At 44.9% G+C, this 57,325-nt stretch carries 56 protein-coding genes and 2 pseudogenes (2 of these 58 running past the window's edge); 29 read left to right on the top strand and 29 right to left on the bottom strand.

The window, feature by feature from the left end:
- The 3 genes from IX95_RS08035 to IX95_RS08025 form a co-directional block, all read left to right on the top strand.
- Positions 1–316, top strand: partial view of a hypothetical protein gene (locus IX95_RS08035; protein ID WP_038158484.1) — the final stretch only. It extends 851 nt beyond the left edge of the window; 316 of the gene's 1,167 nt are visible here — the last part of the coding sequence; its start codon lies off the left edge, out of view; the stop codon is at positions 314–316.
- Entirely contained in the window at positions 313–1,044 is a 732-nt protein-coding gene (locus tag IX95_RS08030) for a WecB/TagA/CpsF family glycosyltransferase (RefSeq protein WP_038158482.1), read from the top strand. The genes IX95_RS08035 and IX95_RS08030 overlap by 4 nt, the downstream gene beginning before the upstream one ends.
- A 196-nt stretch (positions 1,045–1,240) precedes the next feature.
- Entirely contained in the window at positions 1,241–2,059 is an 819-nt protein-coding gene (locus tag IX95_RS08025) for an RbmA family biofilm matrix protein (RefSeq protein WP_038158480.1), read from the top strand.
- Positions 2,060–2,276: 217 nt separating this feature from the next.
- Here the strand turns inward: IX95_RS08025 and IX95_RS08020 are convergent, their stop codons facing one another.
- Positions 2,277–3,491, bottom strand: coding sequence for a glycosyl hydrolase family 28-related protein (locus tag IX95_RS08020; RefSeq protein ID WP_038158478.1), 1,215 nt, complete (start codon positions 3,489–3,491; stop codon positions 2,277–2,279).
- Between the two features lie 269 nt (positions 3,492–3,760).
- Here IX95_RS08020 and IX95_RS08015 point away from each other — a divergent pair, with 269 nt between their 5' ends.
- From IX95_RS08015 to IX95_RS08000, 4 genes and pseudogenes are all read left to right on the top strand, one after another.
- Positions 3,761–6,610, top strand: a complete 2,850-nt coding sequence (locus tag IX95_RS08015) for a beta-prism lectin domain-containing protein (RefSeq protein WP_038158477.1) — start codon at positions 3,761–3,763, stop codon at positions 6,608–6,610.
- A gap of 238 nt (positions 6,611–6,848) precedes the next feature.
- Positions 6,849–7,845, top strand: a pseudogene (locus tag IX95_RS08010) (S1 family peptidase).
- Positions 7,846–7,912: 67 nt separating this feature from the next.
- The gene (locus IX95_RS08005; RefSeq protein ID WP_019276003.1) at positions 7,913–8,902 is read left to right on the top strand and encodes a S1 family peptidase; all 990 of its coding nucleotides are present in this window, start codon (positions 7,913–7,915) and stop codon (positions 8,900–8,902) included.
- Between the two features lie 177 nt (positions 8,903–9,079).
- Positions 9,080–9,748: a LuxR C-terminal-related transcriptional regulator gene (locus IX95_RS08000; RefSeq protein ID WP_031342955.1), complete on the top strand. Its 669-nt coding sequence runs from the start codon at positions 9,080–9,082 to the stop codon at positions 9,746–9,748.
- Between the two features lie 51 nt (positions 9,749–9,799).
- Here the strand turns inward: IX95_RS08000 and nadE are convergent, their stop codons facing one another.
- Positions 9,800–10,627, bottom strand: coding sequence for an ammonia-dependent NAD(+) synthetase (gene nadE / locus IX95_RS07995; protein ID WP_038158475.1), 828 nt, complete (start codon positions 10,625–10,627; stop codon positions 9,800–9,802).
- A gap of 110 nt (positions 10,628–10,737) precedes the next feature.
- Here nadE and IX95_RS07990 point away from each other — a divergent pair, with 110 nt between their 5' ends.
- Both IX95_RS07990 and IX95_RS07985 read left to right on the top strand, forming a co-directional pair.
- A complete protein-coding gene (locus IX95_RS07990) occupies positions 10,738–11,250 on the top strand; it encodes a nicotinate-nicotinamide nucleotide adenylyltransferase (RefSeq protein WP_038158473.1) in 513 nt (170 codons plus the stop codon).
- Between the two features lie 30 nt (positions 11,251–11,280).
- A complete protein-coding gene (locus IX95_RS07985) occupies positions 11,281–11,769 on the top strand; it encodes a hypothetical protein (RefSeq protein WP_019275999.1) in 489 nt (162 codons plus the stop codon).
- A 34-nt stretch (positions 11,770–11,803) separates the two neighbouring features.
- On the opposite strand, the gene IX95_RS07980 is transcribed toward IX95_RS07985, so the two are convergent.
- Positions 11,804–13,663: a putative bifunctional diguanylate cyclase/phosphodiesterase gene (locus IX95_RS07980; protein ID WP_038158471.1), complete on the bottom strand. Its 1,860-nt coding sequence runs from the start codon at positions 13,661–13,663 to the stop codon at positions 11,804–11,806.
- Positions 13,664–13,774: 111 nt separating this feature from the next.
- Positions 13,775–14,668 carry a LysR family transcriptional regulator gene (locus IX95_RS07975; RefSeq protein ID WP_038158470.1) on the bottom strand — a complete coding sequence of 298 codons (894 nt, stop codon included), beginning with the start codon at positions 14,666–14,668 and terminating at the stop codon, positions 13,775–13,777.
- Positions 14,669–14,781: 113 nt separating this feature from the next.
- On the opposite strand from IX95_RS07975, the gene IX95_RS07970 reads away from it, so the two are divergent.
- Positions 14,782–15,960 carry a multidrug effflux MFS transporter gene (locus IX95_RS07970; RefSeq protein WP_038158468.1) on the top strand — a complete coding sequence of 393 codons (1,179 nt, stop codon included), beginning with the start codon at positions 14,782–14,784 and terminating at the stop codon, positions 15,958–15,960.
- 63 nt (positions 15,961–16,023) lie between these two features.
- Positions 16,024–16,377 carry a hypothetical protein gene (locus tag IX95_RS07965; protein ID WP_038158467.1) on the top strand — a complete coding sequence of 118 codons (354 nt, stop codon included), beginning with the start codon at positions 16,024–16,026 and terminating at the stop codon, positions 16,375–16,377.
- Between the two features lie 55 nt (positions 16,378–16,432).
- Here the strand turns inward: IX95_RS07965 and IX95_RS07960 are convergent, their stop codons facing one another.
- From IX95_RS07960 to norR, 9 genes are all read right to left on the bottom strand, one after another.
- On the bottom strand, positions 16,433–17,056 hold the full coding sequence (locus tag IX95_RS07960; protein WP_038158466.1) for a glutaredoxin domain-containing protein: 624 nt from the start codon (positions 17,054–17,056) through the stop codon (positions 16,433–16,435).
- A gap of 52 nt (positions 17,057–17,108) precedes the next feature.
- Positions 17,109–17,999 carry a DMT family transporter gene (locus IX95_RS07955; RefSeq protein WP_038158528.1) on the bottom strand — a complete coding sequence of 297 codons (891 nt, stop codon included), beginning with the start codon at positions 17,997–17,999 and terminating at the stop codon, positions 17,109–17,111.
- A 144-nt stretch (positions 18,000–18,143) separates the two neighbouring features.
- Positions 18,144–19,067, bottom strand: coding sequence for a DMT family transporter (locus IX95_RS07950; RefSeq protein ID WP_038158465.1), 924 nt, complete (start codon positions 19,065–19,067; stop codon positions 18,144–18,146).
- 199 nt (positions 19,068–19,266) lie between these two features.
- Complete coding sequence (locus IX95_RS07945) at positions 19,267–20,601, bottom strand: MATE family efflux transporter (RefSeq protein ID WP_038158464.1); 1,335 nt, start codon at positions 20,599–20,601, stop codon at positions 19,267–19,269.
- Between the two features lie 52 nt (positions 20,602–20,653).
- Complete coding sequence (locus tag IX95_RS07940; protein WP_019275993.1) at positions 20,654–22,573, bottom strand: monovalent cation:proton antiporter-2 (CPA2) family protein; 1,920 nt, start codon at positions 22,571–22,573, stop codon at positions 20,654–20,656.
- Positions 22,570–23,190, bottom strand: coding sequence for an NAD(P)H-dependent oxidoreductase (locus IX95_RS07935; RefSeq protein ID WP_038158463.1), 621 nt, complete (start codon positions 23,188–23,190; stop codon positions 22,570–22,572). Before IX95_RS07935 ends, IX95_RS07940 begins: the two co-directional genes overlap by 4 nt.
- Before the next feature lie 81 nt (positions 23,191–23,271).
- Positions 23,272–23,904 carry an HAD family hydrolase gene (locus IX95_RS07930; protein WP_038158462.1) on the bottom strand — a complete coding sequence of 211 codons (633 nt, stop codon included), beginning with the start codon at positions 23,902–23,904 and terminating at the stop codon, positions 23,272–23,274.
- Positions 23,905–23,925: 21 nt separating this feature from the next.
- Positions 23,926–24,285 (bottom strand): glutaredoxin family protein, encoded by a 360-nt coding sequence (locus tag IX95_RS07925; RefSeq protein ID WP_006960445.1) that lies wholly within the window; start codon positions 24,283–24,285, stop codon positions 23,926–23,928.
- A gap of 105 nt (positions 24,286–24,390) precedes the next feature.
- Positions 24,391–25,980, bottom strand: a complete 1,590-nt coding sequence (norR, locus tag IX95_RS07920) for a nitric oxide reductase transcriptional regulator NorR (protein ID WP_038158461.1) — start codon at positions 25,978–25,980, stop codon at positions 24,391–24,393.
- Positions 25,981–26,224: 244 nt separating this feature from the next.
- On the opposite strand from norR, the gene hmpA reads away from it, so the two are divergent.
- Entirely contained in the window at positions 26,225–27,397 is a 1,173-nt protein-coding gene (gene hmpA / locus IX95_RS07915) for an NO-inducible flavohemoprotein (protein WP_038158460.1), read from the top strand.
- Between the two features lie 38 nt (positions 27,398–27,435).
- On the opposite strand, the gene IX95_RS07910 is transcribed toward hmpA, so the two are convergent.
- From IX95_RS07910 to IX95_RS07900, 3 genes are all read right to left on the bottom strand, one after another.
- Positions 27,436–27,972, bottom strand: a complete 537-nt coding sequence (locus tag IX95_RS07910; protein ID WP_038158458.1) for a hypothetical protein — start codon at positions 27,970–27,972, stop codon at positions 27,436–27,438.
- Entirely contained in the window at positions 27,965–28,504 is a 540-nt protein-coding gene (locus tag IX95_RS07905) for a YaeQ family protein (protein WP_038158456.1), read from the bottom strand. The genes IX95_RS07910 and IX95_RS07905 overlap by 8 nt, the downstream gene beginning before the upstream one ends.
- Positions 28,505–28,578: 74 nt before the next feature.
- The gene (locus tag IX95_RS07900; protein ID WP_006960450.1) at positions 28,579–28,788 is read right to left on the bottom strand and encodes a cold-shock protein; all 210 of its coding nucleotides are present in this window, start codon (positions 28,786–28,788) and stop codon (positions 28,579–28,581) included.
- Positions 28,789–29,167: 379 nt separating this feature from the next.
- Here IX95_RS07900 and arfA point away from each other — a divergent pair, with 379 nt between their 5' ends.
- On the top strand, positions 29,168–29,380 hold the full coding sequence (gene arfA / locus IX95_RS07895; protein WP_006960451.1) for a ribosome alternative rescue factor ArfA: 213 nt from the start codon (positions 29,168–29,170) through the stop codon (positions 29,378–29,380).
- A gap of 47 nt (positions 29,381–29,427) precedes the next feature.
- On the opposite strand, the gene IX95_RS07890 is transcribed toward arfA, so the two are convergent.
- A complete protein-coding gene (locus IX95_RS07890) occupies positions 29,428–30,591 on the bottom strand; it encodes a threonine/serine exporter family protein (RefSeq protein ID WP_038158454.1) in 1,164 nt (387 codons plus the stop codon).
- Between the two features lie 470 nt (positions 30,592–31,061).
- Here IX95_RS07890 and IX95_RS07885 point away from each other — a divergent pair, with 470 nt between their 5' ends.
- The gene (locus tag IX95_RS07885; protein WP_006960453.1) at positions 31,062–31,424 is read left to right on the top strand and encodes a hypothetical protein; all 363 of its coding nucleotides are present in this window, start codon (positions 31,062–31,064) and stop codon (positions 31,422–31,424) included.
- A gap of 212 nt (positions 31,425–31,636) precedes the next feature.
- Positions 31,637–32,803 carry a D-alanyl-D-alanine carboxypeptidase family protein gene (locus IX95_RS07880; RefSeq protein WP_038158452.1) on the top strand — a complete coding sequence of 389 codons (1,167 nt, stop codon included), beginning with the start codon at positions 31,637–31,639 and terminating at the stop codon, positions 32,801–32,803.
- Between the two features lie 41 nt (positions 32,804–32,844).
- Here IX95_RS07880 and IX95_RS07875 read toward each other — a convergent pair whose 3' ends face one another.
- Positions 32,845–33,360 carry a cytochrome b gene (locus tag IX95_RS07875; protein WP_081885413.1) on the bottom strand — a complete coding sequence of 172 codons (516 nt, stop codon included), beginning with the start codon at positions 33,358–33,360 and terminating at the stop codon, positions 32,845–32,847.
- 421 nt (positions 33,361–33,781) lie between these two features.
- Between IX95_RS07875 and IX95_RS07870 the strand changes: the two genes are divergently transcribed.
- From IX95_RS07870 to IX95_RS07860, 3 genes are all read left to right on the top strand, one after another.
- On the top strand, positions 33,782–34,135 hold the full coding sequence (locus tag IX95_RS07870) for a helix-turn-helix domain-containing protein (protein WP_006960455.1): 354 nt from the start codon (positions 33,782–33,784) through the stop codon (positions 34,133–34,135).
- Positions 34,136–34,220: 85 nt separating this feature from the next.
- On the top strand, positions 34,221–34,436 hold the full coding sequence (locus IX95_RS07865) for a DUF3820 family protein (protein ID WP_006960456.1): 216 nt from the start codon (positions 34,221–34,223) through the stop codon (positions 34,434–34,436).
- Between the two features lie 27 nt (positions 34,437–34,463).
- The gene (locus IX95_RS07860) at positions 34,464–34,706 is read left to right on the top strand and encodes a hypothetical protein (protein WP_038158447.1); all 243 of its coding nucleotides are present in this window, start codon (positions 34,464–34,466) and stop codon (positions 34,704–34,706) included.
- Positions 34,707–35,007: 301 nt separating this feature from the next.
- Here the strand turns inward: IX95_RS07860 and IX95_RS07855 are convergent, their stop codons facing one another.
- The gene (locus IX95_RS07855; protein WP_038158445.1) at positions 35,008–35,358 is read right to left on the bottom strand and encodes a hypothetical protein; all 351 of its coding nucleotides are present in this window, start codon (positions 35,356–35,358) and stop codon (positions 35,008–35,010) included.
- 18 nt (positions 35,359–35,376) lie between these two features.
- Positions 35,377–35,910: a hypothetical protein gene (locus IX95_RS07850; protein ID WP_038158443.1), complete on the bottom strand. Its 534-nt coding sequence runs from the start codon at positions 35,908–35,910 to the stop codon at positions 35,377–35,379.
- A gap of 757 nt (positions 35,911–36,667) precedes the next feature.
- Here IX95_RS07850 and IX95_RS07845 point away from each other — a divergent pair.
- Positions 36,668–38,098 (top strand): NAD-dependent succinate-semialdehyde dehydrogenase, encoded by a 1,431-nt coding sequence (locus IX95_RS07845; RefSeq protein ID WP_038158441.1) that lies wholly within the window; start codon positions 36,668–36,670, stop codon positions 38,096–38,098.
- A gap of 45 nt (positions 38,099–38,143) precedes the next feature.
- On the opposite strand, the gene IX95_RS07840 is transcribed toward IX95_RS07845, so the two are convergent.
- Positions 38,144–38,392 carry a hypothetical protein gene (locus IX95_RS07840; protein ID WP_038158527.1) on the bottom strand — a complete coding sequence of 83 codons (249 nt, stop codon included), beginning with the start codon at positions 38,390–38,392 and terminating at the stop codon, positions 38,144–38,146.
- A gap of 231 nt (positions 38,393–38,623) precedes the next feature.
- Here IX95_RS07840 and IX95_RS07835 point away from each other — a divergent pair, with 231 nt between their 5' ends.
- The 9 genes from IX95_RS07835 to IX95_RS07795 all read left to right on the top strand — a co-directional run bounded on the left by IX95_RS07835 (position 38,624) and on the right by IX95_RS07795 (position 46,272).
- Positions 38,624–39,256, top strand: coding sequence for a hypothetical protein (locus IX95_RS07835; RefSeq protein WP_038158439.1), 633 nt, complete (start codon positions 38,624–38,626; stop codon positions 39,254–39,256).
- A gap of 9 nt (positions 39,257–39,265) precedes the next feature.
- The gene (locus tag IX95_RS07830; protein ID WP_038158437.1) at positions 39,266–39,949 is read left to right on the top strand and encodes an ABC transporter ATP-binding protein; all 684 of its coding nucleotides are present in this window, start codon (positions 39,266–39,268) and stop codon (positions 39,947–39,949) included.
- On the top strand, positions 39,937–41,196 hold the full coding sequence (locus tag IX95_RS07825; RefSeq protein ID WP_038158434.1) for an ABC transporter permease: 1,260 nt from the start codon (positions 39,937–39,939) through the stop codon (positions 41,194–41,196). The genes IX95_RS07830 and IX95_RS07825 overlap by 13 nt, the downstream gene beginning before the upstream one ends.
- Positions 41,189–41,938, top strand: a complete 750-nt coding sequence (locus tag IX95_RS07820) for an outer membrane lipoprotein-sorting protein (RefSeq protein ID WP_038158433.1) — start codon at positions 41,189–41,191, stop codon at positions 41,936–41,938. The genes IX95_RS07825 and IX95_RS07820 overlap by 8 nt, the downstream gene beginning before the upstream one ends.
- Before the next feature lies 1 nt (position 41,939).
- Positions 41,940–43,205, top strand: a complete 1,266-nt coding sequence (locus tag IX95_RS07815; protein ID WP_038158430.1) for a hypothetical protein — start codon at positions 41,940–41,942, stop codon at positions 43,203–43,205.
- On the top strand, positions 43,205–44,263 hold the full coding sequence (locus IX95_RS07810) for a sensor histidine kinase (protein ID WP_038158428.1): 1,059 nt from the start codon (positions 43,205–43,207) through the stop codon (positions 44,261–44,263). Before IX95_RS07815 ends, IX95_RS07810 begins: the two co-directional genes overlap by 1 nt.
- Positions 44,253–45,038: a LytR/AlgR family response regulator transcription factor gene (locus IX95_RS07805; RefSeq protein WP_038158426.1), complete on the top strand. Its 786-nt coding sequence runs from the start codon at positions 44,253–44,255 to the stop codon at positions 45,036–45,038. Before IX95_RS07810 ends, IX95_RS07805 begins: the two co-directional genes overlap by 11 nt.
- 16 nt (positions 45,039–45,054) lie before the next feature.
- Positions 45,055–45,564: a DUF6653 family protein gene (locus IX95_RS07800; RefSeq protein ID WP_038158424.1), complete on the top strand. Its 510-nt coding sequence runs from the start codon at positions 45,055–45,057 to the stop codon at positions 45,562–45,564.
- An 81-nt stretch (positions 45,565–45,645) separates the two neighbouring features.
- On the top strand, positions 45,646–46,272 hold the full coding sequence (locus tag IX95_RS07795; RefSeq protein WP_006960471.1) for a LysE family translocator: 627 nt from the start codon (positions 45,646–45,648) through the stop codon (positions 46,270–46,272).
- A 50-nt stretch (positions 46,273–46,322) separates the two neighbouring features.
- Here IX95_RS07795 and IX95_RS07790 read toward each other — a convergent pair whose 3' ends face one another.
- A complete protein-coding gene (locus tag IX95_RS07790; protein WP_006960472.1) occupies positions 46,323–46,505 on the bottom strand; it encodes a hypothetical protein in 183 nt (60 codons plus the stop codon).
- A 170-nt stretch (positions 46,506–46,675) separates the two neighbouring features.
- Between IX95_RS07790 and IX95_RS07785 the strand changes: the two genes are divergently transcribed.
- Positions 46,676–47,290, top strand: coding sequence for a DsbA family protein (locus tag IX95_RS07785; protein WP_021457517.1), 615 nt, complete (start codon positions 46,676–46,678; stop codon positions 47,288–47,290).
- On the opposite strand, the gene IX95_RS07780 is transcribed toward IX95_RS07785, so the two are convergent.
- From IX95_RS07780 to IX95_RS07750, 7 genes and pseudogenes are all read right to left on the bottom strand, one after another.
- Positions 47,287–47,736, bottom strand: coding sequence for a hypothetical protein (locus IX95_RS07780; protein WP_019274705.1), 450 nt, complete (start codon positions 47,734–47,736; stop codon positions 47,287–47,289). The two genes, IX95_RS07785 and IX95_RS07780, sit on opposite strands and share 4 nt — an antisense overlap.
- Before the next feature lie 198 nt (positions 47,737–47,934).
- Positions 47,935–49,781: pseudogene (gene malZ, locus IX95_RS07775) on the bottom strand (maltodextrin glucosidase).
- Entirely contained in the window at positions 49,778–51,571 is a 1,794-nt protein-coding gene (locus IX95_RS07770; protein ID WP_038158421.1) for an alpha-amylase family glycosyl hydrolase, read from the bottom strand. The pseudogene malZ and the gene IX95_RS07770 overlap by 4 nt, the downstream one beginning before the upstream one ends.
- A gap of 171 nt (positions 51,572–51,742) precedes the next feature.
- A complete protein-coding gene (locus IX95_RS07765) occupies positions 51,743–53,533 on the bottom strand; it encodes a M28 family metallopeptidase (protein WP_038158419.1) in 1,791 nt (596 codons plus the stop codon).
- 347 nt (positions 53,534–53,880) lie between these two features.
- Complete coding sequence (locus IX95_RS07760; protein ID WP_038158417.1) at positions 53,881–55,092, bottom strand: anaerobic sulfatase maturase; 1,212 nt, start codon at positions 55,090–55,092, stop codon at positions 53,881–53,883.
- A complete protein-coding gene (locus IX95_RS07755) occupies positions 55,089–56,843 on the bottom strand; it encodes a sulfatase family protein (protein ID WP_051912500.1) in 1,755 nt (584 codons plus the stop codon). Before IX95_RS07755 ends, IX95_RS07760 begins: the two co-directional genes overlap by 4 nt.
- A gap of 224 nt (positions 56,844–57,067) precedes the next feature.
- Positions 57,068–57,325 carry the 3' portion of a methyltransferase gene (locus tag IX95_RS07750; RefSeq protein WP_038158415.1) on the bottom strand. Its footprint extends 756 nt past the window's final position, so 258 of the gene's 1,014 nt are visible here — the last part of the coding sequence; its start codon lies beyond the right edge, outside the window; the stop codon is at positions 57,068–57,070.

Here is a 57,325-nt window from a genome sequence, read left to right as displayed (position 1 = left end):
CTACAAAGCACATCTTTTTGAAGAAGATGGTACGGCGAAGTACTACAACAATAACCGCTACCCTCTTGATCCGCATTCAGTAGCTCAAGCTGTGATCACCTTAATTAAGGTCGGTGGAGAGCAAGACGATTTAGACATGGCAGACAAAATACTCAATTGGTCTGTCAAAGAGCTTTATCTTTCAGATAAAAAGCAATTCGTTTATCAAAAGACCGCACGCACAACTAACGCGATTAACTATGTGCGTTGGACTCAAGCTTGGATGTACCTGTCCATGAGTATTTATTTAAAGAATCAGAAAGGAGAAAAGTCATGAGTCGAGTGACATTCTTGGGAAGCCCAATGGACACAATGACCATGGCTCAAACCGTAGAATCAATAAAAGATCGTATTGAATCCGGAGAGTTTACTCAACACGTGGTTGTGAATGTTGCCAAACTGGTAAACATGAAAAAGGATCACGAGCTAGCAAAATCTGTGACTGAATGTGACATCATCAATATTGATGGTATGGGTGTCGTGTGGGGGGCAAGGTTTGTTGGTCATCAGATCCCTGAGCGAGTCGCGGGTGTCGATTTGTTTCATCACCTCAATGCTATGGCTGAGGCTGAGGCGTTTCCTGTATTTTTCCTAGGAGCAAAACAAGAAGTTGTAGAGAAAACGGCGCGAGTCATGAAAGCCAATCACCCCAGTCTCAATATAGCTGGATATCACCATGGCTATTTTTGGGATGATGAAGAAGCTTTAGTAAACAAAATCAAGGAGTCAGGCGCAAAATTACTATTTGTAGCTATTACATCGCCAAAAAAAGAAAACTTCATTAATAAATGGCGGGATGAGTTGGGCGTGGACTTTGTTATGGGGGTAGGCGGTACATTTGATGTGGTTGCGGGTAAGGTTAACCGCGCTCCGGTTTGGATGCAAAATGCTGGATTAGAGTGGTTATATCGAGTTATTCAGGAACCAAGAAGAATGTGGAAGCGCTATTTGGTGACTAACTCAAAGTTTGCTCTTTTATTACTGAAAGAACGACTTGGCAAATAATCAATCCTGTCTATACAACCCTTAATGTGATTTTTGTCACTAAAGCAATGTAACAACTGAAAACATTTTCTTTGATTAATAAGTTTAATTAATACTCAAGGTGTTATTGGTTTTTTGTTTGAATGTAAAACACTCAGTTGTTACGCTTTGTTCTGCCGTACTAATCAAATCTATTTATTAACATTTTGGTGTGAAAATGAAAAAACTAATTATCGCTCTACTTTCGGGTAGTATAGCGCTGAGCACTTCTTTGTCTGTATTTGCTGTTGAGAATCAAATTACGAACGAAGAATTTCTTCTTGATGCACAAATTCAACTTTCTAAAAATCAGGTACCGACAGAAGGTGGGTATTTGTCTGCAAGCATTGATTTAACAAATATTGGTGATGGAGATGCCAGCCTTAAATATTGGGTATCTGTAAAAGGCCCTAAAGGTATTGTATTTCCTGCTAAGTCAGTTGTTGGTGTTAATAGTTCTGAATTTGACAGTGAAAATATTGAAGAAGGGTCTGCACTACATATCGAACGTGGTATTTGGGTACGTGAGTATATGGATGATGGTTTATATCAAGTAGCTGTCGAAGGTGTTAACGTTGAAACGGGTAAAACTTTCTCTAAATCAGAGACGTTTGCTAAGGGCGTAAGTATTGAACAGCCAGCGGCTATCGATGGCCTGATACTAGAAGCATTTGCTGTTAACGACACGATTTTCCCTAGTGAAGGTGGTTATCTGATTCTCGACCTGCAAGCTCATAATACCAGAGAGCAATCTGCCAACATTGAGTTCTGGGTAACTGCTGTTGGTCCAGACGGCTTGGCAATTCCTGTTCACGCTCGTGTTCTTAAATCGGTACCAGCTCTGGAGGAACTTAGTATTATTCGTGGCTTCACTCTGGACGCTAGCTACCCGGATGGCGAATATACGATCGTACCGCAACTATATGATGTAGATAGTGGCAAACGTGTTGAAGGCGCCATTAAAGTTTATAAAGGTGAACGTGCCGTTACTGACTAAATCTTTCGTTTTCATATTCTGTAGCAGGTATCTTCCTGCTACTTTCTTCATCCACCCCTTCTAAATACCTACATTAGTTTAAGCACTTCCCCATGTAATATTCTCAATATTTTTATATTCATGTATTTTCATAGCGGGTGCCTCTAATTAAACTCACGAAAAATGATTTGGTTAAAGTACGCTTCCACTTGTCACGTGAAGTATCAAAACGTTAGAGCTAATTTCCATCGACCTTTAGCGTTTTGGTATTTTCTTCTATTTTTATTTTTTCGGATGACGTATCAATAGAAAGAAAATCGCATCCTGACTCCCCGTCGTACTCGTTACCAACAATATTTACGTTTTCAAATGAGTAGCCACTTTTCTGACTATAAGTTCGAATGATCTTTTTATATTTCTGCTCATTTGTTCCTTCACAGGTAATGTTGGAGAAACGATTATGTGAGACGGAAATATTTTCCACTGACTTTGTCGGTGACTCGTTCGCGGAAAAACTTTGTAGCCTGATCCCCATCGTACTATCGGATACATCGTTATTATGAAACTCAACATTACCCCAGTGTACTGGCTGTTCAGCACGTGTATTGGGGTACACATTCATGACGTAACCGGTGATATTGTCGAATTTATTGTCTTTCACCGAGACATCCGTGTAATAGCTAACTTCTAATGCCGCGCTACTAATATCTTTGAAAGTATTGTGAAGAACAATAGCACCCTGAACTTGGCGTCGGCTTGAAAGCTTTAAAGTACATCCCTGAAATAGATTGTATTCGAAAGCGATGTTTTGTGTACCGGGCGCACTAGAGCCCTGAGTCGCCTGCGTGGTGGTGACTTGGCTGCAGTTGCGAAATGTGTTGGCGAACAATGTCGCATCTTGCGAAAGAGACTCCCCTTGATTCGGTCCGGTTGTGACTCTTAATGCCGCGTCACCAAAATTCTCAAACGTATTGTTCGATAGATGGGAGCCCGACGTACTGGCGAGATAAACGCCTTGCTCGCCCCAAACCTGTTTTATGTCACCATTATTTAGACCGACAAAGTGAAGACCACTTATGTATATGTTCTGAGTTTCTTTTATATAAAGTAGGTATTCACCAATAAAATCAGCGCACTTACGCAATACCACTCCTTGGCTACCAATTAGGGAGATTTGCTTGGTGGTGGTTAAGTACAGCGTTTGACACACATCATATGTGCCTTCAGGGATGACGAGAATGTCCCCAGGGTTTAGAGAAGAGAGGGCGGTTTGAATGGCTTGGCTATCGTCTTGGGAATCGTTACCAATGGCACCAAACTGATCCAGTCGGTACACCTTGTCCTGAGATAACGTGGGCAGAGCAAAAAGAGCGATAATGACGAACAACGGTATTTTCATAATAAACTGACCTAGCTTGGGCATCGGTACGTTTTCTCGAATTATGGCTGCCATTCTATACGCCGCTGGATATTGAGATAAAAGTTTTTATCTTTTGTCTGTTAAATGAAGCGGTATCCCAATTTAAATGTCTCGTTTCTAAGATGTCTCATTATTGAGGCGTGATATTCTCGCCTAATTGTTGAACAGACCAAATTCCATACAGATAATTTGCGCGAATCAATCCTAACCGCTTATTTCTGGATTAAGCAACGTAACAGAAGAATTACGCCAGTCTTGAGCAATACATTAATTTGGCAACAAATCAGCAAAGGGTGTTCTTAATGGAACGTAAATTATTAGCAGTGGTATTTGGCTCACTTGCATTAGCCAACATCAGCTTGCCTGCCCATGCATCCGAACCTATGGGATGTATTATCAGTCAGCAGTCAGGGGAGAAGTATTGCCTTAAAGCGGGAGAGCGCTCAGGTTATTCACTTCCAAATTGGATCTATGCGCACCCGGTCGATGTTCTCGCTCCGAGTGGTGTTTCTGTTATGTTGAGTGACTGGGATAACTTGTCATACAACAGACTAGCCGTTTTTGACTCTTATACGTCAAACGAACAACTTAAAAATGTCAAAGCGTATAACGGTCGTTACTTAGACTTTTCTAAGCCTCGTTCGATGCGTGTATTGGCGTCGGAGCAATACCCAGAAGCATGTATTGTCAGCCTAGAGAATGATGAACGTTACTGTCTAAAAGAAGGACAACGTTCAGGTTACTCGTTACCTGAGTACATTAAAGGTCATGAAGTTGAAGTCCGTGCTCCAGAGGGGCTTGGGGTGATGCTAAGTGATTGGGACAACCTATCTTACAATCGCCTAGCGGTATTTGGTGGTTACAAGTCTAATGCTCAGCTAGAGTCAGTTAAAGCGTACAACGGTGAAATCCTTGATTTCTCAAACCCACGCTCTATGCGAGTTTTGGCTTACACTGAGCCAGATAAGAAAATCGAGACTGAGCTGAAATGGTCTTGGCAGGGTAGCAGCTTTAAACCTGAGTCTGATCAGGTAATGGTAACGCCAGTTACCGCTCAGCTTAATGATGACAACGGTGATGGTCGAATCGATAACCAAGACGTCGCAGATGTGATTGTTGTAACGTTTGAAGGCCGCAATTATTCAAGCGCTGGTCTTGTTCGAGCACTAAGTGGTGTGGATGGTTCCGAGCTATGGAGCTACGACAACGGCGGTGTTATTGCAGATGCTCGCTACAGCCCTGCTGTTGCCGATCTTGATCATGACGGTGTGGTGGAAATTGTCACGACCAGCACAGGCAGTGACTTCATCAAGGTGCTAGATAATCACGGTAATGTGAAGAAGCAGATTGCGACTATTGAGTCTGGCTGGAGAACAGTCGGTGACATCGCATTAGCAGACTTGGATGGCGATGGTGATATTGAAATTCTGTCTGCGGATGGCGTCTACGATTATCAATCTGGTCAGCTAGTGTTTAGCCATACTTGGTCTCCAGCATCAATCAGTGGTGACTTTGACGGTGACAACCGTCAGGAAGTGTTTGCTGATGGTACTTTATTCCAAAGCTCTGGAGCTGTTGATTGGCAGTACAGCGCAGCTGATAAAGTCTGGTTCTCTTCATTGGTTAACCTAGATTCAGATAAGAACCCTGAGTTGGTCGTCTCTGTTCCGGCAAGTTACTCGTCGGCACAGAACAGCTCTCTTGCAGTGTTGGAGCATGATGGTTCAACTAAATGGGAAATCACTAACGAGAACAACCCAGGTGGTGGCGTTCAAGCTGTTTCAAGTTTCCTAGCTGCGTACAGCGAGTCAGTGACTCAGCAATCAGAAGTTTTTGGTTACGAGAAAGGCAATGTGGAGTCGGCACAAGTCGGTAATGAAAACCTGCTCTATGTCCGTTCTGGTGCTGCAATCGATGCGATTGGTACGGATGCCCATAACACGATTGGTGGTAATGGCGGAGCACTTCGTGATCCTATCGATCTTTCAAATGTTACGGCAATTGACGTCACATACGGGAAGTACTTCTGGGGTGGTCGCCATCTCCTGGCAATGGAGTTCTCTCTGAAGAATGGTTCATCAGTCATGGTGGGATCTAAAAACTATGGCTACCATCTGCAAACCAAGCGCTTTGTTCTTCCTGAAGGTGAGAGCGTTACGGGCGTTAACGTTTGGTCGCAAGGTTGGCTGGTTGAAGGCGTACAGTTTGAAACGGCAACGACAGCAGGCACAGACAGCATCGGTATTGTTTACGCAGGTTATAAAGCCGTTGATATGTACAATGCTAAAGGCGAGTTAGTTTGGTCTGTTGAAAACGACGATATTGGTAGCGGTAAGATTGGTGTTTCTGCGTACGACTTTGATGCTGATGGTATCGACGAAGTGCTTGTACAGGATCATTTCAAAGTACGAATCCTTGACGGTCAGACTGGTAAAGAGTTAGCTGTTATCGACAACTCAACCGGAACTTTGTGGGAATACCCAATCGTTGTTGATCTAGAGGGTGATAACAATGCTGAAATGATCGTGGTCGCAAACAACTACGACAGTAAGTACAGCATCAACAAGGGCGTGTATGTGTATCAGTCTGCTCAGGATGACAAACCATGGACTAACGCGACGCGCATCTGGAACCAACACTCGTTCAACCTAACGAATATTACACAGGCGGGACAAATTCCTGAAACGTATCAGCCGAGCTGGCTAAGTCACAACACTTACCGTTCGAGCACGCTACGTGCAGGTAAAACGGAGTTTTCTCCTATCTTTGGTTACCCGAATGGTGATGTTCAAAAAGCGGAAGTGACAGCGAGCAACTTGCTTTACGTACGTTCTGGCTTAGCGATTGATGCAGTAGGTACAGAGCTTAATGCGCTAATTGGCGGTAACGGAGGCGCGCTACGTAGCCCTGTTGATTTGAGCCAAGTAGAGAGCATCGAAGTCAGCTCGGGCCACTACTACTGGGGTGGTAACCATATCGTTGCGTTGAAGTTTAAGTTCAAGAATGGTTCTTCAGTCATGTTGGGGTCTAAAGGCTACGCTTCGCCAATCAAAGTCGAAACTTTCGATATCCCTCAAGGTAAGCAAATCAAAGCAATCAATGCTTGGACCGCGGGTTGGTTAGTCGACGCGATTCAGTTCGAATTGAACTAATAGCATCTTAAGCTAGTACATAAAATGCCAGGCAGATTCTCTGACTGGCATTTTTTTATCCTCATTTTGTCGAAAGTAGCTCGACATATCAGTTTCTATAGTAGATATGAGTCTTAACCAAGTTAACACTTTGGGTCAAAAGATAGCCCGAACGCATGAAATCTCTCGACGTAAGTAATTTCTGATATGTACTATCAGACCTGATATTAATGATAATAATTCGCATGGAAAATTTTGTATGAGAAAGCTATCCATACTTTTACCGTTTGCATTGTTTGCCAGTGGTTATGCTCAAAGTGCCGAGATTTCGCCCTATATAGTGAACGGTAGTTACGCTAACGTAACGACATACCCCTCGATAATAAGCTTGTTTAAAGATCGTATTGATTATGACAACAAGTATTATGTCGGAAGTTACTGTGGCGGGACGTTACTAAATGATCAGTATGTTTTTAACTGCTGCGCATTGTATTTATGGTGACGAAGAAAAGCAGTTGTTTACCTCCGCCGTACCAAAGCTTCAAAACGAGTCAGATTTTCCATATAGCGTCATTGAACGTGTGATGGTAAATGAGATTTACTATAAAAGTACCTATAACGATTCGACTTTAACCGATGATATTGCGATTTTGAAGCTTGCAACCCCTATGCAAACATCAAGTTCAGCAGACTACGTAGTTAGAGTTAGTACTGGTGATGATACTACATATAGAAGTACCTCTGAGACCTTTCACGCGGTCGGGCACGGGAATACAGAACCTGGAGCGGACAATAATGATAATCTGCTATTCACTCAACTCCAATATGTAGCCAACTCATCTTGTAATGTTTACACAGGTGTTGATACCAGTGCTAACCTTTGCATGGGGTGGCCAACACCAAGTAGCAATGGTCTCGATAATGCTACTTGTCAAGGAGACTCGGGAGGCCCGCTATACTGGTTGGATGGCAGTACCTACAAGCAAGCCGGTATTACAAGCTTTGGTCCTGCAAGTGGGTGTGGAAATCCTGCAGTTGAACCTAACTCAGTGTTTACTGAGGTTTTAGATCACGAAGCATGGATAGTCTCTGTGCTTAGCGGCTCGGAAACGCCTGTTCGGACTATTAGTGACTCAGATCGAACTAGTTATTTAAATTCAACGAACTCTTCTGGAGGCGGTGGCGGCGGTTCACTCGGCTATCTGTCTATTCTATTGATAAGCGCCGCCTTATTTAGAAGGAAATTAACAAGTTAGAATCTAAACCGTTTGCCCTTTCGTAAGCTAAACTTAATGTTGACGGATGCGAAAGGGAGACGGGAAAATGAAAAATCCAATTTGGTTCCTTAGCCTAATACTGGTTAGCTCCCGATTGCTGGCGGTCGACGTATCGCCTTATATCGTGAACGGCAGCAACGCGAATATCGTCAATTACCCATCTTTTGCCAGCCTTTTTTACCGCAACGGAAATACTTACAGTACCTCGAGTTATTGCGGCGCGACTATGATTAACAGCCAATACGCGTTGACCGCGGCTCACTGTATTTATGGTAATGAAAGTACCATGCTATATACGGTTGTCGTCCCCCAGTTAGAAGATGAAACGAATTTTTTATCTACTCAACAAGCAAAAGCAGAAGAGTTTTATTATCCGGATGACTACATTGATTCAGGCTCTGAGCTGTGGCCCAATGATATTGCGATTATAAAACTTGAATCTCCACTGTCCGTATCTGATTACACCTCTCTTCTAAATACCACTCTCAATAACAACTTTCCCAGCTCAGCAGACTACAAAGCGATTGGACATGGTCTGATAGAAGGGGGAGGAAATGGAACCCAGCTTTTGGAAACGTCGCTAGACTATATATCGCTTGCTAGCTGTCAAACGCAGTACAGTAAAGTAACCGATAAACAAATCTGTTTTGGCGGGCCTCAAATTGGCAGTTATCAAAACTCCACGTGTAATGGTGATTCAGGCGGACCAGTCTATTGGTTTAATGGTGTTCAATACATACAAATAGGTATTACTAGTTTTGGGCCCAGCACTTGTGGAGACCCATCCCTGAATGTCACTTCTGTGTTTACCGATGTCTATGATTACATCGGTTGGATCAACAACGTCATTAATGGGCAAGTCACACCAAAGTACTATGTTACAACCGTTAACGGGAATAGGGTGTTGAATAGTAATGTGAATGGCAGCTCTGTCGCAGCGACTTCGGGTGGCAGCAGTGGGGGCTCGCTGCACTATGCCGCTTTATTGATGATGATTGTAATATACTGTCGAAGAAAACTGACCTCAGCTCACTGATTTAGTCTGATGTTAGCTAAATAAAATCGTTCTCAAAAGTGAGAATTGTGCGTAAATAATTGAAAGATATCTTCTTAATGGTGTAATTAGCCAGCGAACAATGATTTGCTATGTTGACTAATTTTAACTAAACGATAGTTTTAAATTACATAATAAGTTGAGCCGGAGAGTTCGCAGATGGCAAATAAATGTACCCACGAGATAACACTTCTTTCAGATGTAAGCATGCAGTCTAGATTGTTTAAAGACTCTTTGGAGCAGGGCATTCAGTTAAACGTGTCAATTGTTCCGGTTGAAGAACTTGAAGCATGCGAAGGTGAGACTTCCGTTCTCGGCGACTATATTCTGTTCGACTACCATTATTTGGATGATGAAAAGTTCGATTTCTATAATCAAGTTCGATCGAAAAGTTACAAGAATTCTAAAGAGATAGTCATTAATTGCCCGAAGGATGTCCCATCCACTCAACTTTTTAAATGGCGTAACTTGGTCGGTGTGTTTTATGTCGATGATGACATCTCGTTATTGCTTAAAGGCATGGAAAAGATCATGCAAGATGAGATGTGGTTATCAAGGAAAGTTGCGCAAGACTATATTGAACACTTCCGCTGTGCTAACAGCGTCACCACATCACAGGCATACGCTAATCTGACTAAACGTGAAAAAGAGATCATGCGCTTACTGGGCCATGGTGCATCCAATCTTCAGATTGCAGATGAACTTTTTGTTAGCGAAAATACGGTTAAGACACATCTGCACAATATTTTTAAGAAGATAAATGCCAAGAACCGTTTGCAGGCCTTACTGTGGGCAAACAACAACATTGCGCTAGAAGAAAGAGTGTAGAAGCGTTTACGGTAGCCATTAAAAACGGGAGCTGAGTGCTCCCGTTTTTTATTAGTCGTATATGGTCGGAATTGGTTGACGTTTATGCTGTGTGGCTTTGTAGATTGCGACCAACCTGTCTGACGCTTCCTGTGATACTGGCTTACCTTCTAAGAAGTCATCAATCTGATCATAAGTGAGATTGAGAGCATCTTCATCGGCCTTTTGTGGAGTCAATTCTTCAAGGTCAGCGGTAGGTGTTTTCTTTACAAGAAGCTCTGGTGCACCTAGTGTTGCTGCAACTTCACGTACCTGACGCTTGCTCAAACCAAATAACGGGGCAAGGTCACATGCGCCATCACCGAATTTGGTATAGAAACCTGTGATGTTTTCCGCTGAGTGATCTGTCCCAAGTACTAATCCACCAACATAACCGGCAATTTCATATTGAGCGACCATGCGAGCACGTGCTTTTACATTGCCTTTGACGAAATCGATCTTAGATGCCTGTTGAGGCAAAAGTTCAGTATGAGCGAGTGCTTCGTGGGAGGCGGCGTGCAGGCCATCAACTCCAGCTTTAATATTGACGGACACAGAGTGAGTTGGCTGAATGAACTGCAACGCTATCTGGGCTTCATCTTCATCTTTTTGTTCACCATAAGGTAGACGAACTGCGATAAATTGGTATCCGCCATCGGTTTCTTCATTCAGCTCATTGACGGCAAGCTGTGCTAGACGACCACAGGTTGTTGAGTCGACACCTCCACTGATACCTAGTACTAACGCTTTGCATCGTGCTTCCTGCAACTTGCGCTTAATAAATTCGACACGACGTGATATCTCAAACTGAGGGTCGATTGATGGCAATACGCGCATCTCGTCGCGAATTAGCTGTTCCATTATGTTTCCTTCCTGCAAGCAATGATTTATAGAAAATAATGGTAATATCATACCTAAATGAACAGATTAGAAAACTGTGAACAGTGATTTCACAATCATCAGGAAAGAAAATGAACAAAATCGCAGTATTTGGCAGTGCATTTAACCCGCCGAGCCTTGGACATAAGAGCATTATTGAATCGCTTATGCATTTCGATAGGGTACTGCTACTTCCTAGTATTTCTCATGCTTGGGGTAAAGAGATGCTTGATTATCAAGCACGTTGTGAACTGGTGGATGCATTTATTGAAGACTTGCAGTCGAGCAATGTCGTGCGGAGTACTGTTGAAGAAACGCTTTATCAGCCAAACCATAGCGTAACGACATTTGCGGTTTTAAGTGAATTGCAGCGTCAATATCCAGAATATGAAATAACTTTCGTAATTGGCCCTGATAATCTTTTTAATTTTGCTAAATTTTATAAAGCGGATGAAATACTTAATCGCTGGTCAGTGATGGCATGCCCTGAGACCGTGAAGGTACGTAGTACGGACATAAGAAAGGCAATAAGTGATAAAAAAGACATTAATTCACTTACTACGCCTAAAGTTTGCCAAATGTTGGTCGAAAAAGGGTATTATTAACGAATGCTGTACTAATTATTTGGGGTGTGAATGAAAACTCATGCATTGATATTGCTAGCAAGTCTGGCTTCTTCAACTATTGGTGCATGTGAGCTATATAGCTCTGGCTATCAGTCTGATTCGGTTTTATTTCATTCCTCACAAGGTGTGTGTTTTTCCTTACTTGACGGTATTCAATACACCGCTGACAAACTGGATGCGTTCGATGACTGGGTATCAGAGGAACAATCACCAGATTATTCTTCTTATTGGTCTGATTGGGTTCTGCAAACGGAGACTAGTCCTATACTGAGTCAAAGTTTAGCCTCTAATTATATTGGCATTGGCGTTTGGGTACCGTCTGAGTTGGAAGATCAGATTAATGTCTCTGATACAGAAAATTGGATAATGAGCCATGGCCTTCAACTCAGTCTAGGCTTCGGTGATAAGAAGCCGGGAGAGCCTCGACTCCGATTAGATTATCGCTGGCACGATGACTACGAGCGCGATGTTATCATGCAGCTTGAGTTACCTTTCTAATGAAAAGTGAAATGGACGCAGCGAGCGTCCATCTTTAAGATTTGAACATGTTCACGACGGTTGGTGGTTCATCCTGAACGGTGTGTGAAGCCTGTATATCAATAATCGTTTTAGGTTTCTCTGGGCGTGAGTAGAAGTAGCCCTGAATCTGATAACAATCCATCTCATGCAATTTCTCTAACGCTTCTTGGCTCTCCACTCCTTCAGCCACTAAATCAACTTTGAGCTGTTTAGCAAGCTGAATAATCAACCAGACTACGCGTTCCGATGTTTCGTTACACAGCATGTTGCGAATGAAAGTTGCGTCAATCTTAATACAATCAATGGGGTAACTGTGAATGTAGTTAAGGCTTGAGTATCCGGTACCAAAGTCATCCAGTGCAACGGTAAAGCCTAATAGCCGTAACTGGTCCAGAATAAATCGAATTTCATTGGTCTGAGACAGTAAGACGGTTTCGGTTAGCTCAATCGTAAACTCATTAGGTTTGAAGCCATAACGGTGGATGGTCGATGTGAGGTGCTTTAAGTAACGATTAGTATCATTGAGTTCATGCGCTGAGCAGTTGATTCCAAGTTTGACCTTGTAACCAAGGCCTTGCTCAAGTTCCTGCTTTGCCTGACAAGCGAGATCGACAATACGTTCTCCCAACTCCACAATCAAACCTGACTGCTCAGCTGCTTCTATGAATTCCAATGGGGAAATCATTCCAAGTGCGCTGCTTTCCCACCTAGCGAGGATTTCAAAATAATCCCAGTGTTCTTGGTTTCGACGCACTATAGGTTGCGCTAGCACATATATTTCGCTGGGGTTAAGGTTCGATGGTGAGAGCTCGTTGCGTAGTGCGTCAATGACCATAGTACGTCGATAGTATTGCGCGCTGAGGTGGGTGTCATAACATTGCACTTGAGAGTTTCTTGACTGCTTGCAATCTTTCAGCGCTAAGCTGGCGTTGAGGATGAGCTGATCGGCAGTGAGTCGATTATCTGATTTTCTCGCAATGCCTATGCTGACATTGACTTTGATATTGTGTGCAGGGTCTTTATAACCGGACTCTAACTTATGCAATATTAAGCGGCACACTTCGAGCGGGTCTCTATTGTACGTAATAAAGGCAAATTCGTCCCCCGCAATTCTAAAGGCTAACTGTCTGTCCTGAATCGAGGTTTCAATCGCCTTGGCAACAAACTTAATAACTTGGTCACCTATATAGTTGCCGTACAAGTCATTGATGGACTTAAAGCTGTCAATATCGACATAGGCTAGAGTGAATGAGTCTCCACTGGTTTCCGACAACCTTTCGAGCTTGTCGGATAAAAAGCTTCGATTGAGCAAGCCTGTTAGATTGTCGTGCGATACTTCATAGCTAAGTTGATTGACGAGACTCTCTGATCGTGCCGAGAGCCACTTAGCTCTCAAGCTATGCACTACGACATTAGCGAATAGAGTGTGGTAGTAAATCAACTCTTCACTCTGATCAATTGGGGTTCTAAAGGCTGATAGCAAAATGCCAAGCACATCACCAGAACGAGTTCTCAGCGGAATACCAAGATAAGCCTCAATATTATTCTCTCGAATGTAGATATCTTCAGGGAAGTCTTTTGCTACACCCTTGGGGTAAAGTACAAAGTCGAGATCTGACTTGCTAACGTGTGCGCTGGGAGTTCCTCTCAGGGCATAGGAGAATGGTTTTTTTAAAGCGCTATCGCTAGCATGAGATAACATATGAGCATTGGAGTTGAACTTATCAATCTCTATCACGCAGGTGCAAAAAGACTCAAAATGCTGATGGAGCACTAAAGTGACCTGATCGAGTAGCTGCGCACCGTCTAATTGAAGAGTTTGATTAACCACATCTAAGCTAATAGACGTAATTTGTTCATGTAACCTAGCCATTTGAGTACCCTACCTTATCGTGATTTAAATCACTTATTTGTTGGTATTGGTTCAATCAAAATATGGTACAGATCTCATAACAATTCAAATTGGAAGGAGATATTTCTTGGCTTAATGCTCTTCCATTTGTTCTTTAGCTAAACGCTCTTTAAGGTAGTCGAGAAACAGTTTTGTCCTAGTATGTTGATAGTCCAGCTTAGGATAATACGCGTAAACTGTTGCTTCATCAGCAGTTATTCGGGGTAGGATACGTATTAAGGTGCCAGCTTTTAGTTCATCTTTTATCATCACATCGTTGGAAATTAAAATCCCCATGGCATTTTTAGCGGCGTAAAAAAGTGCTTCGGGGTTAGTAGTTGCAAGATTTCCTGACAAAATGATCTTCTTTCCATTCGTCAGTGTTATTTCACGATGTGGCCGTTCTCCCCATATTAGCGTGTTGTGTTCAGTCAACTCATCAACCGATTGTGGTTCACCGTATTTATCCAAATATTCAGGCGAAGCGTAGAAGCCCGCTTTGTGCTCGAACAGTGCTGAGGCTTTAAAACTGAGTGAATTAAGCTGTTCTATCTCACGGCTGATAAACAGATCAAGGCTAAGTTCAGGCAGTTGGCCAGGGGTAGTAGTGATCAATTGGATGCGAATGTCTGGATACATTTGTAGAAAATCATCGAGATATTGAACTAGAAATTTGGATCCGACTGCAATGGTGGCACCAATTTTTAAAAGTCCCGCTGGTGTCTGGTTTACTGAACGAGTTTCATCGACAATGGATTGCCAGCCATCAAGTTGGACCTTAGCTCGCTCATAGAACAGCGCGCCAGCTTCGGTTTGAGTCACGGTTCGGGTAGTGCGCTTGAGAAGTTGAACCCCAATCCTTTCTTCCAGCCAATGGACACGCTTGCTGATCGCTGAGCTGGTGGTATTCATTTTTCTCGCTGCACCGTTGAAGCTGCCTTCGTCTACCACACGAATGTAGCTTTGAACACTTTGTATCCAGTCCATGATTTCCTCCCATTAATTCTTTTTGGGAACTAATTAGTTTCCAATTGAGGATATTATCATTCGTTAGCGTCGAATTTAAACTTTATTGCATAAAGAATAAACGAGGTGACGCTATGAAAAAAACGCCGATTCTGCTGGCGATGATGATAATTGCGACGGGTCAGGTAGGTGTGAGTATCTATCTGCCATCATTACCGATGATCAGTGAAACGCTTCAGGTTAACCAAGCTGATGTCCAACTTCTTGTGACGCTGTTTTTAGTTGGATTTGGTGCTTCGCAGTTGTTTTACGGCCCATTATCGGATGCTATCGGACGTCGTCCGGTGTTTCTACTTGGGCAGGGGATATACTTGATCGGAACCGTGATTTGTTTGCTGTTTTCTCATAACTTGTGGATTTTGGTGTTGGGGCGTCTTCTACAGGGCCTCGGAGCGGGCAGCGCGTCTGTATTAGGCAGAAGTGTGCTTCGTGACTGCTATGACGGTGCAGAGCTGACCAAAGCCTTATCTTACGTTTCTGTCACGGCTTCGATCATGCCTGTGATTGCGCCCGTCTTCGGTGGCTGGGTGGCATTTTATCTGGGTTGGGAAGCCGTGTTTATTTTTGTTCTGGTCTACCTAGCCGCAATTTTTACACTGGGTTACTTCATCTTACCTGAGACCATGAACTACGGTCGAACATCATTCAAGGTAGGTGAAGTGGTTAAAAACTATGGAGAATTGATCACCAACAAACAAGTATTGAGTAGCGCGAGCTACAACTGGATTATTTACCTTGCTTGTATGGTTTCCTTGTCTGTAATGCCTTTCATGTTACAGCATGAATTGGGTTTAACGGCTGCCGAATATGGCTCAGTCATGGTGATACCGTCCGCAGGGCTACTGATTGGTACACTGGCATTGAATGTCCTTAATCGCTATTTGAGTACACAACAACTCATGGCTCTCGCTATCTTCATCATGATGGCTGCTGGAGCTTGGTTGGCGGTGACTGGCTTGACGCTGTTCAATATAATCTGGGCTTTTACTTGGATGACGATTGCGCAGGGGTTGTCTTTCCCTCTCTCAATTAGCATGTTGCTTGCGCCACATAAACGGCAGGCTGGTTCTGTATCTGCTCTAACAGGATCAATCCAGATGTGTCTTGCAGGGGTGTTTGGAGGTTATTTAGTGGAGAATTGGATACAAAGCCAAATGGCATTAGGTGCGTTTTATTTGATATCTGCAAGCTTAATGGCAATGGTGCTTTACTCGAGTCGGGTTCGGCCAGTGACACGCCAAGAGTTTGCTTGAAAGGAGTAAAACCCCTGCTACAATGCGCCTCAATGATTGAACTGACGATCTGAGAGGTCGACGATGGAACACAAACAATTCGAAGAGTTAGTCACTGCGCTTTGTGCAAAAGAGAACTTACCGCAAGCACTTGAAGTGTTGAAACAACATGAAAATGAAGAAGTTGCTGAGGCAGCGCAGTCTCTAACTGGTCAGTTTGCTTTGGCAGAAGTTGACGGTGAACAACGCATTTACCATGTGACGATGCAAGAAAACGATCAAGGTGAAGAGCAAGAATACGTTGAGCATGTGATGAACGAAGGCGATGACGTGATTCGATTTGTAGCTTGGTTCTTTGAAGTGATGTTTGATGTAAAGCGCAAAGATACCTATCAGATCGCAGGTAAAACGTACCAACAACCAAAACGCGCGAAATAGTCGAGTTTACGTTTTCTATAAAAACAAAGCCCCATTTTAGGGGCTTTGTTTCTTTTTAACCAACGGAGCTTTGGTTGTTGTCCATGGTAACCACATTATCGGGCACATTGCTTAAGCCTTTTTCTGCCAGCCAAGCTTGCAGATTGTCGGCGCCGCCGATGTAATGACCATCAAGCCAGATCTGGGGAACGGTTACCGGTGTTTTTTCGCCGATAATGGCTTTCACTTCTGGGATCATGCGATACAGAGCCGCGCTATCTTTAACGACATCGTGATATTGGTAATCAATCCCAGCGTCATCAAGTAATTTCTTGGCTTTCACGCAGTAAGGACAGGTCGCTTTTCCGTAGACAATGTTTCCTTTCAACGTATCGCGTTTAGTCCACTCTTGAATAATAGACTGTACCAACACACCTCGGTTCAAGGCTTCACCTTGGCTGACCACTTTGCCTTCGACCATAAGAATAGGAGCATGCCACGCTCCAACCTTCAAGGGTTCCCACCAATGAGAGAGCCAATCTTTCACTTCCAATTCAACGGGAACATCGGCCAATTCATTCTCAAATGTATCTTTGAGAATGTCTTTGGTCAGGGTGCATTCGCCACATGGAATTTTTACACTGAACGGTCCCCAACTGCCGGCCCAGCGATATAGTGTTACTTTGATTGGATCTGTCATAGAGCTCTCTCCCTTAAATGCCTTTAACTAATAGAACGGCGCGCGCTGATATTTATTTCAATTCGCGGGATTTTTTTGATTCCCATTGAGTAATAAAAGCGACAGATGCAATGATGATAGCAGCCCCTAGCCACAGTCTGCCTGGTGGTACCCAACTAAATACAATCCAACCTGCCAGTACATTTAATGGTAATTTCGCGTGGTCAAATGGCTGAACAAACGAAGCATCGGCGACTGAATACGCTTTTACAATAGCCCACTGTGCCAAAGCTGTCAGTGCTCCAGCGGCAAATAGCACCAGCCAGATCGTACCGCCAGTTGGCGTCTGCCAATCTGGAATTGCTAGCAAGATATTAAATGGTGTGATGAGGATCAGTAGGTAGACCACCATCGTCGATGGAGAGTCATCAGACGATAGCTTTTTAACCATAAGCGAATAACAAGCCCAGAAAAATGCAGCGCCCACTGGGAGTAAAGCGGCCCAGTTAAAGCCATCAGCCCAAGGTTCAAGGATGATCATTGCCCCAATGAAACCGGATAGCGTTGCTCCCCAACGTGCTATACCTACGTTCTCTTTAAGAATTAGCCCTGAGCCTACCGTTGCAAAGAGTGGTGAGGTCATCAGCAGTGCGATCCCCTGCCAAATTGGTACCGGGTAAGCGAGCGCCCAGAGCCACAATTGAATACCGATAACCGATAGAAAGACCCGGAAAATGTGCATTCCGAGATGTTCAGTACGCAGAGAGTGTCTGATACCCAATGTTTTTAAGTAGGGAAGAATGACAACCAACGCAATCGCATATTGGATCAATGCGACAGTAGTGGAAGACAAGCCGAAATTAATACTAGCGACCTGAGCGAGGCTGTTAACCAAAGCAAAGGCTAAACCAGCCGTGAGCATCCAGCTCGCGCCCTGAATAGGATGGTGGGGTCTTGAAGCCATAATTGTTGTGTTAAGGAATGTAGTAGGCTGAATCATACGATGTTCTTTGTAGTACGTCATCTATCTATCTTGTTGTACTTCATCAAAAAAACTGAAGAAACAGCCTGTTTTATTATGCGGTGTCGTATCACTAGCTACGACGGACTAGTCGGTTTTGGGTTTATTGAGTAGGTAAACCGAAAATACGACCAAAGTCATTCCCATGGCATGCCAAACAGTAAATGCTTCCCCTAATACGAGTACTGCAGATATCGCAGTGATCGCAGGGCCAATATTACTGGTTAGGCTCAATTGAGTCGGTGTTAAGCGCGCCATCGCGGCCGCAATCAAATAGGAAGGAACAACCGTACAAAAAATACCTAATGTAACGCCGATGGTAATTAGCTCTGAGCTCCAACTGTAGATTTCTGCCTGACTTAATAGCAGGTGAATGATGATTGCGACTCCGGCACTGCCCATGCCAATGCTCGTGAACAGAGAGCTACCCATTCTTGAGATGAGCGGCTTACTCCACACAAGATAAAAGGCGAACACTAAGGCCGACATGATGGCGAGACCGCTGCCGAATAAAACAGAGCTGCCAAGGGTGTTAAAGTCATGGACAAAGATCAAAGAGATACCAATATAGCCAAGCAATGTGGTCACAATGACCCGACGGCTTGGGACCTGCCGATACAGAGCCCAACTAATGAGCACGACAAAAGTGGGGAACAAGAAAATCAGTAGTCGCTCTAATTGAGCAGAGATGAACTCCAATGAGGCGATATCCAGATAGCTGGCGATGTAGTAGCCCATGATACCGATAGCCACGGCTTTAAGACCATGTTGCTTGGCCTTGGTACGATTGTCTGGTATGCGACACAAATACACCAACATGGCCAGATAAAGCGGCAGAGAGCTGAATGCACGCAGTGCCATGATAGAAGTTGCGTCACCACCGTATTGGTAGGCGATCTTGATCAGTACAGGTTTTATGGAGAAGAGCAGACAACCCGCTAGAGCCAGCAACAGGCCAACTTGAGTGGCGCGAAAAGCAGGAGGTCGAATTGTCTGGGTGTTTTCGGTCATTAATCTCGTATCCTTTATTGAGAGTTGGGCTACGAGAAGAATTAGGCTGGCTACGTGTTCTCGTAGCCAGGCACAGGTTTACCTACCGGCTACAGGCAATGAGAAGGAGCCAAAGGTAAGTAAACGAAATTTGCATCAGAGATATTCCTTAGTGATGAAAAACCAGATTAACCAGCATAGTTAGGAAAGGCAATCAGTTTTATCGCTCAAGATTGGCTTCAATCTGCCTCAATGCTTTTTGATACATTAGCCATGCACAGATACCAGCTAATAGGTTACCAACCATAGAGCCCCAAAATAGCCCCTCTATTCCGCCAAGATGTGCACCTAGCCAAAGGCAAGGCAAAAAGAACGCAAATAAACGCAACGCTGAAATGGTTAAGGCGGTGTAGGATTTACCTAATGCATTGGCAATGGATACCATTAGCATGCAGATGCCTAGTGGTCCGAGGCTGACAGGGACAATCAATAAATGCCAGATTAAAATCTCAGTGACTTGAGATTCGCTGGTCATCAATGAAGCTAGCCAATCTGCAGACAGCCATGTAAAGGCGGCAATCAGTAGTTGAAATCCAATCACAAATTGGCTGGCAATAACCACTAGTCGACGTATATCAGTGATGTTTTTCGCCCCTAATAATCGACCAACCATTGGGGGCATAGACATCGTAAGAGCAAGCACAGAGACGATAGCAAAAAACTCGAACCTTGATCCCAATGCCCAAGCGGCGACTGCAGCAGTACCAAACCCTGCGAGTAACTTGGTTGCTAACATCGAAGACAAAGGTGGTAGCAACTGACTGATCATCGCTGGTCCCATGATATTACCAATCGACTTAACACTTTGAGTGATGTTGAGATCATGCCAGTCAAAGCTCATCCAATGTTTGCGTGTGACCTTAGGTGCAACGATTAGGATACCGATGCCAAAGGCGATAATGGTCGCGATGGCAGCGCCGTTTAGCCCGAGATCGAGAGTAAAAATGAAAATTGGATCTAGGATCAGGTTAAGTACACTGGTGACCATCATCATTGTGCCTGGCAGCATAGTATTACCATTGGCTCGGCAAACACTGTACAAGAAGTAGAGTAGAGCGCCTGTCCAAGCACTGACCAGCCAGTAAATCCAGTAGCTATCAATTACAGGAAAGAGAGTTTCGGGTGCACTGAGTAGCTGCAGGATCGGGACTCGAATGAGGTAAATAAACACAGAGATAACCGCAACACCAATTGTCCCTATGGCAATCACTAACCCGCCAAGCTGGTGGGCAAAGCGTGTGTTGTTAGCCCCAATAGCCTTGGCGATTACGGCGGTTGTTGCGATACCTAATCCGACTTGAATGCCGATGATGATCATCTGAATAGGCAAGGTAAAACCTTGTGCTGCAAGTGGCAGTACGCCAAGCTGGCCTATGAAAGCACTGTCGACCAACTGAAAGCTCATCAAAGACAGGACACCAAATAGCATTGGCCATGTCATTTTGAACAGCTGTTGACCCAGAGATGGGGAGTTTTCAATGTTTGTAGCAGTCATATCATTCAATCATTCTGTAAAAGAAAAACCGAGGCAGTGCCCCGGTCTCAACTTATTCTTCCTTGAACTCTTCAGCATAACCTTTGGGTGGCGGTGTCCAGCCTCGCTCACCACCCTCATGTTTGTCTGAGCGATCGGTATTCATCGCCAGCTTTATTTGCTCTTCGAGGTGCATAAAGAGTTTTCGGTAGTTATTATCAAATCGTTCGCCTTCAGAGTCATCTTCCCAAGCCTGATAAAGCATGTCAGATTTCTTGTCTTCAATTCGGCGATACGCAGTTCGTTGTTGCTCTACATGAAATGGGTGGTATCCCAGAGATTTCAAGGCCTGTGCTCCAAGTTCAAGCGCAGAATGGTAAGTTTCTGACTCGATAATGTCAGCGCCAGCCTGACGTAATAGGTAGCCATGGCCTCGGTCGAAGGCACGGACCAACACTTTGACCTTTGGATACGTGTGTTTGACGTACTTGGTCAGTTCAACGCTGGTCTCTGGGTTATCAATGGCTATAACCAGCATGGAAGCTTCTTCAATACCAGCGGTGTGAAGTAAATCGGGCCGAGTGGCATCACCAAAGTAAGCTTTGGTGTCGATTCGTCGCACGACATCTACCTGGGCAGCCTGATGATCAAGCACCACAGTTTTAACCCCATTAGCGACAAGTAATCGATTTACAATTTGTCCAAAGCGGCCGATGCCCGCAATGATGACTGTGCCCTTTTCTTCAATTTGATCAGCTTCGCGGTCATTCGATTCAAGTTCAAACCTTGGCAAGATGACTTTATCAAACAGGATAAATAAACCCGGAGTCAGGAACATCGACAGGGCGACCACCAGTGACAGAGTTTGAGCAATATCTTGTGGAATGACATGATTCTGCACCGTAAAACTGAGCAAGACGAAACCGAATTCGCCCGCTTGGGCTAAGCTGAGTGTAAACAGCCACTTGTTGCTGTTTTTAATACGGAATATCAGTGCTAACACGTAAAGAATAGTTGCTTTGAGTAACATTACGCCCAGTGTTAAACCGATGATAAGTGCAAAGTCGTCGAACAGGATACCAAAATTGATACCAGCACCGACGGTGATGAAGAATAGGCCTAATAACAAGCCCTTAAACGGATCGATGTTGGACTCAAGCTCGTGGCGAAATTCACTGTTTGCCAGAACCACGCCTGCAAGGAAAGTCCCGAGTGCAGGGGACAGACCAACCAAGCTCATCAGCGCCGCGATACCGACAACTAACATTAACGCCGTAGCGGTAAAAATTTCACGAAGCCCTGAACTAGCGACGAAACGAAACAGTGGACGACTTAAATAATGTCCTCCAACGACCAGGCCAATAACAGAGCCGATAATCACCAAGGCATACGCCCAACCCGGTAGACCTGCGACTAAACTGAGTTCATCGTGGTGATCGGCTGCACTGCTGACTGCCGCCTGAGCTTGTTCCACCAACTCGGGGAGTGCCAATAGTGGGATAAACGCCAGCATAGGAATGACGGCGATGTCTTGAAACAGCAATACCGAGAAGGCATTTTGTCCCCCCTCTGTTTTGTTTAGACCCTTTTCATTAAAGGTCTGTAATACAATCGCTGTTGAAGAAAGTGCGAAGATCAAACCAATCGCAAGGGCAATGGTCCATGGTTGGTCAAATAGTAAAGCGACACCCATGATGACCGCTGTAGTCCCACCGACTTGTAATCCTCCTAAGCCAAGCAAGCGATTTCTCATTGACCAGAGCATCTTTGGTTCTAACTCAAGGCCGACCAAAAACAGCATCATCACAACACCAAATTCAGCAAAATGCTGAATGGTCGTTGTTTCTTCTCCAACTAAACCTATGATTGGTCCAATGACGACGCCTGCAATTAAATAACCGAGTACAGAACCGAGCCCAAGTCGCTTTGCAATAGGAACAGCGATGACAGCGGCAATAAGATAGATAAATGCTTGTAGGAAATAACCGGTCATTGTAAACCTCCTACAATGATTTCATCCAAACAGTGGCAGAGCTTTTCGACTTTTGAAGCTTTGTTGTAATCGACTCTATCTTCAACCAATGCCGATAACAGTGCTTGCCAAGCCTCAACATGTGTTTTGATACGACCATCTTCTTTCGCGGTACGAGCACCAAACAGAGCAAATGGAGCAAGGTATTCCATACCTGTCAGCGTCGCCATTTGTTCAAGAGGTTGGAGTAATTCACGTATGGTGAAGTGGTTGTATCCTTCTGTTTGGTACGCTTCTTCTTGACCACCCGCAGTGAGAGCACAAAGAAACTTTTTACCGTGTAATGCAGTGCCATCGTGGCCATACGCAAAGCCGTACTCCAATACCAAGTCTTGCCACTCTTTTAAAATTGAAGGTGTTGAATACCAGTAAAGCGGGAACTGAAATACGATTACATCGTGGTCGAGTAAGCGTTGCTGCTCACGATCAATGTTGATGTTGTAGGTCGGGTATTCGTAATACAGATCAACCGCAGTGACCCCTTCGACTGCCTGACAGGCTTTAAACAGTGGTTGGTTAACTTCGGAGCGTCGTTGAGAGGGGTGGGCATAGAGCACTAAAACTTTATTCTTTGACATTTTCCAGTTCGCAGATCTTAGGTTTAGAACTTTATTGTTGCACACAGATCAACTTTTAACCATTGGTTACTTTTTGGTAAGTCATGAAATAGTTTCAGTTTTTTGTTGATAAAAAGTTGAGAACAAGTCCAATAGGTCGCTGAGATGATTTACAGTCAATGAGGCGTGTTGAGTAAATGTACTTGGTTTACCATGAGTCACGAGACAAGACGGCATACACGCGTTGCTTGCTGCCTGTAGGTCATAGACATAGTCACCTACGTAGAGAATTTGTTGCGGACCCAATTGCCATTCTTTTGCGAGTGCAAGAAGCGCATCTGGTGCTGGTTTAGGCGGGAAATGTTCACGACTGATTACACGCGAAATATTGAGTTGGTTATGCTCGATTTTTCGTTGTGAGGCTTGTTGGCAGTTGCGAGTAATAATAGCGGTGTGAAGGTTATGATGTGTGATGAAGTCAAGCAAGTCGTGACAGCCGGGCATCGGAGAGGAGTGATCGGCATCATCCAATTCATGTTGCAGTACCAACTGTTTTGCCCGAATAGCTGATTGAGAGCAATCCAATTCGTCAATGAAGGTGAGCAAGTCGACTTCTTTTGGACAGCCGACTTGTGTTCTTAACCAATGAAAGTCCAAGTTTGAGGTGACTAAGGTGTTATCTAAATCAAAGACAATGGCTTTGATTTTGCTGATCTCCAGAGTCACTACATTCATGGCATTTTCCTTTAGTTAGTTTTAGGCAAATTCCTGCTCTAAATAAGCAACAATATCAGAGGATTCATACATCCATTCGACCTTGCCTTCTTTCTCGATTCTTAGGCATGGCACTTTGATTTTGCCACCGCCAGCTTCGAGTTCAGAACGGTGTGCCTGATTTGTTTTGGCATCGCGCAGCTCAATATTGACTGATTGGCGCTTCATAGCACGACGAACTTTTACGCAAAATGGGCAAGCTTCGAACTGGTACAGAGCCATAGACTGGGCTTTGTCATTGACGGCTTGCTGACTCTCTGCCGAGCGTTTTACGCCTTTTGGTGAAAAGACAAAGTTAAGCAATAGAATTACGCGGCCTAAAAACCAACGGATAAACTTCATAACATTCCTTTACAATACAACAAATAGGGTGACTTTAGCGTGGGTTGTCTCACCCACTTTTTATATCGTGACTAACTAGTGTTTGCATTGTAACCAAGTTGTTCGTCAATTAGTACTTATCTTATGCTGCTTCGTAACTGTGATACCTAATCGTTTTGCTAACCGTGTCAGATTCGCTCGGTCAGTTTTAAGCTGTCTTGCTGCCTTTGCCCAGTTAAAGTCGGCATCGGTCAAGGCGAGTGTGATGATGTGTCGCTGGTACTCTTCTGTTGACTCACGAAGTCCTTTTGTCCAATCGATGAATTCTGTATGTTTAGTTGCAACGACGCTGCTTGGCGACTCTTCAACAGGCAGAGAATGGAGCTCACCGATGTCATCAATGGAGACTGTGATCAGTTTGCCGTTGTTGCCTCTCGCTCTTGCTTTCAGCGCCGCTCGGTTAATCACATGTTCTAACTCACGAACATTGCCCGGCCAGTTATAGCGCGATAAGAGGAGTTGAGCCTCTTTGCCCAGCTTGATTTGGACGATCCCAAGCTTACGTCGTGCTTGTTCGAGGAAGTAACCTGCCAGCAGAACAATATCGCCTTCGCGTTGGCGAAGTGGTGGGACGCTGATCGGATATACGCTAAGGCGATGATAAAGGTCTGAGCGAAAACGACCTTCACTGACTTCTTCTTTCAAATCACGATTGGTCGCGGCCAAAACACGAACATCAATTGTCTCCACTTTATCTTGACCAACGGGTTGAATCTCGTTGTTTTGCAATGCACGAAGAATTTTACTTTGTGCTGTCAGAGGCAGTTCACCAATTTCATCAAGAAATAGAGTGCCGCCGTCTGCTAATGCAAATTTACCGAGCCGTGACTTATCAGCTCCCGTAAACGCCCCTTTAACGTGACCAAATAGTTCACTTTCTACCAAGTTTTCAGGAATGGCTGCGCAGTTGACATATACAAGAGGCTGCTTACGGCGATTGGATAGGTGATGAAGGCTTCGAGCGACAAGCTCTTTACCTACACCAGTTTCGCCATTGATCAGAATATTGAAGTTGGATGGCGCCACGACATCGATATCGGACTTCAGCGTCGTCATTTTTTCGCTGGCACCGATGATCTCGCCCCCTTCACGCTCCCATGCATCCTCATTGAGTTCTTCGAAACGTTGTTGAGTCTGCTTAGCTTGTTGTTCTAACTGACTAACGGTCATAGCAACTTTGAGAGTTGATGCCACAATCGCCGATAGAGCGTCTAAACTGCGAGTAGGGATTTGGTCAAAGACATTGGGCGTTAGGCTGTCCAGAGTCAGAATACCAAGTAGCTTGTCAGCATAGAGTAGGGGCAGGCCCATACAAGCATGCATTGGCAAATCGCCATCGTAATCAAGCAGTAAGTTATCGAACGGATCGGGCAGTTCGCAGTCTGCGTCGAAACGCACAGCGGCTTTTGAGGCACAGATTGCGTCAAAGCGAGGATGTTCATCGACCTTAAAGCGACGACCCAGCGTATCACGCGTTAAGCCCTGAATGGCTAAGGGGACTAAGGTATCTCCTTGCAAAGAAAGCAGCGCCACACTGTCACATTGAATGGCTTTGCGAATAGCATCAAGCAGCTTGTTGAAACGATCGTGCTCATTGTGGCCTGTTGCTAGGCCGATGGTCATATCGATTAAAGTCGAGACAGAGATATCTTGCATGATGCGGTAGGGCTCCAAATGACGGTAGGTGACTCCTCACAGAACGATGTGAGCTAAAAGTAACCAGTGATAACGTGTAATTATTATATTTTAGAGTCATTTCGACATATTTCAACTGGGTCATTATGACTTTTTGATAGTGAATAATGCTCGATAATCCAAGTAATTAGGAGATGTTTAAACTTGGCATCAATCGTGCTCTTAGAAGGGAAAAAGATAATACCCATATGAGGAGAAAATAAAGATGCTCAACAACCAACATATCGAAGTCGTAAAAAGTACTATTCCTTTGCTCGAAAGTGCCGGCCCGGTTTTAACACAGCATTTTTATCAACGAATGTTTTCGCACAACCCAGAGCTTAAAGATATCTTCAATATGACGCACCAGAAAACGGGCCGTCAAAGTGTTGCTCTATTTGAAGCGGTAGCGGCTTACGCCAAGAATATTGAAAACCTTGAAGCACTGACATCAGCGGTTGAGCGTATTGCTCATAAACACACCAGCTTTAACATTCAAGCTGAACACTACCAGATTGTTGGTCATCACCTAATTGAAACGTTACGTGAATTGGCGTCAGAGGCATTTACCAAAGAAGTGGAAGAGGCATGGACAGCGGCATATCTGTTCTTGGCAAAAGTGTTTATTGATCGTGAAGGCGAGCTGTATCTTCAGCGTAAGCAAGCCATTGGTGGCTGGGAAAACGCACGTCAGTTTGTGGTTAAACAGAAGCAACCTGAATCAGAATACGTCACCAGTTTCGTTCTTGAGCCACAGGATGGTGGTGAGGTGCTGGACTACAACCCAGGCCAGTACGTTGGTGTTGAAGTTAAGCCGTCTGCAGGCGAGCACAATGAAATTCGTCAGTACTCTCTGTCTCAGAAACCTAATGGCAAAAACTACCGAATTTCTGTTAAACGTGAAGTTGGGGAACACAATGGGTTGGTATCTAATTTCATGCATGACGAAGTAAATGAAGGCGATACAGTTCATTTATATGCACCGGCAGGTGATTTCTACTATCAAGAAAAAGACGCGCCAGTGGTTCTGATTTCTGCCGGCGTTGGCGCGACGCCAATCCAGTCGATGCTGCAAACATTGGCTGCGGCTGATAAAAAAGACGTCTCGTACCTTTACGCTTGTAATAGCGCTGATCAACATACCTTCAAGAGTGAAACAGAACAGCTGATTTCACAGCGCGGTTGGCAGCAGTTTACATGGTACTTAAACGATCAGGCTCATTTCGAAGGACAGATGAACCTGTCTTTAGTGGAACGCGAGTTACCGTTAAGCAGTGCTGACTTTTATCTTTGTGGGCCGGTCGCGTTTATGGAAGCGGTGGTTAAGCAGTTAGAAGGATTGGGTGTGACAAGAGATCGAATTCACTACGAAGTGTTTGGACCTCATACCTATCTTTAAGATTGATAAAGGGCTTCCCATTGGGAAGCCCTTTTTAATCAACCGAAGGTGCGTTTGAACCAACTCCAAATAGGGTTGCTTCGTTGCGTTACTGGGGAATTGTCGCTTCCCAAGTAGTAGCTCGCGAGATACTGTGTCCGGATGGCATTTACATCTAGACCAGAAAGGTCGTTTTGTAGATTAGCGGTTGTTTCAGCGTGGTCATTAGCCAGGCTGAAATCCATTTTCAGATAACCCTGAATATAGAGCCAGACATGTGTTACCAGAGTTAGCATTTGATAACCTTGATACTCGAATCGCTTGGCATTTTGCTCACCAAGGTTATCGTGTAATGCTTTCCACATGGCTTGAACCGCTTCTCGGTTGGTTTCAACACGAGACAGGCACTCAATATGCGCTTTCGTCATGATGCCGAGTAAATGGGATTCATCGGCGCTATTGGGTTTATTCTGTTTTACTTTGTCAAATAAGGCTGATTGTTGCTGCAAAAACTGCTGCCACAGTTTGGGATGCTCCTTTACGACGTCCAGCGACTCTGCGCCAATAGCTATGAATGCCTGTTCCAGATCAGTCATTAGATTGTAGAGTCTCGATCTGAACTTCAAATGAGCCTTTGTCACAGTCAATGAACAAGCTGCTGCCAGTAATCATGATGGACAGATCCATTCCGCGTTCAACTACTTCGGACAAAGCATCAATACCTTCTGCACTGAGTCGGTAAATATTAGCGTCATATTGGTGAGATTTGTTTTTGGTTTGCGCCCACCAGACGTCAGATTTGCTGGTAAAGGTGAAGATGTCGACTCTCTTTGCTAAGCGAGTGGCTTTCTTAATGCGATCAAGGGAAGGTTCACCAATTTCAATCCAGTGTAGGATCGTATCATCAAGTGCTTTGATCCAGAGGTCCGGTTCTTCAATCGAAGATAGGCCTTTAGTGAATGTAAGTTCCGGTTGATATTGAATACAGTAAGCCAGAATACGCGCCATCATCCGCGGAATGGTTTCTGATGGGTGCTGCGCGATAGTCAGTTGCGGAGAATCGTAGACGTCACGGTTTGTGTCCGAGAGCGAAATTCGAAACTTATAGATAGTGGGTTTGAGTGCCATAGTCGTTTACTACACATAAAAAAATAGCCAGCTTGAAGCTGGCTATTGTAAAACTTTATCTAGCTAGTTGAAAATTAAACTAGTTTGATGTTTTCAGCTTGTGGGCCTTTTTGACCTTGAGATACAGTGAACTCAACTTTTTGACCTTCAACTAGAGTACGGAAACCGTCGCCAGTGATTGCAGAGAAGTGAGCGAAAACGTCAGGGCCGTTTTCTTGTTGGATGAAACCGAAACCTTTAGTTTCGTTGAACCATTTAACTGTACCAGTAACAGTGTTAGACATAATGTATATCCTTGATAAATCTTGTAAAAGCCATGACGGCAACGATAGCGTGGAAAAGGAGATTGCTATTGCGCACGACGTTACGGAAGAAATACAAGAAATCCAACGAAACGGCGGAATAAAAACAAGAACCGTTTTCTAGCTGCCGTCTAGTCTAAAGCTAAGTGGCACTAAGTCAATAAAATTCATATGATACTTTTTCGTTACCATGCTCTTTTCATTCGAAATTTGCGCTAGGTAGAGTTTCGGAAATATTACTGATTGGGCTATAGATAGTGTAACATTCGTTTGTATGGTGATTTATTCTGTCAAATATGGGTTTGGTGAGTGATTTATCACCAAGTACTAGTCGTTTGTAAAATCAAAGCAGGACAAAATTATGGGCAAGAGTGCCAGAAAAAAACTTAAGCACGCCGCTTCTCTTCAAGCTAATTTGGAAGTTGGAAGAGGTGAAATACAAGACAATGCGTTAAAAGCCATCGTTACCAGCCAACTGTTTAAAACGCGGGTAGAGAAGTCGAAAAAGGGTAAAGGGAGTTTTTCTCGTAAGCTAAAACATAAGGGCAAAGAGCCCTATTCAAAAGCCGCTTAAACAGCAACTTTCGAATAGGGCTCTTTTCTTTTATCTATTGAGTGCGACTATCGCTCGATTCGCGGTGAGTAAATGGAATAAGCCGTAACCTGACCAGCAACAATCGCTGAGAACATAAACAGTGCTGAGAGACCAATACTTGGAATGGGCAAGATAGACTGTTCAAATACAGATTGCCCAGCACTGACCAAAACTCGACTACCTGGTACCAAGATGATGATGCCCTGGACGATATAGATAGACCCTGTGAGATCCATCTTCTTCGCCACCCAAGTGCCGTAGAGCGTGATCAGCACGGTGGTAATCCAAGTTCCCACAACCCAACCACTTTCGAAACCTAGGTAAAACGGTCCCCACATGCCCAGTACCGCTACAGGCAAACCGAGCAAAATGTCTTTAGGTCTGGCATTGAATATCACACCAAGAGATACGGATATTAGAAACAGCCCTGAGATGTGGAGCCAAGTGGGTATCTCGTTGACGTAAGAAGTGATATCCGGCTGCCCCCAGATTGCTTCTCCGATGTTCAAACCCATCATAATGCCGACAAACAGTTTAATCAGGGTGAGAAAGCTTTGACCCAGCAGGCTGGTCCCTGAAACCAAATCGTTAAACGCTAGACATTCGAGCGAGTTAGCTATCGATAAGCCGGGAACAAATAAGACGATAGCGGCGATACACAGCGCCCAGACTGGTAGATCGGCGCTGGTACTGGCGAAAAAGGCAACCAGAATGCCGGTGACCAGTGCAGCGACAAACTCTACGGCGATGGAGCGCCTCGCTTTACAGATTTGTTGAGCGCCCCATGCGAGAAAACCGAGAAAGATCGAAATATAGACAGCCTCTAGCGTACTACCAACCAACATAAGGTACGCAGGTGGAATGCCCATATTCGCAAGTGCAGTGACCCATTTAGGGTAGCCTACAGGTTCTGGAACGGGCTCCTTACTAGGTTGGTTAATTCGAATAATGGTATTCGCCAGTAAGCTGAGGTTAATCGAAGCGGGCTGATGGCGCTTCATAACCACGGCATTGTTGTCGTCAGGAAACTGATAGTTAACGGTTGTTGGAGTCGCTTGAATCATGACATCGACGCCATGTTTTCGAGCATAAAACTGAGTGTATTTTTCTAATTTGTAGGGCGCGCAGCCACTACGATGCAAGGTGTCACCGATCTCAACGATCTTTTTGATTCTGTACTCTGAAGGCATGGTATGTAGTACGAAATATCGAATGCGCGCAAAGGTAACAAAGCCATATGTTCTATTCGAGCGCAAATCTACTGAACAGTGGCTAGAGTCACACTCTTTTTGATATTCCCAATGATAGGGATGCTTAAAAGTGAAAACTTAGATTGTAACAACGTATTTGGGCTCGAAATGTCTGGTTTAAAATGCATCAGATCACAAAATTGCCAACGATTATAGATGTAAATGTTGTTACTTAAATGTAACTGTATATTTCACTTTTGGCGGGTTTAATGGGTTTTGAGCTTGAGTTGTAAGGAACCTTACCTATTGTTTTTTTAACCATTACTTTACATATGTTACAGGGGTATTTGACGGACAAAAAATGTACCAATTTAGGGGTTGAATTTCGGAGGGAAATGGCGAAAATATGTGCAAAATGAGTTTGCAAAAATGAAAGGAAGCTTTTTCCAAGTTTAAAAAGCGAGGCAATGATGAAACTATTTCTGATAATAATGGCGTCAATCTCAGCAGGTGTGCTATCCGCTGAACACCTTCATTCTTTCATGTTAGGTCTTTCGATTTCTGCATTGGCCGTTGGCAGCTGCTACTGGTTTGCATTCCGAACGACTCGTTTTCCTCAGCTAGCTTTGTTGCTTCTGATTTGTGGCATGCTATCTAAGCTGACTATCACCGTGATAGGAGTGAGTTGGAGTATGTCGGAAGAGCTGATTACTTCTCCATTAGTATTCGCACTGTCATACCTATTCTTCTCTTTGGTGGTGACTTACTTGTGGTTTAGCTACCGAGACAGCATTACGCCAAAACCGAAGAAGGTTCAGGAAGCTCAAGCTTAGTCGCTCAGAGAATCAAGATTGATAAAGCCAGTGTTATGAACACTGGCTTTTTTGTACTAATCTACCCATATATGGAGTCGAACTCTCATTATTTAATAAAACTTTCCAATAAGCGTAACGATTGATTACAAAGCGAATAAATATCATTGTTGTTTGTTTATACTCGAACTAATCATAAAAACTCCGATTGTGACTAGAGTTGGTAACGTCCCATGAAAAAAACGTTTCTCCTAAAAGCAGCACTTTTCTCCTCTATCGCTGCGACATTCAATGCCATTGCGGCACCTACTATTATCCCTGAGCCTCCGACATTAGGGGCAAAAGGCTATGTCTTGATTGACTACAACACTGGCCAAGTGTTGGTTGAAAAGAATGCGAACACCAAGCTTAATCCGGCCAGTTTAACCAAACTGATGACGGCTTATGTGGCAGGGCAGGAAGTTAAAGCGGGCAACATTACTTTGGATGATCAGGTTGTGATCAGCAAAAACGCTTGGGCAAAGAACTTCCCTGATTCGTCAAAGATGTTTATCGAAGTCGGCACTACGGTACCTCTGATGGATCTTTATCGTGGTCTTATCGTGCAATCAGGTAACGATGCGAGTGTCGCGATTGCAGAATACGTTGCTGGCAGCGAAGGGGCCTTTGTTAACTTAATGAACTCCTGGGCTGAAAAGCTCGGCCTAGAAAACACCGCCTATACCAATCCACACGGCTTGGATAGCAATGGCCTTTATTCAACCCCTATGGATATTGCGAAACTGGGCCAAGCCATTATTCGTGATTTGCCTGATATCTATCCTCTCTATAGCGAGACGTCTTATACCTACAACGGCATTACTCAGTACAACCGAAATGGTTTGCTACGAGATCGCAGCATGAACGTTGATGGTATGAAGACAGGTTACACCAGCGGAGCAGGGTACAGCTTGACCACATCCGCAACCAGTGGGGACATGCGTTTGATCGCCGTGGTGATGGGTGCAAGCAGCACTAAGAGTCGAGAATCTGAAAGTAAGCAGTTACTTAGCTATGGTTTCCGATTCTTCGAAACGGTGTCACCTACCAAAGCTGGCGATACTGTGACTGAAGCAAAAGTCTGGATGGGTGAGCAGGATCAGTTAAGTGTGGGTGTCAATGAAGATATCTACATGACACTACCAAAAGGTAATGCGGCCAAATTGACGGCTGAAGTCGAATTTGACCGCGAATTGGTGGCTCCTATCACTGAGGGAGAAAAAGTCGGCACCATCATATACAGCGTGGAAGGTGACGAGGTCGCGACGGCAGATCTAATCGCTCAGGCTGATATCGATGAAGGCAGTCTTTTCAAACAGCTGATCGATTGGTTCAAACGTCTGATTTCTAGCTGGTTCTAACAGATAAGCGGATGCCTTGTGCATCCGCTTTTGTCTGTACTCTAAAGCATCAATTTAAGGACATTGTGTTTCCTAATAAGATGATGGTGAGCCACTGCGAGAATATGAAGTATCACCAGTGAAGCAAGCACCAGGCAAGATAAACGGTGAACTTGAAAGAAAAACGAACTTATTTCTACTTCTTGAATTAGATTGCTAATTTCTACTATCCAGAAAAAATAATACGGGCTTTGTAGCATCAGAAATCCGGAAATAAATACCCAAGACATCATGAAATACATCAGCGAATGAATGAGTTTAGCAATACTCTTTTGCCAATGAGCAATGTTGTCGTCAACCTCTAGGCTTGGCCTAAAATACTTCCACACCCAACGTGCCAAAAACACGGGAGCAGCAACTGTGGCAAGCGACATGTTTAATGTCGACAAGAAGTGAAACATAGGAGAATCCTGGGTTGTAAGGTGCATCCCATATCCTGCCATCGTTGTGTACACAATGATGATTGCCATAAACCAATGAAACGTTTTGGTGACTCTGTCATGACTTACTCCGCTCATGTTCATACCTTCCCTTTCATATTCACACTAGACAGAATCAAGCCAACATAATAAGTGCTTAATAAAAGTTATCAGATGATTCTGCTGTTATTTTATTTTGCTAATTAAGTGAGAATCTAGCGGAAGGAGAGTTATATTCATCATTTATCCCTGTTTTTGGAAAGGATATCCCGAATAAAAATAACGGTTGCAAGTGAGTTTATAAAACTATTGTTTGATTTATTAATAGTCATTTATTTGGAAGATATGAGCCGTCGAAATGTTACATATAGTAAATGGATTTGTATGTCATCATTGCACCGCATTAGAGACTGCCGTTAGCGAGCAAACCAAACTCTTAACTAACGTTAACTCATTGCTGACATCTCTGTGAATGAAAAGGCGCAGAATCCATCGCACTAAGCGATACAAGGATTCACCCATGGAATTTACTGAGAAGGATAGAGAGGCGTTATACAATACGTGGATGTCTCAAAAGTCTAAAATGCGTCTCACGCAAATGGAGTTTGCGAAAAAGTTAGGGATCAGTCAGCTAAGCTTCTCGCAACTCTTACGCGGAGAAGAGCCTTTGACGATGTCGTTCATTAGCCACTTTTGCCGATTACTTCATCTCGATGCGAAACTGGTCTTTCCTTCACTTAAGCAAGCTAATGATATGGGCCCTAAGGTGGTTTATCTTCAAAGCCGTATGAGTGTTGACGGGGAAATCCAGAACGCTTACATCGAAGGCAATCAAATTGTGGTCGAATACGCGCACACCGTGAATCAAGCGTAATGTGAGACTACGGTAGCGTCGCCTCTGTCTGGCATTAAATTTCAGTGGTACTCTAGGCATAGAGTTCATCCTGAATAGTAAAATCATGCTGGAAAAAGAAAATCTCATTAAGTTAGCACGCGTCCAGATGCCGTTTGGCAAATATGCTGGACGCGTTTTGATCGATCTCCCCGAAGAATATCTACTGTGGTTTGATAAGAAGGGCTTTCCTAATGGGGAGCTCGGCGACCTCCTCAAGCTATGCCTTGCGCTAAAAATCGAAGGATTAGATAGCGTCGTTAAGCCTTTAAAGCGAATGTAACCCTAGAAATTAGACAAAAGACTGACTATGAATTTTGATATCGAAGCATTGAGACACCACCAACTGGTCGAAGATGGCCAACTTGAGGGGTGTTACATTCATCAACCTGCTGAAGGCAGCCAGCAAGATGATAAAGCCGTTTTGGCAGAGCGCCAAGCGTTAGAAAAGATGGGCTACAAAGTAGTACAGGTTCAAGCGAAAGGTAAAACAACAACCTTTGCCGAGGCGATGCAAAAGTTTGCGAAGAAGAGTGGTCATCAGCCCAAGTAATCGGCGAATGTAACCTACCGCAGCACCCTTAACCTCTACCAAGATAAATCCTGTTTCTATTCAAAAGAGTCAGACCGTTAGGCTGACTCTTTTCGTCTCATACCAGTAGTTGTAGTGGACTGAGAATATAATCCCGTGGTCGGACATTCTTTGGCCCAGATTAAATACGAATAAGCAATATGACGGGCCCATAATCCGCGAGGAAGGCCCACTTTAACTTAGATTAAAATTGGAAGCCCAGCTTCCTGGCAATCCCTTCGCTCGCGTAACCATGCTTTGTTTCCATACTGATGTATCCTATCTATTTTCCCCAAAGGTGCTTCTGTAATTCAGCAACCTCATTCAGCATATCAACCTTTAGTGGATTTGGTGAGTTTTTGGTCGAACCTATATGTATATCTATAGTATTAGTTTCTAAACGTTTAATGAGCTTTGGTGACAGGTAAGGCCTTAAGCTTGTGTACCATGAAAGCCCCGTTATTTTAGGAACATTTTCAGGCATGAAATCGAACTTCTCTATTTCTTTGTTCCACTTGTCGATCAACTCCCTCTGCTCCCTTCTGACTATTCGTTTTTCGTCAAACTTCCACTTAAGCCAGTGAGTAAACATCCCTGCGATGTACGCTACTAAAGTAATAAAGACCTCAATCATAAGGAGACTTCCTTTTTGTTACTTCACTATATCTTCTTCTTGATGACCGTCGATGAATTCCTGCAACAGCTTAAGTAGATATTCAGAGCTTAAGTCTAAAGTGTGTTCCACATTAGGGGCGACATACTCCAGTGATGAGTTGCAGCCATTACACACCACACGAACAACGCTTAACATTTCTTCAACGGAGGAGTTTTTAAATGATGTGTCATTAAGTAAGGCCCCGATCACTTCTATGAGCTGATCAAGTTCTGACACAGTACGTTTGGTTTCGGGGTTGAGCCCTTTACCTTGAGAATAAATGAACCGAACCTTTCCAAAAGAAATATTGTCCAAGCTATCAGGAATGTAAGCTGGTTTAGACCCAAGCACACAGCAATTCAATATGCTATTTTTCTCATCAGACATAGTGACTGATGCTAGCAATTCCTCACCAGTGATGGTTTCTAGGCGGACTTCATCCCACACGCGAGGTATATTTACTCTACACTCTGTACCTTTAGTTGATGTGGTTAGTAGTTGCTCTTTGAACAGTAATGAGTGTTTGGACATATTTTTACTCCTACTTCTGCTTTCCTCTAATCTTCAAGTTGGCCGTGACAACTTTCCCGACCTTCGCTCATAAATGCGAGCAAGATATAGTCTGGGCAAGCTCCTTCGGCTTCCATTTCTGTAACATCTTCGGCTGAATATCCACGAATATTCCATCGCTACTTGTAAAATTGTTCAGTTTTAAGGTCAGTCACTTTGTTCAATAAAAGTTCACTTAACCCGTCTACATAAACAAAGCTCAATCGTACTGGCTTTGCAAACTCATTGCTTATGATTAACAGTCGGTAATGCGTTTGGTTAAAGTGCTCTTACTTCTGAGATAAAGTGATCCGACTATTTATGTTTGCGAGCTAATTCGGAAATATAGTAGGTCCATCCAACCTCATTTATTACGCGCCTGACATATTGTTTATTCGCATTTAATCAGGCCTAAGAAGGGCTGATTATGATCGGGGCCGTTGGATTCTGTTTACTGAAGAAAATTAAACATCGCTTTACAGCAAAAGTCCCAAAGTAAGCTCTTTGCTTTGGTTTGATAAAAACGCAGACCAATTAGTGAACTGGGTCATCGACCTCAACTCTGTTTCGCTTTGAACATTGAAGACCTAGATAGTGTTGTTAAACTCCTCAAACGTATGTAATTCTAGAGGCACACAAACCATGGGCTTTATTTCCTAGTGTGAGCAGTTTTTCATCGTCAGAAATTCACCAGTATTCACAGCCCAACCCTCAATAGGCGAAGAACAAGGTAATCACAATGCAGCAAATAGGTAATCAGAGTTTAGTGTCTTTTATGGTGTCGGATCAGGACAGAAGTGTCGCGGTTTACAACCCCGCGACGCAAGAGCTACTGGGTTATGCACCGGTTTCCACTCAAGAGGAAATCGAACAGGGAATTGTTCGGGCTCATAATGCTCAGAAAGAGTGGGCCAAGCTAACAGGCAAGCAGCGAGCTGTCATCCTCCAAGGTTGGTTTCGATTACTGGTTGAAAACCAAGATGACCTCAGTCGTTTAATGACTCTAGAGCAAGGCAAGCCACTAGCGGAAGCGAAAGGTGAAGTACTCTATGGTGCGAGCTTTGTTGAGTGGTTTGCTGAAGAAGCAAAACGCACTTATGGTGAAACCATTCCAGCGCCAACGCCGGACAAGCGTATGGTGACTATTAAGCAGCCAGTGGGTGTCGCGAGCGCGATTACGCCGTGGAACTTTCCGATAGCGATGATTACTCGCAAAGCCGCTCCCGCGCTTGCAGCAGGTTGTAGCTTTGTGGTGAAACCCGCTGAACTGACACCGCTGTCTGCGTTTGCGGTAGTAGAACTGGCCTATCAGGCGGGTATTCCTCGCGATGTTTTGCAAGTGGTTGTAGGGGAGAGTGCACCAGAAGTTGGAACGCTGTTTACCTCGCATCCATTGATTCGCAAACTGTCTTTTACTGGTTCAACTCGCGTCGGTAGTCTCTTGATGCAGCAGAGTGCCCACGATATTAAGCGCACTTCAATGGAGTTGGGCGGTAATGCCCCGTTCATCGTATTTGATGATGCAGATATAGACGCTGCTGTTGCAGGAGCCGTGGCTTCTAAGTTCCGCAATGCAGGCCAGACGTGCGTGTGTGCCAATCGCTTCTACGTTCATCGCAATGTATACGATGAATTTGTGGCTAAATTTGATGAAGCGGTAAAACAGCTCAAGCTTGGTAACGGCTTGGAAGAAGGCGTCAATATTGGGCCTGTCATTAGCCAAGTCGCCAAAGAGGGTATCGAGCGTTTGATTGATGGGGCGATTGAACAAGGAGCGCAGCCTGTTTCACCTATAGTGCCTCAATCTGGACAGTTTATTGCTCCGGTTATCCTGAAGAACGTGACTCAAGAAATGGATATTGTCTCCAAAGAGATTTTTGGCCCTGTGGCGCCAGTCCTGGCGTTCGAGAGCGACGAAGAGTTGATTGAGATGGCCAACGACACTATCTATGGTCTGGCCGCTTATTTCTACAGTGATAACATTCGTCGTATCTGGAAGGTGGCTGAAGCGCTTGAATACGGAATGGTTGGGATTAATGATGGGATTATCTCATCAGAAGTCGCGCCTTTTGGTGGCGTTAAACAATCCGGTATTGGCCGCGAAGGGGCCAAGCAAGGTATTGATGAGTATATGGATGTGAAATACCTTTGCTTTGGCGGCCTGAGTTAACTGCTTACACACCTGAATTAAAATAGCCCGCAATTGCGGGCTATTTTAATGGCTTCTCTTCGGTCCGTTGCGGACTAAATCCTGACCTGTCTTGAAGATTTCGTCGGTAACCCAGCGAGCTAGCAGCAGTTGGTGATTATCATCCAGCACTGCCACAAAGTGGCGGCCATCAGCGTTGTTTGTCGCAAGTGCGATACCCGCAACGCCTTCCAAACCAAAACTGCCGCTTTCTACAGCGAGGAGAAAAGCTTCAAGCTCTTCCAGATTATCAATGATGCGATCATCGCTAAACATAATTTCTTCTCTCTCGTCACATTGAATTTCAATGCGATAACTAATCATGGCGCTACTTTAACGATCATAGCCGTTGATTTCCAGATAAGCCGCAGAGGCTGAACAAATTCTCACCATTCACGCTCTATTTTTACCATTCACGTCTTCCAACCACCGTTCGTCGCATACCCAAGCAGCCTTGCTCATCGCTGATTAACCTTTGAACATCAGCTAAGAAGAAGGAACGACAAAATGAAACTGACGCATCAATTAGGCCTGTGTTTACTGGTTAGCGCTCAAGCGGTCGCAGCGCCAAGCGACAAGTTAATAGAACAATACAATCACGCCGCTCAAGGCGATGAAGATCTGGTTGAATCCGTCTATGAGCAGCTGCAAGGTCAGATCGAAAGACAATGCGGTGATGCTCTGACATTGGTCTATCTCGGTAGCACACAAACCTTGATGGGACGCGATGCTTTTCTTCCTTGGAACAAGATGAAATACGTCGAGCAAGGGCTCGGTACGATTGCCAAAGGGTTGGATATGCTATCGGATGATACAACGCCTGTTCCACTGCAAGAGATTCGTCAGGGGCTACCAGAGTCACTATTGGCAAGAGCCGTTGCGGCGACGACTTATACATCATTGCCCGATATGTTTAATCATTTCGAACGTGGTTATGAGCTGTATTCGGGGCTTCTCTCTGAGCAGGCTTTTAGGTCTCAGTCCTTTGATGCGATTGCCTGGGTTTACATCTACGCCATTCAGGCGGCCATTCGCGCAGAAGACAGCTTACAGGCACAAAAATGGGCACAGGAAATGTCAACGCTCAATGCCCAGCACCCGATGACGTTACAAGCGATAGCGATGGCCAATAACGCCTAAGGAGCGAGCATGTTGCAGTTTCAAAATCTAGCCAAGCAGTACCAACTCGGTCAGCAGCGAGTGGAGGCACTCCGCAACGTCACTGGCGAAATTAGTAATGGTGAAATGGTCGCTCTTTGTGGCCCGTCAGGCTCAGGCAAAAGCACGCTACTGAATATTCTGGGTTTGCTTGATAGTGAGTATGAAGGGCAGGTTACGTTTGACGGCTCGTTATACCCGAGAGAGGCACAACAATCGGCGCAATTGAGGCGGACCAGCATGGGCTTTGTATTCCAGCGCTTTAACTTGGTTCCCGTAATGAGTGCATGGGAAAACGTGGCGTACCCATTAATGTTGAACGGATACCCTGCCAAACAGCAGCAACGGCTCGCCATGGAAATGCTTGGCAAAGTGGGGTTGGAAGAGTTTGCTCACCATCGACCTGATCATCTCTCGGGTGGTCAACAACAGCGCGTCGCCATTGCACGGGCGCTGGTTCATCAACCCAAACTTGTTATTGCCGATGAGCCAACCGCCAGTCTGGATAGCCATACCGCGCAGCGTGTGATTGAACTGATGAAAACCCTCGGGCAAGAATTGGGAACAACCTTCATTGTCGCCACTCATGACCAAAGAATGGCGAATCAATGTGACCGCACCCTCTCACTGGTGGATGGCAGAATAAGCAAGGAGGCGATGAAATGGGCCAGTTAGTTCCTCAATCAGTGCGCATAGCGTATCTGAATTTGCTGCGAAATCGTCGTCGCAGTGTGTTGTCCGCTCTTATCATCACGATTGCCGTTTTTGCTTTAACGTCAGCGGGTGGGTTTGGGCTTTACACCTATGAATCACTCCAAGAGTCAACAGCGCGGGATACGGGCCATCTGACAATAAGCATTCCCGGATTTTTCGAGAAAGATGAAGACATGCCATTGGCGAATGGTCTGGAAGATAGCGCCGTGATCTACAAGCAACTGATATCGAATCCGGATATACGAGGCATTCAGCCTAGGATTGAGTTCACAGGGCTGGTCTCAAATGGCAATAAATCGACCATTTTTGTTGGTACTGGTGTGAATGAACGTGAGTTCGATATGAAGGGGCCGTTTCTCGACGTGCGTCAGGGTAATACTTTGTCTGATATTCGCTCTTCGCGATATCAACCCTCGGAGCCTGAGGTGATGCTTGGCGTCGATTTGGCGCGTAATCTCAACGTATCAATTGGTGACTGGATCACCGTGCTTGCAACGACGAGCGACGGCGCGCTGAATGCGCTCGATTTTAAAGTTCATGGTATCTATTCAACGGGTGTACCGGACTTAGATAAGCGCCAGCTATACCTGCATATTGAATCGGTACAGGAACTATTGGTGAGTGACAAAGTGAGTACTTTGTCGGTCTTCCTCTACGAAACACAAAACACATTGAAGCTTCAGAGTTGGCTGGAAGAACAACTCGCTTCTTTGCTACATAGCCAAGCACTGGAAGTCACGCCGTGGCAGCAAAGAGCCTTTTTCTACACCAAAGTGAAAGATTTATACGATCGAATCTTCGGCATTATGGGGGCGGTGATGTCGCTGGTGGTGTTCGTTGCCCTGTTTAACACCATGACGATGTCGGTGACGGAAAGAACGCGAGAAATCGGAACCTTGTCCGCGTTAGGCACATATCCTGCGGAAATCGTGGCGGGCTTTGTGCGCGAAGCCGCATTGTTGGCTGGCATTGGCACACTCTTGGGTGGGCTTCTAACAGTCGTCACCAGTATTGTCCTGATGGTGGTGGATGTGCAAATGCCACCACCACCGGGTCGAACCGACGGTTATCCACTCAATATCTATTTTTCACCTGAACTACTGAGTTACAGCGCATTGGGTGTCATGGCGATTTGTATTTTCGCTGCGTTTCTTTCCGCCCGAAAGGGTGTCAATAAGCCGATAACGGAGGCATTGACCTATGTTTAAATCACTTTCTATCGTCATCGGATTGAGTCTGTTGAGTGTTGGTGTGTTTGCTAATGACACGGCCACCATGGTCAAAAACGCAGATGCCTATCGCCTTGATACGGCGTACGCCAAAGTGGTTTCTCTCGTTACCTTGTATAAAAACGGAGAGCTGAATAAAACACGCCAATACAATGTTTATACACGCCCTGAACGCAAGTCTTTAGTTGTGTTTAAGTCACCGGTTGAAGCGGGGCAAAAGATGCTGATGTTGGGAGATAACTATTGGCTAGTGATGCCTAAAAGTCGTCGCCCAATACGTATAACACCGATGCAAAAATTACTCGGTGAAGCCTCCGTTGGCGATGTATCTACTCTCACTTGGAGTCAGGATTACCGAGCGACGCTGACGGCTCAGGAAACCTTGACCATCAATGAGCGTGCAGTGTTGTCAAACCAGCTTTCTCTGCAGTCTGTAACTCAAGGTGCGAGTTACGATCGCATCGAGTTATGGTTGGAATCGGAGAGCGATTTCCCGATCAAAGCCGACTTGTACTTAAAGTCTGGCAAGCTGGCTAAGCAGGCATTGTTTGAGCAGGGTGAGCGCGATGGCCAGTCAAGAGTCGTGAGCATGACCTTGATTGACAAGATTCAGCCAGCGAAAAAAACGGTGATTGAATATCAGCAAGTGACGACTCATCAACTTGAAGATAAATACTATATTCCAGCATTTTTGACGCGTAACGCACTGTCGGAGCTGTAACGTGAATTACCGTTTGATTTTCGCGTTGGCGGCAACGGTTTCAGGTAGCGGCCTTGCTCAGCCAAGTTTCAATTGGGACTGGACGGTCAGTGGTAGCCAGAATCAGCACAGAGAATCCGTCTGGTTTGAACCACATACGGCGTCGCACACTGAGCAGCTAGACGCGTTGCTTCGTGTGCAAGCCGAGTGGCAAAGCTGGAGTGGCTTGTTTGCGGCGCAAAGTAGTCAACTCGCGTTGAGCAACTCATCCGACTCAGCTGATAATGAGTTGATTGTTCAGGAGCTTTTTTGGCAAGGCGTCTGGGAGACAGGCGTACTACCGCTTGATATGACGCTGGGTAAAATCCGCCTCGACTGGGGAGTAGGGTATGGATATCGCCCCTTAGACTTGTTCAAACCTTATCGGCGTAACCCAGTGGGAATTCAGGTAGAGGAGGGCGCAGGTGTCGCAATGGCGTCATATTTTGATCTTTCGGGAGAGTGGAGTTTGCTTTACAGCGATTCCAGCTGGACAAAGCAAGAGTCTAGCGAGCTCGAACAAAGAACTGAGCAACAGGGCATTGGTCTGCGTCGCTACTGGCTGACAGATGAGACAGAATGGCAGGCCATTGCTTACTATGACGATGTAAGACAAGGCTTAATTGGCGGCTCTATGGTGTCTGTTTATGATGCGTCATGGGCATACCACGCTTCTTTTGTGTACCAGAGAGACTACCTAGGGTTTGAGCAGCAAGGCCTCTACTCACCAGTGATTCTGGCTAACAAAAGTAGTGGCTTTCAAGGTTTAGTTGGGCTTAATTGGGCGAGCCAAGCCGGCAATCAAATCATTGTCGAATATTGGTATGACAATCGGGCATGGAGCAAAGAGGATTGGCGACAGGGACTCGAAAGAGCGGCTGCTTTATCAGAAAGTGCCAGCACCGCTGGTCTATCGCATTCGTACGCTCAGGGGCTCAACCATATCAATCTGGTGCAGCATAATGTCATGTTTCATTGGAGTTTGAATCCTACTAGCTGGAGTCAGTGGCAATGGAGTAAAAATGCCTTATGGCTGGAGAATGTAGAGCCTACTTTTGATCTCTTATTATCGCCACAAGACGGCGGTGTCATTGCAACACAGTGGATTAACTACAGTGCTTATGACTCGGGACAGACTTCGGTCGACGTTGAACTTGCAGCCCGTTTTATGACGGGAAGCCATGACTCCGTATATGCAAATCTATCAGATAAGCGTATGATTTTTATAAATCTAAAAGGAAAATTTTGATGACTGACTTTGCTACTCGTTTAACAGACGTATTGAAGAGTTTGGTGTTCACCTCAGTCTTTTGCCTCATCATCGCATTCGCAACACATGCCATCTGGCCGAGCCCGTTTTGGGAGCATATTCTTATCAGTTTCGGCTACGGATATAGCGCAGTATTGAGCTCTCATTTATTGCAGTGGACGAGTGAGCATTGGACTCGGCGTCAGCTGAGCATGTTGTCTATTGGCGCTTCAATGGTGTTTGGTACGACCAATGCCTACTATTGGTTAAGCAAATACGACAAGTTTGCCGACTTCAGCCAGATGAAGCCGGTCATCATTCTTGGGTTTATTTTCTCAGCGGCTTGTTTTCTGTATTTCTATACGCATGAGCAAAAGCTGCAGACTCAAAAGGAGCTGGAACGGGCTCGCCGTATTCAAACGGAGCAGGAGAAAGCACTGCTACTAAGCCAACTGAAGCAGCTGCAAAGTCAGATTGAACCTCACTTCTTGTTTAATACACTGGCTAACATTAGCGTATTGATAGATAGCGACGCGACAAGCGCCAAGCGGATGCTGGAGAAACTGACTGAGCTGTTACGCGGGACGTTACAACGCAGTCGTCAGTACAATACGACCTTAAAAGGCGAATTGGAGCTGGTGGATGCTTATCTTGCCATTCAAAAAATACGGCTCGGAGAACGCTTGAATTATGAAATCTCCGACCATTGTTTGGGTGACCTCAATATACCGCCTCTGTTGGTTCAACCGCTAGTGGAGAACGCAGTACAGCATGGCATTGAACCCAGCTCTGTCGGTGGAAAAATAACAGTAGAGGTTGCTGAAAATCAGGATAGTGTGACCATTTCTGTTATCGACAATGGGATTGGTTTTAGCGATACGCCTAGTCATGCTGGGCAAGGTATAGGGCTGGACAATATTCGTCATCGGCTCACTACTTTGTTTGGTCAACATGCGTCACTGAACCTGAAAGAGAATGCATCGGGTGGTGTGATTGCTCAGTTGTCTGTACAACGTCGCTCATTGGAGAAACTTGAGGAAAACATGGATGCAAACTGATCTTCTTACGGCAGTCATTGCCGACGATGAGCCGTTGCTGCGCCGTCATCTTAATCAGGCGCTTGCTGAGTATTGGCCTGAACTTGATATTGTCGGGCAGGCTGCGAATGGTGAGCAAGCCCTTGAAATGATCGAGCAACATCAGCCTCAAGTGGTATTTCTGGATATAAAAATGCCCGGGCTGGATGGTATGTCACTGGCGAAGAAGCTCTCTAAGCGTGATTGCCAACTTCATATTGTGTTTGTAACGGCGTATGACGAATACGCAGTTCAGGCCTTTGAAACTAATGCGGTGGATTACTTGCTTAAACCTGTCTCTGATTCTCGTCTTATCCAATGTGTTGAAAAACTGAAAGCGCGGCTAACCAGTGCTGAACCCGCGACAGAGCTTGGTACTTTGTTGAATCAGATTCAGCAGCTCAACGCGCCTGCTCAGCAGAAATACTTAAGTTGGATTAGAGCAAGCAAAGGTGAAGAGATCCATCTCATTGCTTTGTCTGAGGTGCTTTACTTCAAAGCAGAAGACAAATACGTCTCTCTATACAAGCGAGAGCAGGGCAACAAAGTCGAGTATGTGCTGCGAACGTCGCTTAAGGAACTGCTGGCTCAGCTGGATCCGGAGTTGTTTTGGCAAGTACACCGCTCGAGTGTGGTTAATGTCTCGATGATAGACAAAGTGAAGAAGGATTTTACCGGTAAAATGGTTGCGGTAATTGGTGACGACAGCATTCCCATCAGCAGAGCGATGCAAAGCAAATTTACCAGTATGTGGTAATGGAAGGAGAACAAAAGTGGATATCTTTAAGTGGACTGAGAAAATGATGGGAATGGATGAAGAGGCGTGGCAGCGACATGCGAGTCCGCTCAGCGTTTATTCTCGATTTACGATATTGCCGCTGCTCTCATTATCGATTTGGTCAAAAGAATGGATCGGCGTCTGGTCGACACTCCCGATTTTTATCTCTATTGCTTGGGTCTGGCTCAACCCTCGCGTTTTCTCAGCGCCAAAAAACACTAACAGTTGGGCGTCTATCGGAACCTTCGGAGAGCGGATTTATTTGCAACGATCAAAAGTTAAGATACCGGGGCACCATCTGAGGATGTGTAACCTGCTGAGTACGCTTTCTGCGCTTGGTGTGCCTATTCTGATATACGGTTTGTATACCTTGGATGTTGGTATCGTCGTATTGGGGAATGTCTGGGTAATGGCATTCAAAGCATGGTTTGTCGATCGCATGGTCTGGATTTACATGGATCTAAAAGATACGGATCCTGAGTATGCCAGTTGGCTAAAATTATAGTGGGTTTGAATGCTGCAAGGCGATTGTATTTTTATACAATAATGTTACTTTTCAGTAACCCACTATGTATGAGGCACAGCCATGACCGTTGAAAGTGCGATCACCTTCTTTATCGCTATGTTGATCTTTAGCATCACACCTGGGCCGGGCGTATTTGCCATCGTTGCTCGTGCTATGGTTTCAGGCGCAAAACACTGTATTTCTCTTTCTGCTGGAATGGTTGCCAGCGATGTTATCTATCTCCTTTTAGCCTGCTTGGGTTTGGCCGCAATAGCTGAAAACTGGGCAACGCTGTTTGTGGTGATTCGTTACGTCGGTGCGGCTTACCTCATCTATCTCGGTTATAAGATGATCAAAGCACTGCCTCAGGCCAGTGAAGCGATTCAACAGGATCAAACACCAAAAGCTCCGTCTCATATCGCCGGATTTGTACAGGGCTTTCTGATCTCGGCTTCAAACCCTAAAGTGATCCTATTCTATATTTCATTCCTGCCAACGTTTATGGACTTAACCGTTCTTAATAGTCAGGATATTGCACTGGCTGCGGTATTAAGCATTGTTGCTCTGATGACAGGGTTAATGATGATAGCGATTGGTGCAGGGCGACTGGTTAAAGTGTTGAAAACTCCAAGTGCTCAACGCAAGCTGAATCAAGGGGCTGGTGGCGTGATGATTGCTGCTGGTACTTACCTCGCAATCAATAAATAGACAGATAAAAAACAAGCGCTTAGCAATGGGGGTTGCTAAGCGCTTGTCGTTTAAACACTCTGAACTAACAGTTCAATAAGTTCGTCTTCTGTTTCAGGTATTTTGTTAAATTCTACACTCACATCCGCGCCGCCCTTGAGCATATACGCTTTACTGGTACAGTGATCATGGTGAAACCATTTACCACCTACACAAACGTCAGTGTAACATCTTGGGTCTTTTTTCAGTTCCATGGGCATCCCTCTTGTTAATCTCCGTAACATTATGTCAACATAAATGATGTAATCACTTTGTTAAAATGATCTCGATCAAGCAGAGGTAACAATTACCTCTATGGGGTTAAAGGAAATAGACGAATTGGTGATGTAGACCCTGATTCGCTACTCAGTATAAGGATGAACTCATGCAAGCAGCCAAACTCTACTACGTTTACGATCCTATGTGTTCATGGTGTTGGGGTTATAAACCCACTTGGGAAAAAATCCAGAGTGCGTTAGCTGATGAGGTGACAGTGCAGTATGTGGTTGGTGGGTTGGCACCAGACTCTATGGAGCCTATGCCCATCGCCATGCGTGAACAAATTGCCTCATATTGGAAAAAGATCGAAAACTATCTGGGCACTGAGTTCAACTATGACTTCTGGACAAAAAACACCCCTAAGCGCTCAACTTATCCTTCTTGTCGAGCAGTGTTAGCGGCACGTAAGCAGGGAGCGGAGAAAGAGATGCTACGCGCCATTCAGCACGCTTATTACCTTCAAGCACGAAACCCGAGTGACAGTGAAGTATTGATTGCGATAGCAGGGGAGATTGGTCTTGATGAAGCGCAGTTCTTGCAAGATTTTCAGTCTGAAGCTCTAAACCAACAACTTATGGAGGAGCTCGGTTTCGCTCGCTCTATCGGTGGGAATAGTTTCCCATCTTTGTTTGTAGAGACGGCCAATGGTGTGGTCGAGCTGCCCGTTGATTATGAATCTGCCCAAGATACCATTGAGCAGATTCATCGTTTAATGGCTTAGGCTAATTGCGCGGGCTTTTTCAGCTTCATAACGTCTCGGATACTCATGCTCATTAGTATCAAGTTGGTGAAGCCCGCAATCAGTTCAATAATCTGAACGATGTAAAACGTACTGTTAAACTGCCCTGCGTCTGCGAGATAGTGAAGGTAGATGGCTGCCGGCGTCAGAACCAGCAAACCATTTAACGCAATTAAGGGCATGCGTTTTTTCTTTGCTGCAATCGGCCCTCTTGTGACCTTCGGTGCCATCTTCGCCCCTGTAATACCCGCCAACGCCATGGTTGGAATCAAAAACCATATTGCGTAGAAGATGTATGTCTTAACGCTTGCGATCTGAGCAAAACTGCCAAACAGTTCCACATAAAGCGTGCTAGTAAAGAAGCTTAGAATCATCATAAAGCCACTTAAGGCGGCTGCTTTATGTATTGTTCGAGTCCAGTTTTTCATCTTAATTACCTTTGCTTTATCTGTATGGGATGATTTAAATTTACAAAACAACAGTTGCAATTGCAACTGTTGTTTTTGCAATTTAAATTAGAAATAGCAAATGTGAAAGGTAATAGGTTGATTATTAAAAAGATTAAATTTGAAGCGAAATAGCATTGCCCAGAGATATCTGGGCAATCGAGTTCTATAAGACGTGTATTAGCGTTCGCTTTCGATAAGAATTGAAGAGACGGGCTCAAGCTGAATCGAGATTTTACTGTTACTGGTTGCCACCTTTTGCTTTGTCATGGCATTGAAGAAAGCTGGGTTGGTGATATTCAGTTTCCAGACAGGCAGGGTGAGCGACATTACATTATTCCCTAAATTGAAAGCCGCGATCACACATTGTCCAGCGAGTTGGCGAGCATAGGCAAAGCTTGTGTCATTTTGGTACAACAGCACAAAATCACCTTCTTGTAGAGCAGGTTGAGTTTTACGGATCTCAATCAGTTGCTTGATAAAAGGCAAATAGGTGTTGTGGCCTACTTCGTCCCAAGGCATACATCGGCGGTTGTCTGGATCATGACTTCCCTCCATACCTAGTTCTGTACCGTAATAGAGACAAGGTGTGCCAACGTAGCTAAACAACAAAGTTGCAGCCAGTCTGAACAGCCTAGGATCGTGTTTAATCAACTCCACAAATCGTGCAGTATCGTGGCTGTCTAATTGATTTAACTGGCTAAGTTGATTCAACCAAGGAACTTTCGCTCTGGCTTCGGACAACCAATTGAGAAACTCAGGTACGGATATTGATATTGGATCAAAGGCAATGTCGAGATTGGCAAGCAGGGCACGGAGTGGGTGAGCGAAACCATAGTAGTTCATCGCACCGTCTTCCTGATCGCCTTGTAGCCACTGAGTGGCTTCAAAGAAGTGTTCACCAAGAACATAGCAATCAGGATTGACGGATTTAGCCGCTTGGCGAAACGCTTTGACATAGTGCTGGTTATTCTTAGCACCTTGCCCTTCACCGAGCATATGGATTACGTCGAATCGCCAACCATCAATAGAATAGGGCGGTTTTAGCCAGTGTTTGATGACAGCATCGTCACCGAGGTAAATGTAATTTCTTACGCGGCTGTTTTCAAAATTGAGGACAGGCAGTGACTTAATTCCTTTCCACCCCTCATAGAGCTGACTTTCTTCTTCAAAAAGGTAGTAATCACGATATTCAGAGTGAGTTCCTTGGTAGGCGCCCACTTCGGGATGCAAACCTTGCAGATTGAACCATGGGTGCTCTGTTGAGGTGTGATTAAAAACCGCATCCAACATGATTTTCATATCGCGCTGATGGATTTGTTGGCAGAGCTCGGCGAAATGTTGGTTGCTCCCAAGGTGTGGGTCGACATTCAGATAGTCGCTGGTATCGTACTTGTGATTGCTTGGAGCGCAAAAATGGGATTAAGATATAAAGCAGTGATGCCAAGTGTTTCAAGGTAGTCCAGCTTTTGCTCAACACCGTGCAAATCACCGCCATAGAACTCGCAGCCAGCATTGCCGTTACTCACATCAACAGGCTCTCCCCATTGTTTAGCAACGACGTTTCTTGTTCCTCCTGAAACTTTGTATTCGCCAGTCTTAACACTGATGTCAGAGTTTCCATTACAGAATCGGTCGGGGAATATCTGATAGAACACCTGCTTGTTGACCCAAGCCGGAGGCTGATGCTTAGAGTTGAACTTAAAATGGGTCTCTCTTGGTGGCATACGTGTATGGAGGCCTTTTGCATCTAACCAAAGCTGACGCTGGGGCATGAGAATCTTAAACGCGTAGCGAGTGAGGTCTTGGTCTGAGTTGGCAGTGATTGATGCGGACCAGAAGGTAAGATGATGTGTTTGACCATCGGGCTGCATTGCTACCAGATACTCTTCATTGTCAGGTTCGTGACGGACCAATACTTTGTTCAACTCAATGCCTTTCTCTATTGCCAGCTTGAGGGTTAGCGTGTCATTGGTAACACGAAACCAGTCTTTACTTTGGCCATGAAAGATAAATGGATGTGTCATAACTTTTGTTCCGAATCAGGGACGACAAGCTCTAGAAACAGGCTTGCCAGTGGGGAAAGCAACATAGAAATAGAGGCGGACGTTTGAGACACATTCAGGGTGTGCTCCGAGTCACTCATCCTATCTATCCAACGATATTGTCCGGGAAGCAGCTGCCAGTCAGTAATGAGCGAGTAAGGGAGATTCAGTTCGACTTGTTTACCATGTTGTGCGCTGAAATTGGCAACCACAATCAGCTTTTGTTCTTCACTGGATCTGGCGAAAGCGAACAACTGATCTTGCATTTCGCCGAAACTGTCAAAGTTCACTGCATAAAGATCGTGGTAGTCTCCCAATAGTGCAGGGCTTTTTAACGTCAGGTTAAGCAGTTTTTGGTAGAAGGCTCTCAGCGCTTTTTCATCCTGACTCAGTTGGCCTCCGTCAAAAGCGCCATGGTTCATCCAACGCTGATGGTGAGGGACGCCGACATAGTCGAATATCGACGTGCGGCTAGGTGTACCAAATCCACCGAACTCCGCCCCAGGCTCACCGACTTCCTGACCAAAATAGATCATGCTAGGAGAGCTTGATAGGCATGTAGACACCAGCATGGCGGGCTTGCCTTTCTGAGCACACCCCGCAAACTCAGGCGAAGCAAGTCTCTGTTCATCATGGTTGTCGAGAAAGTGCAGCATATGGTGATCAATATCGCGTAGCTGATACTCAATGCGGCCAATCTCTCGCGTAGAACCGTAACCTTGTATAATTGATTTCAACTGGTCATAGAGATCAACCTTGTCGTAGAGGTAATCCATTTTTCCGAGCTGGATATAGTCTCGATAAAGTTCCGGCTGATAGACCTCAGCCATCAGAAAGGCTTCTTGATTAGCCATTTTTATCGAAGAGTTGAGGTAGCTCCAGAACTCGACAGGCACCATTTCGGCCATATCGTAACGAAAGCCATCTACGCCTTTTTTAAGCCAGTAAAGTGCGATATCCCGAAACTTTTTCCACGCATCCGGAACGGATTTATCCTGCCAGAATTGATGGTGCTCCGAATGAGGCTTAAAGCGGTACTCTTCTGGCAAGATAGGAAAGTCTTTGCTGCCGTCAGGGCGAACACCATAATTGATTTTTACTGTCTCGTACCAATCATCAATGGACGGTTGAGCTTTCCTTGAGCCATTGCCTGTCCATTTCGCCGGAAACTCCTGATAGGGCGTCTCCAAGTGAGGATGTGCTTCTTCTCCAAGGATCTTTTCAGGCGATAATTCGCTTGGCAGTTCAAAAGGAGCATCTGGAATATAGTAAAAGTTGTTGTCCTTGTGATAACAGACATTGGTGTCGTCGTGAGCCCCAAAATCTTCCACACCCGAAGGGTTGTTTAACCCTTTATAAACCCGAGCCACATGATTAGGTACGATGTCGATGATCACTTTGAGGCCAGCATTGTGGGTGCGACTGATTAAATCGTCGAATTCCTGATTTCGTCGACTGGGGTCATCAGCTAGATCTGGGTTGACCGAGTAGTAATCCTTTACCGCGTAAGGAGAGCCTGCGCGGCCTTTGACAACAGAAGGGTGGTCATTGTCGATTCCTACATGCACGTAATCATTGACTAGGGCATGGTGTGGTACGCCAGTAAACCAGATGTGTGTGATGCCCAAATCACGAATTTCATTTAAAGCCTTTTCTGTAAAGTGACTGAACTTGCCAACCCCATTGGTATCTATGTTGCCCCATGGCTGATTGATGGTATTCGTGTTGCCAAACAGACGGGTAAAGACCTGATAAATATTGTACTTCTTCATTCAACAATCTAACCATTCTTATTGAGGTTGATTTAAGGCTAGTGGAAGTTGATGGGGTTTGACTCCTCCTTTTGGCGAGAGTGTGGGGCGTAGAAAGACGCTCAGTGATGAAAACGTGAGATAGAACGAAAAACGCCGAGCGAGGCACGGCGTTTGTATTACGAAAGGTGATTATTTCAGGTCTTGATCAAAGTCACCGTGGAAGTGATCGTGGTCAGAGACGCTATCTGCCGCTTTGAGTCTTTCGCCAATGCGTAGTTTCTCTTTTGGCGCTTCAGCAGTAGAGAAGGCACGTTGTGCTTTCACTTCTGGTTCTGCCGGCTGCTCTGGGAACAACTGTTTGCTCATTGCGTAGTAAGTTGTTACGTAAGCAAGTGACTGAGTATTGGTGTAAAGCGCGTTCTGGTTAACGTTATTCACGTCATCACACGCCTGGTGGTAACACTTATCGTAAGACACGTCGATGTCACCGCCGAATTTCTCAACTTCTTCAGCTGTTTTCACTTTCTCTGCACCAGTGAACAGGCCACCAAATGCAACACCCCAGTCAGCGAAACCTGCGTAGTCAGAACGTTTCGATAGAGCTTGAGGAATGGTCGCTTCTTCTTTATCAGTAAAGAATTCCTGGAAGATAGACTCGATGTCAGATGTGCCGTATGGCGGTTTGAAATCGCCAGTGTAAGCGTTATCTGGGCTGTCTTTAGTATCTGACAAGTCGCCGTCCATCACACCATAGATGTAGTTCGGTGAACCAATCATGTCGAAGTTCAGGTACAGCTTCACTTTATTGAGCTCAGTGTAACGAGCTTCAACCAGTTCTACTTGCTCAGGCGTTAGCTCACTTGGATCTTTCAAACCAAGTTCTTCAAGAATTTGAGCCTGTGCGTCATTGTAGATTGGTTGGAACAAGTCATTGGTGTAGTACTCAGAACCCACTAGACCTGCTTCTTCAGCCGCCCACCATGCGAAGCGTACTTTATTCTTCACTGGTACTTCAAGCTCAGATAGGGTCACCGCGTATTCAAGTAGGCCAGCCGTACCTGTGCCGTTATCGTTGATACCTGGACCTTCTGGAACAGAATCTAGGTGAGCACCAAGCATGACGACTTGATCGTCGTTACCGCGAGGGGTTTCAGCAAGAATGTTTTGCGTTACGACGTCTTCATCTTTCACATTGACCGTAAGATTTGCCAATACCGTTTCAGATTGTGCTTTGTTGTACCACTCTTGACCAAGATCGAAGCGCGCGCCTAAAGCGGCGATGGTTGCTTTCGTATCACTGCCTAGCGTACCGTTAACGACAGACTTTCTGCCTTCATCGTTGCCTTGGTTGAAGACGATAACCGCTTTCGCTCCTGCGTTCTCTGCGTTGACAACTTTTGCATCAAATGCACAGCCACCACGTTGGATAACGGCAATCTTGCCTGCTACGTCTTTGCCCGTAAAGTCAGACGCTTCACAGCCATCAGTGCTGTCGTAATCGGGAGCATCAAAACGGAAATCTGGTGTAACGAACGCGAGCTCGCCACTAACCTGACCGTTGGAATTACCTGAGTAAGACATGACGGCAAAGTCTGCTTCAACACCTTCATCAGCTTCACGTACGCTGATGAGATCTTTGCCATCGACGTTGGCTTTCGTGCCAGCTAGCTCTTCCCAAGCGCGGAAGTCAAACTCTTGTGTAGTAACGATGTAACCATGTTCTTTCATTGTTTCGACAATGAACTCAACCGAGTTGGCGTAACCCTTGGTGCCGGCTGCACGAGTAATGGAATTGCCATCTGTAGTGGCAGAAGCCAAACCTTCTAGCGTTACTAGGTGGCTGACAACTTCATCTCTATCAATGTTTTCACTGACGTATTTTGCCACCTCACGTGGATCGTCCCAGAAACACCCTGATAGCATGGTGGTACTGATAACAGTCGCGAGAATGGATTTTTTTGTTGTTATGCTTACTTGCATGTGTGACTCCTTTTTAAACAATCCATTCAATTCTTCACAAAAGATTAAGTTATAAAAATGTTAAAATTAACATATTTTATAAAAATGAATGCATATCAAATAATACAAATGAGAAAGATGTAATTCATAGGTAGAGCTAATGTTCTAGATCTCAAAATCAACATTTTCAATTAGTTATGCGATTTTTGTGGTCTTTTTATTGATAATTTACTTATCGGCAATTTCGTGACACATGACGAGTTAATATGCATTTTGTTTGTTATTTATTTGCGTGATGAATAATAAGATGGGCATAGAATAAGAGTGGGTATAGGAATCAGTTAGGGCAGTTAAACCTGCCCTTTTCGTTAATGTTGTTTGTATTGCTGTTTATGAATGGCGTTTTTCACTTCCTGCAATGTCATTTCTTGTTCAAGGCATTGGGTAAGGAAAGCAAAGCTGGGTAACACGTGGCGATAATAGGCTTGATAGTCCTGACAAAAATAGTTCAGGTTTGCATTGCCATTTGCTGTCGTCGCGATGCGATCTTTGGGGCATCCACCGTAGCATAGATGGAGGTAGGCACAGCTCGTACACTCTTTGGCAAGGCTGGTGTATTTATTGGAACCAAACTGTTTCTGCTTTTCTGACAATAACATACTGGCAAAGGACTGATGCTCGATATTGCCTAACTTGGTTTCTTTGTAGACAAAATGATCACACGAGTACACATCACCATTATGCTCCAACGCGAGGTTCTGACCACATGTTTTGCTGAACACGCAGGTATTACTTTGGCCGTCGACCAGTATCCCCAACGTTGTCTCAAAAATATTAATGAACACGTGACCGATGTCGTCACGGAACCATTCATCAAATATGGCGTTGAGGAAGTTAGCGTATTGGCCGGGCTTGAGTGACCATGCCATCAGTTCTGGGGCAGACGAAGGCGATATGATCATCTCCGACTGGTTGTAAAACTGATCTGTCTCTTCAACCAAAGGGATGAACTGAAAGTAGCTGATCCCTAATTGTATTAGGTGGTGATAAAGGGCGAGAGGATGCGTGACGTTAGCTTGACTGATAACAATAAGCGCATTGAACTCAACGTCATGTTTTTGCAGCAAATTAATTGCTGTTGTTACTTGTTTGTGTGTACCCCGTTTAGCCCGGTTTTTCCGAAACTTATTGTGCTGTTGCTGTGTTCCGTCAATGGATATTCCGACCAGGAAGCCTTCTTGGGCAAAAAATTGGCACCATTCATCATTAAGCAAAATACCGTTGGTTTGAAAGTGGTTGATGCAGGGTTTCCCTTTGGCGTACTGCTTTTGCAACCTTACAGCCGTGCGATAGAACTCTACCCCAAGTAAAGTCGCTTCTCCTCCATGCCAGGTGAAGCTGTAATAGGTTGCATTCGAGCCTTGTGTTTCGATACTGCGCTGAATGAATAGATCAAGCATTGACTCACTCATCGTACTTTCGCTTTTGTCATAGAGCGCAGATTTGCCTAGGTAATAACAGTAATCGCAATCGAGGTTACAACGAGACCCAGAAGGCTTAGCGATAACATCAATCATCATGAATCCTCCCTGTGGGTGTTGGTATCATTGGTGATCTGATAACGCTGAGCTTCGCTCTCTTTCCAACCGTAGCGAACGGCTTTATACGCTATATGGCGTGTTCCCGGTGGGACTTCAAAAGTGCCTGTGTAGAGTTGCCAGTCTCCGTTATCGAGTTGGTAACCGATGGAAGCTCCGCTGGTTATGTTCGAAATGCTGAATCGGTTGGTGAGAGAATCAAAATTTGCGTAAGGTGCTTGCGTGGTCGATTGCTGATTATGTTGATTGTTGGCAGCTTGGGCGAGCTTTTCCTCAGGAATCAGACTCAAATCTGCGTAGCGAGATTGCCACTCGGCGAGAGCGAGCCTGAACCTTTCTAACTCATCCTGATAAGCAGGATTGTCGGCAAGGTTGTGTAACTGCTGCGGATCACTCACTGTATCGTAAAGTTCTTCTTCTGGTTTGGCGGCAAATATCTGAGCTTGCTCTCGAGTCAGCGTCTGATCATCTCTGCCTTCTAATAGGGATTGAACGGCGCCCTGCGATAAGCTGAAAAGTGAATCAAAGTCTTCCGGTGCTTGATTGTAATTCCTGATATAGCGGAATCGCTCATCTCTTACCGTGCGTCCGCGATAGACAACTGCCCCCATTCTGTCTCGAACGGAATAGGCGTATTGGCGAGGTGTGGAATCGTCTGCTGATAGATCGTTTCCTTGCATGTAGTCCGGTATTTCAGCCCCTGCGAAGCCCAGAAGGGTAGGCGCGAGATCCTCAAATGACACCAGTCGTTGATCTGCTTGACCCGCTTGTTTCCAGCCTGACGGTTGGTATTGTTCCGGCACGTAGGCAATAAACGGAACCTGAAGTCCTGTGTCATAAAGAGTGCGTTTGTGTCGAGGTAAACCATCTCCGTGATCAGAGGTGATGATGACAATGGTGTTATCCCAGAGATTGTCTTTTTTTAATGCTGCGAACAGTTTGCCAATTTGGCGATCAAGGATCTGAATATTGTCGTAGTGTCTGGCGATATCACGACGTACTTCTGGCGTATCGGGCAAAAAGTCAGGCACCGTCACGTCTTTTACGTTGGTTCTTTCAATCTGGTAAAGCTGTCTCAACTCATCCCATTTTTCGATATAAGACTGCATAGATTGATGGGCGGTATCGGCAAAGTAGACGGAGGATTCGTGGGTGATCTGTGGGTTGTAGCGCAGATAAAAATTTTTGCCCTGTAGGTCAAACTCTCTCCATGGAAAGGGGATGTTCTGGTCAGTCAGGTCAGAGTATTTGCCCTGCCGATCCCAGATAGTAAATGGACCGGGATCAGCGAGTCCATTGGTAAACTGATAGTCAGTTTTGGTGTCGTTATACGTAAAGTAGTTATTGCGGCGTAATATTTCCGGATAAGCTTTGATGTGCTCTGGTGGCACGCCCACATAGGGGTTTTCTTTGAATTGAACAGTGCGCATATGCTGAAGGCCTATTGAATTAGGGAACCTTCCAGTAATGACTCCCGCTCGGCTAGGGGCTGAAATGGGTGCCATGGCATACGCATTGTCAAACCGGACAGCTTGATCGGCGAAGGCGTCAATGTTTGGTGTTTTGGCGACCTTATCACCATAAGCTCCAAACCTTGGGCTGAGGTCTTCAGCCATAATAACGACAATATTGGGGCGTTTGCTCACTATCTGATTGGTATGGTCTTGAGCGAAAGACGGGGTCGTACTTAGAGTAGTCAATGAGATCAATGTTGCTAACTGAGTCAGTTTCATCGTTTAAGCATCCTTTCACTGGCGGTAGGACAATTTACGCTATGTCATTTTGTATGAACTGAATGTGAACGAAATGTTAATCAGCGTGCTTTGAGAATGAATCAGGAACTAGCAGAATGGATAAAGAGAACGGCTTTTTGAGTCCTAAGTTAATTAAAGTTAAGTGATACGGGCTTTAATGGTCATATAAGCCGTTGGAAAAGCCCGTTACATTCCGTTACCAACTAGCCTTTCATCACTTCCATCACAGTGTGTCCCGTGGCGAGTTTTGCACTACGGGCGACGCGTAGATTTGATTTGGCGAGTAGCTTTTCCATATCGCTTAAGCTGCGTTGATGGGTGCCGTCTTCACAGATAACCGATTGGAAGAGGGCGTTTAACAGCAGTCGTGGAGAGCGCTCACCGTCTTCAACGAGAGGTTCAATCACCAGCAGGCGATTGTCTTCTAGCGATCGAGCAACCGTGTCGAGTATGTCTTTACA

It is taken from the genome of Vibrio sp. B183 (assembly GCF_000740665.1).
GTDB lineage: Bacteria > Pseudomonadota > Gammaproteobacteria > Enterobacterales > Vibrionaceae > Vibrio > Vibrio coralliilyticus.
This window is presented reverse-complemented; position numbering and strand designations above follow the sequence as displayed.

Excerpts from the sequence above, each read along its gene's own strand:
- IX95_RS07975 (WP_038158470.1), bottom strand. The coding sequence starts at position 14,668 with ATGGACTGGATACAAAGTGTTCAAAGCTACATTCGTGTGGTAGACGAA.
- IX95_RS08015 (WP_038158477.1), top strand. The coding sequence starts at position 3,761 with ATGGAACGTAAATTATTAGCAGTGGTATTTGGCTCACTTGCATTAGCC.
- IX95_RS07835 (WP_038158439.1), top strand. The coding sequence starts at position 38,624 with ATGAAACTGACGCATCAATTAGGCCTGTGTTTACTGGTTAGCGCTCAA.
- IX95_RS07770 (WP_038158421.1), bottom strand. The coding sequence starts at position 51,571 with ATGAAGAAGTACAATATTTATCAGGTCTTTACCCGTCTGTTTGGCAAC.
- IX95_RS07965 (WP_038158467.1), top strand. The coding sequence starts at position 16,024 with ATGGAACACAAACAATTCGAAGAGTTAGTCACTGCGCTTTGTGCAAAA.
- IX95_RS07880 (WP_038158452.1), top strand. The coding sequence starts at position 31,637 with ATGAAAAAAACGTTTCTCCTAAAAGCAGCACTTTTCTCCTCTATCGCT.
- IX95_RS07980 (WP_038158471.1), bottom strand. The coding sequence starts at position 13,663 with ATGGCTAGGTTACATGAACAAATTACGTCTATTAGCTTAGATGTGGTT.
- IX95_RS08030 (WP_038158482.1), top strand. The coding sequence starts at position 313 with ATGAGTCGAGTGACATTCTTGGGAAGCCCAATGGACACAATGACCATG.
- IX95_RS07955 (WP_038158528.1), bottom strand. The coding sequence starts at position 17,999 with ATGGCTTCAAGACCCCACCATCCTATTCAGGGCGCGAGCTGGATGCTC.
- IX95_RS07990 (WP_038158473.1), top strand. The coding sequence starts at position 10,738 with ATGAACAAAATCGCAGTATTTGGCAGTGCATTTAACCCGCCGAGCCTT.
- IX95_RS07885 (WP_006960453.1), top strand. The coding sequence starts at position 31,062 with ATGAAACTATTTCTGATAATAATGGCGTCAATCTCAGCAGGTGTGCTA.
- IX95_RS08020 (WP_038158478.1), bottom strand. The coding sequence starts at position 3,491 with ATGGCAGCCATAATTCGAGAAAACGTACCGATGCCCAAGCTAGGTCAG.
- IX95_RS07780 (WP_019274705.1), bottom strand. The coding sequence starts at position 47,736 with ATGAAAAACTGGACTCGAACAATACATAAAGCAGCCGCCTTAAGTGGC.
- IX95_RS07865 (WP_006960456.1), top strand. The coding sequence starts at position 34,221 with ATGCTGGAAAAAGAAAATCTCATTAAGTTAGCACGCGTCCAGATGCCG.
- IX95_RS07790 (WP_006960472.1), bottom strand. The coding sequence starts at position 46,505 with ATGGAACTGAAAAAAGACCCAAGATGTTACACTGACGTTTGTGTAGGT.
- IX95_RS07950 (WP_038158465.1), bottom strand. The coding sequence starts at position 19,067 with ATGACCGAAAACACCCAGACAATTCGACCTCCTGCTTTTCGCGCCACT.
- norR (WP_038158461.1), bottom strand. The coding sequence starts at position 25,980 with ATGCAAGATATCTCTGTCTCGACTTTAATCGATATGACCATCGGCCTA.
- IX95_RS07890 (WP_038158454.1), bottom strand. The coding sequence starts at position 30,591 with ATGCCTTCAGAGTACAGAATCAAAAAGATCGTTGAGATCGGTGACACC.
- arfA (WP_006960451.1), top strand. The coding sequence starts at position 29,168 with ATGGGCAAGAGTGCCAGAAAAAAACTTAAGCACGCCGCTTCTCTTCAA.
- IX95_RS07905 (WP_038158456.1), bottom strand. The coding sequence starts at position 28,504 with ATGGCACTCAAACCCACTATCTATAAGTTTCGAATTTCGCTCTCGGAC.
- IX95_RS07985 (WP_019275999.1), top strand. The coding sequence starts at position 11,281 with ATGAAAACTCATGCATTGATATTGCTAGCAAGTCTGGCTTCTTCAACT.
- IX95_RS07910 (WP_038158458.1), bottom strand. The coding sequence starts at position 27,972 with ATGACTGATCTGGAACAGGCATTCATAGCTATTGGCGCAGAGTCGCTG.
- IX95_RS07900 (WP_006960450.1), bottom strand. The coding sequence starts at position 28,788 with ATGTCTAACACTGTTACTGGTACAGTTAAATGGTTCAACGAAACTAAA.
- IX95_RS07930 (WP_038158462.1), bottom strand. The coding sequence starts at position 23,904 with ATGAATGTAGTGACTCTGGAGATCAGCAAAATCAAAGCCATTGTCTTT.
- IX95_RS07785 (WP_021457517.1), top strand. The coding sequence starts at position 46,676 with ATGCAAGCAGCCAAACTCTACTACGTTTACGATCCTATGTGTTCATGG.
- IX95_RS08005 (WP_019276003.1), top strand. The coding sequence starts at position 7,913 with ATGAAAAATCCAATTTGGTTCCTTAGCCTAATACTGGTTAGCTCCCGA.
- IX95_RS07850 (WP_038158443.1), bottom strand. The coding sequence starts at position 35,910 with ATGTCCAAACACTCATTACTGTTCAAAGAGCAACTACTAACCACATCA.
- IX95_RS07805 (WP_038158426.1), top strand. The coding sequence starts at position 44,253 with ATGCAAACTGATCTTCTTACGGCAGTCATTGCCGACGATGAGCCGTTG.
- IX95_RS07765 (WP_038158419.1), bottom strand. The coding sequence starts at position 53,533 with ATGCAAGTAAGCATAACAACAAAAAAATCCATTCTCGCGACTGTTATC.
- IX95_RS07845 (WP_038158441.1), top strand. The coding sequence starts at position 36,668 with ATGCAGCAAATAGGTAATCAGAGTTTAGTGTCTTTTATGGTGTCGGAT.
- IX95_RS07820 (WP_038158433.1), top strand. The coding sequence starts at position 41,189 with ATGTTTAAATCACTTTCTATCGTCATCGGATTGAGTCTGTTGAGTGTT.
- IX95_RS07860 (WP_038158447.1), top strand. The coding sequence starts at position 34,464 with ATGAATTTTGATATCGAAGCATTGAGACACCACCAACTGGTCGAAGAT.
- IX95_RS07810 (WP_038158428.1), top strand. The coding sequence starts at position 43,205 with ATGACTGACTTTGCTACTCGTTTAACAGACGTATTGAAGAGTTTGGTG.
- IX95_RS07825 (WP_038158434.1), top strand. The coding sequence starts at position 39,937 with ATGGGCCAGTTAGTTCCTCAATCAGTGCGCATAGCGTATCTGAATTTG.
- IX95_RS07940 (WP_019275993.1), bottom strand. The coding sequence starts at position 22,573 with ATGACCGGTTATTTCCTACAAGCATTTATCTATCTTATTGCCGCTGTC.
- IX95_RS07855 (WP_038158445.1), bottom strand. The coding sequence starts at position 35,358 with ATGATTGAGGTCTTTATTACTTTAGTAGCGTACATCGCAGGGATGTTT.
- nadE (WP_038158475.1), bottom strand. The coding sequence starts at position 10,627 with ATGGAACAGCTAATTCGCGACGAGATGCGCGTATTGCCATCAATCGAC.
- IX95_RS07870 (WP_006960455.1), top strand. The coding sequence starts at position 33,782 with ATGGAATTTACTGAGAAGGATAGAGAGGCGTTATACAATACGTGGATG.
- IX95_RS07755 (WP_051912500.1), bottom strand. The coding sequence starts at position 56,843 with ATGAAACTGACTCAGTTAGCAACATTGATCTCATTGACTACTCTAAGT.
- IX95_RS07970 (WP_038158468.1), top strand. The coding sequence starts at position 14,782 with ATGAAAAAAACGCCGATTCTGCTGGCGATGATGATAATTGCGACGGGT.
- IX95_RS07795 (WP_006960471.1), top strand. The coding sequence starts at position 45,646 with ATGACCGTTGAAAGTGCGATCACCTTCTTTATCGCTATGTTGATCTTT.
- IX95_RS07960 (WP_038158466.1), bottom strand. The coding sequence starts at position 17,056 with ATGACAGATCCAATCAAAGTAACACTATATCGCTGGGCCGGCAGTTGG.
- IX95_RS08000 (WP_031342955.1), top strand. The coding sequence starts at position 9,080 with ATGGCAAATAAATGTACCCACGAGATAACACTTCTTTCAGATGTAAGC.
- IX95_RS08025 (WP_038158480.1), top strand. The coding sequence starts at position 1,241 with ATGAAAAAACTAATTATCGCTCTACTTTCGGGTAGTATAGCGCTGAGC.
- IX95_RS07760 (WP_038158417.1), bottom strand. The coding sequence starts at position 55,092 with ATGATGATTGATGTTATCGCTAAGCCTTCTGGGTCTCGTTGTAACCTC.
- IX95_RS07840 (WP_038158527.1), bottom strand. The coding sequence starts at position 38,392 with ATGTTTAGCGATGATCGCATCATTGATAATCTGGAAGAGCTTGAAGCT.
- hmpA (WP_038158460.1), top strand. The coding sequence starts at position 26,225 with ATGCTCAACAACCAACATATCGAAGTCGTAAAAAGTACTATTCCTTTG.
- IX95_RS07935 (WP_038158463.1), bottom strand. The coding sequence starts at position 23,190 with ATGTCAAAGAATAAAGTTTTAGTGCTCTATGCCCACCCCTCTCAACGA.
- IX95_RS07875 (WP_081885413.1), bottom strand. The coding sequence starts at position 33,360 with ATGAGCGGAGTAAGTCATGACAGAGTCACCAAAACGTTTCATTGGTTT.
- IX95_RS07830 (WP_038158437.1), top strand. The coding sequence starts at position 39,266 with ATGTTGCAGTTTCAAAATCTAGCCAAGCAGTACCAACTCGGTCAGCAG.
- IX95_RS07945 (WP_038158464.1), bottom strand. The coding sequence starts at position 20,601 with ATGACTGCTACAAACATTGAAAACTCCCCATCTCTGGGTCAACAGCTG.
- IX95_RS07925 (WP_006960445.1), bottom strand. The coding sequence starts at position 24,285 with ATGAAGTTTATCCGTTGGTTTTTAGGCCGCGTAATTCTATTGCTTAAC.